46 protein-coding genes and 10 pseudogenes (1 of these 56 only partly in view) are annotated in these 57,306 nt (G+C 70.4%); 19 read left to right on the forward strand and 37 right to left on the reverse strand.

Going from position 1 to position 57,306, the window contains the following annotated elements; translation table 11 throughout:
* A partial coding sequence (locus ADK36_RS28795) for a response regulator transcription factor (protein WP_048585336.1) occupies positions 1–338 on the forward strand: 338 nt, incomplete at its 5' end.
* A gap of 88 nt (positions 339–426) precedes the next feature.
* Here ADK36_RS28795 and ADK36_RS28800 read toward each other — a convergent pair.
* The 5 genes from ADK36_RS28800 to ADK36_RS28820 all read right to left on the reverse strand — a co-directional run bounded on the left by ADK36_RS28800 (position 427) and on the right by ADK36_RS28820 (position 4,314).
* Complete coding sequence (locus ADK36_RS28800; RefSeq protein WP_053084749.1) at positions 427–1,140, reverse strand: luciferase family protein; 714 nt, start codon at positions 1,138–1,140, stop codon at positions 427–429.
* On the reverse strand, positions 1,137–1,997 hold the full coding sequence (locus ADK36_RS28805; RefSeq protein ID WP_048585337.1) for a fumarylacetoacetate hydrolase family protein: 861 nt from the start codon (positions 1,995–1,997) through the stop codon (positions 1,137–1,139). The genes ADK36_RS28800 and ADK36_RS28805 overlap by 4 nt, the downstream gene beginning before the upstream one ends.
* Positions 1,998–2,090: 93 nt before the next feature.
* Entirely contained in the window at positions 2,091–3,020 is a 930-nt protein-coding gene (locus ADK36_RS28810; RefSeq protein ID WP_048585338.1) for an alpha/beta hydrolase, read from the reverse strand.
* Entirely contained in the window at positions 3,020–3,559 is a 540-nt protein-coding gene (locus ADK36_RS28815) for a YbhB/YbcL family Raf kinase inhibitor-like protein (protein ID WP_048585339.1), read from the reverse strand. Before ADK36_RS28815 ends, ADK36_RS28810 begins: the two co-directional genes overlap by 1 nt.
* A 92-nt stretch (positions 3,560–3,651) precedes the next feature.
* Positions 3,652–4,314, reverse strand: a complete 663-nt coding sequence (locus ADK36_RS28820; RefSeq protein WP_234329911.1) for a YbhB/YbcL family Raf kinase inhibitor-like protein — start codon at positions 4,312–4,314, stop codon at positions 3,652–3,654.
* Positions 4,315–4,456: 142 nt separating this feature from the next.
* Between ADK36_RS28820 and ADK36_RS28825 the strand changes: the two genes are divergently transcribed.
* Positions 4,457–5,149 (forward strand): GntR family transcriptional regulator, encoded by a 693-nt coding sequence (locus ADK36_RS28825; RefSeq protein WP_048585340.1) that lies wholly within the window; start codon positions 4,457–4,459, stop codon positions 5,147–5,149.
* 15 nt (positions 5,150–5,164) lie between these two features.
* Here ADK36_RS28825 and ADK36_RS28830 read toward each other — a convergent pair.
* A pseudogene (locus ADK36_RS28830) lies at positions 5,165–5,491 on the reverse strand (transposase); the annotation flags it as partial.
* Here ADK36_RS28830 and ADK36_RS28835 point away from each other — a divergent pair.
* Positions 5,430–5,972 carry an XdhC family protein gene (locus tag ADK36_RS28835; protein WP_425315347.1) on the forward strand — a complete coding sequence of 181 codons (543 nt, stop codon included), beginning with the start codon at positions 5,430–5,432 and terminating at the stop codon, positions 5,970–5,972. The pseudogene ADK36_RS28830 and the gene ADK36_RS28835 overlap by 62 nt on opposite strands.
* Positions 5,968–6,297, forward strand: a pseudogene (locus ADK36_RS28840) (molybdenum cofactor biosynthesis protein MoaE); the annotation flags it as partial. The gene ADK36_RS28835 and the pseudogene ADK36_RS28840, both read left to right, overlap by 5 nt.
* Positions 6,298–6,383: 86 nt before the next feature.
* Here ADK36_RS28840 and ADK36_RS28845 read toward each other — a convergent pair.
* Together ADK36_RS28845 and ADK36_RS28850 are read right to left on the reverse strand one after the other, a co-directional pair.
* A complete protein-coding gene (locus ADK36_RS28845; RefSeq protein WP_048585341.1) occupies positions 6,384–7,271 on the reverse strand; it encodes a helix-turn-helix domain-containing protein in 888 nt (295 codons plus the stop codon).
* A gap of 196 nt (positions 7,272–7,467) precedes the next feature.
* Complete coding sequence (locus ADK36_RS28850; RefSeq protein WP_048585342.1) at positions 7,468–9,060, reverse strand: phytoene desaturase family protein; 1,593 nt, start codon at positions 9,058–9,060, stop codon at positions 7,468–7,470.
* A gap of 86 nt (positions 9,061–9,146) precedes the next feature.
* Between ADK36_RS28850 and ADK36_RS28855 the strand changes: the two genes are divergently transcribed.
* Positions 9,147–9,668, forward strand: a complete 522-nt coding sequence (locus ADK36_RS28855; RefSeq protein WP_048585343.1) for a winged helix-turn-helix transcriptional regulator — start codon at positions 9,147–9,149, stop codon at positions 9,666–9,668.
* A 29-nt stretch (positions 9,669–9,697) separates the two neighbouring features.
* Positions 9,698–9,781 (forward strand): annotated as a pseudogene (locus tag ADK36_RS46830) (PIN domain nuclease); the annotation flags it as partial.
* A gap of 471 nt (positions 9,782–10,252) precedes the next feature.
* Here the strand turns inward: ADK36_RS46830 and ADK36_RS28860 are convergent.
* The 7 genes and pseudogenes from ADK36_RS28860 to ADK36_RS28890 all read right to left on the reverse strand — a co-directional run bounded on the left by ADK36_RS28860 (position 10,253) and on the right by ADK36_RS28890 (position 17,392).
* Positions 10,253–11,887: a serine hydrolase gene (locus ADK36_RS28860; protein ID WP_425315483.1), complete on the reverse strand. Its 1,635-nt coding sequence runs from the start codon at positions 11,885–11,887 to the stop codon at positions 10,253–10,255.
* Positions 11,888–12,510: 623 nt separating this feature from the next.
* A pseudogene (locus ADK36_RS28865) lies at positions 12,511–12,947 on the reverse strand (PIN domain-containing protein).
* Positions 12,944–13,129: pseudogene (locus tag ADK36_RS49075) on the reverse strand (hypothetical protein); the annotation flags it as partial. The pseudogenes ADK36_RS28865 and ADK36_RS49075, both read right to left, overlap by 4 nt.
* Before the next feature lie 132 nt (positions 13,130–13,261).
* Complete coding sequence (locus ADK36_RS28875; protein ID WP_048585345.1) at positions 13,262–14,029, reverse strand: SDR family NAD(P)-dependent oxidoreductase; 768 nt, start codon at positions 14,027–14,029, stop codon at positions 13,262–13,264.
* 54 nt (positions 14,030–14,083) lie between these two features.
* On the reverse strand, positions 14,084–15,109 hold the full coding sequence (locus tag ADK36_RS28880; RefSeq protein ID WP_048585346.1) for a transketolase family protein: 1,026 nt from the start codon (positions 15,107–15,109) through the stop codon (positions 14,084–14,086).
* Positions 15,106–16,017, reverse strand: coding sequence for a transketolase (locus ADK36_RS28885; protein WP_234329912.1), 912 nt, complete (start codon positions 16,015–16,017; stop codon positions 15,106–15,108). Before ADK36_RS28885 ends, ADK36_RS28880 begins: the two co-directional genes overlap by 4 nt.
* 22 nt (positions 16,018–16,039) lie before the next feature.
* A complete protein-coding gene (locus ADK36_RS28890; protein WP_048585347.1) occupies positions 16,040–17,392 on the reverse strand; it encodes an MFS transporter in 1,353 nt (450 codons plus the stop codon).
* A 180-nt stretch (positions 17,393–17,572) separates the two neighbouring features.
* Between ADK36_RS28890 and ADK36_RS28895 the strand changes: the two genes are divergently transcribed.
* Positions 17,573–18,274: a GntR family transcriptional regulator gene (locus tag ADK36_RS28895; RefSeq protein WP_234329913.1), complete on the forward strand. Its 702-nt coding sequence runs from the start codon at positions 17,573–17,575 to the stop codon at positions 18,272–18,274.
* 822 nt (positions 18,275–19,096) lie between these two features.
* Here the strand turns inward: ADK36_RS28895 and ADK36_RS28900 are convergent.
* Together ADK36_RS28900 and ADK36_RS28905 are read right to left on the reverse strand one after the other, a co-directional pair.
* On the reverse strand, positions 19,097–20,146 hold the full coding sequence (locus ADK36_RS28900; RefSeq protein ID WP_048585348.1) for a sensor histidine kinase: 1,050 nt from the start codon (positions 20,144–20,146) through the stop codon (positions 19,097–19,099).
* A gap of 19 nt (positions 20,147–20,165) precedes the next feature.
* Positions 20,166–20,807: pseudogene (locus tag ADK36_RS28905) on the reverse strand (response regulator); the annotation flags it as partial.
* Between the two features lie 339 nt (positions 20,808–21,146).
* Between ADK36_RS28905 and ADK36_RS28910 the strand changes: the two are divergent.
* Both ADK36_RS28910 and ADK36_RS28915 read left to right on the forward strand, forming a co-directional pair.
* Complete coding sequence (locus tag ADK36_RS28910; RefSeq protein WP_048585349.1) at positions 21,147–21,674, forward strand: hypothetical protein; 528 nt, start codon at positions 21,147–21,149, stop codon at positions 21,672–21,674.
* 141 nt (positions 21,675–21,815) lie between these two features.
* Positions 21,816–23,090 (forward strand): DUF418 domain-containing protein, encoded by a 1,275-nt coding sequence (locus ADK36_RS28915; RefSeq protein ID WP_199830271.1) that lies wholly within the window; start codon positions 21,816–21,818, stop codon positions 23,088–23,090.
* Between the two features lie 204 nt (positions 23,091–23,294).
* On the opposite strand, the gene ADK36_RS50540 is transcribed toward ADK36_RS28915, so the two are convergent.
* From ADK36_RS50540 to ADK36_RS50545, 7 genes and pseudogenes are all read right to left on the reverse strand, one after another.
* Positions 23,295–23,450 (reverse strand): RNA polymerase sigma factor, encoded by a 156-nt coding sequence (locus ADK36_RS50540; protein ID WP_234329914.1) that lies wholly within the window; start codon positions 23,448–23,450, stop codon positions 23,295–23,297.
* 564 nt (positions 23,451–24,014) lie between these two features.
* The gene (locus ADK36_RS28920; RefSeq protein ID WP_048585350.1) at positions 24,015–25,820 is read right to left on the reverse strand and encodes an ABC transporter ATP-binding protein; all 1,806 of its coding nucleotides are present in this window, start codon (positions 25,818–25,820) and stop codon (positions 24,015–24,017) included.
* A 153-nt stretch (positions 25,821–25,973) separates the two neighbouring features.
* Positions 25,974–26,156 carry a hypothetical protein gene (locus ADK36_RS28925; protein WP_159029287.1) on the reverse strand — a complete coding sequence of 61 codons (183 nt, stop codon included), beginning with the start codon at positions 26,154–26,156 and terminating at the stop codon, positions 25,974–25,976.
* 103 nt (positions 26,157–26,259) lie between these two features.
* Positions 26,260–27,555, reverse strand: a complete 1,296-nt coding sequence (locus ADK36_RS28930) for a cation:proton antiporter (protein WP_063776937.1) — start codon at positions 27,553–27,555, stop codon at positions 26,260–26,262.
* A gap of 128 nt (positions 27,556–27,683) precedes the next feature.
* Positions 27,684–27,974 carry an NlpC/P60 family protein gene (locus tag ADK36_RS28935; protein ID WP_048585352.1) on the reverse strand — a complete coding sequence of 97 codons (291 nt, stop codon included), beginning with the start codon at positions 27,972–27,974 and terminating at the stop codon, positions 27,684–27,686.
* A 62-nt stretch (positions 27,975–28,036) separates the two neighbouring features.
* Positions 28,037–28,981: pseudogene (gene pgsB / locus ADK36_RS46845) on the reverse strand (poly-gamma-glutamate synthase PgsB); the annotation flags it as partial.
* A 683-nt stretch (positions 28,982–29,664) separates the two neighbouring features.
* Positions 29,665–30,147 carry a hypothetical protein gene (locus ADK36_RS50545; protein ID WP_234329915.1) on the reverse strand — a complete coding sequence of 161 codons (483 nt, stop codon included), beginning with the start codon at positions 30,145–30,147 and terminating at the stop codon, positions 29,665–29,667.
* 194 nt (positions 30,148–30,341) lie between these two features.
* Here ADK36_RS50545 and ADK36_RS28945 point away from each other — a divergent pair, with 194 nt between their 5' ends.
* Positions 30,342–30,950 (forward strand): DJ-1/PfpI family protein, encoded by a 609-nt coding sequence (locus tag ADK36_RS28945; RefSeq protein WP_048585353.1) that lies wholly within the window; start codon positions 30,342–30,344, stop codon positions 30,948–30,950.
* Between the two features lie 150 nt (positions 30,951–31,100).
* On the opposite strand, the gene ADK36_RS28950 is transcribed toward ADK36_RS28945, so the two are convergent.
* From ADK36_RS28950 to ADK36_RS28960, 3 genes are all read right to left on the reverse strand, one after another.
* A complete protein-coding gene (locus tag ADK36_RS28950; RefSeq protein ID WP_048585354.1) occupies positions 31,101–31,454 on the reverse strand; it encodes a hypothetical protein in 354 nt (117 codons plus the stop codon).
* A gap of 82 nt (positions 31,455–31,536) precedes the next feature.
* Entirely contained in the window at positions 31,537–32,226 is a 690-nt protein-coding gene (locus ADK36_RS28955) for a maleylpyruvate isomerase family mycothiol-dependent enzyme (RefSeq protein WP_234329916.1), read from the reverse strand.
* 32 nt (positions 32,227–32,258) lie between these two features.
* Complete coding sequence (locus ADK36_RS28960; RefSeq protein ID WP_048585380.1) at positions 32,259–32,768, reverse strand: GNAT family N-acetyltransferase; 510 nt, start codon at positions 32,766–32,768, stop codon at positions 32,259–32,261.
* A 170-nt stretch (positions 32,769–32,938) separates the two neighbouring features.
* Between ADK36_RS28960 and ADK36_RS28965 the strand changes: the two genes are divergently transcribed.
* From ADK36_RS28965 to ADK36_RS28975, 3 genes are all read left to right on the forward strand, one after another.
* Positions 32,939–33,604, forward strand: coding sequence for a LysE family translocator (locus tag ADK36_RS28965; protein ID WP_048585381.1), 666 nt, complete (start codon positions 32,939–32,941; stop codon positions 33,602–33,604).
* A gap of 351 nt (positions 33,605–33,955) precedes the next feature.
* Positions 33,956–35,386: a glycoside hydrolase family 43 protein gene (locus tag ADK36_RS28970; RefSeq protein WP_048585356.1), complete on the forward strand. Its 1,431-nt coding sequence runs from the start codon at positions 33,956–33,958 to the stop codon at positions 35,384–35,386.
* Between the two features lie 253 nt (positions 35,387–35,639).
* Entirely contained in the window at positions 35,640–37,910 is a 2,271-nt protein-coding gene (locus tag ADK36_RS28975) for a family 43 glycosylhydrolase (protein ID WP_053199566.1), read from the forward strand.
* Between the two features lie 297 nt (positions 37,911–38,207).
* Here ADK36_RS28975 and ADK36_RS46850 read toward each other — a convergent pair.
* A pseudogene (locus tag ADK36_RS46850) lies at positions 38,208–38,474 on the reverse strand (ABC transporter substrate-binding protein); the annotation flags it as partial.
* Positions 38,475–38,598: 124 nt separating this feature from the next.
* A complete protein-coding gene (locus tag ADK36_RS50555) occupies positions 38,599–38,772 on the reverse strand; it encodes a hypothetical protein (protein ID WP_234329917.1) in 174 nt (57 codons plus the stop codon).
* A gap of 14 nt (positions 38,773–38,786) precedes the next feature.
* Between ADK36_RS50555 and ADK36_RS28980 the strand changes: the two genes are divergently transcribed.
* Positions 38,787–39,611, forward strand: a complete 825-nt coding sequence (locus ADK36_RS28980) for an alpha/beta fold hydrolase (RefSeq protein ID WP_048585357.1) — start codon at positions 38,787–38,789, stop codon at positions 39,609–39,611.
* Positions 39,612–39,646: 35 nt separating this feature from the next.
* Here ADK36_RS28980 and ADK36_RS46860 read toward each other — a convergent pair.
* The 7 genes and pseudogenes from ADK36_RS46860 to ADK36_RS29010 all read right to left on the reverse strand — a co-directional run.
* Positions 39,647–40,168, reverse strand: a pseudogene (locus tag ADK36_RS46860) (IS5 family transposase); the annotation flags it as partial.
* Positions 40,135–40,248, reverse strand: a pseudogene (locus ADK36_RS51590) (IS701 family transposase); the annotation flags it as partial. The pseudogenes ADK36_RS51590 and ADK36_RS46860, both read right to left, overlap by 34 nt.
* Before the next feature lie 40 nt (positions 40,249–40,288).
* Positions 40,289–41,275 (reverse strand): oxidoreductase, encoded by a 987-nt coding sequence (locus tag ADK36_RS28990; protein ID WP_048585358.1) that lies wholly within the window; start codon positions 41,273–41,275, stop codon positions 40,289–40,291.
* A gap of 201 nt (positions 41,276–41,476) precedes the next feature.
* A complete protein-coding gene (locus tag ADK36_RS28995) occupies positions 41,477–41,746 on the reverse strand; it encodes a hypothetical protein (protein ID WP_048585359.1) in 270 nt (89 codons plus the stop codon).
* A 9-nt stretch (positions 41,747–41,755) separates the two neighbouring features.
* On the reverse strand, positions 41,756–42,802 hold the full coding sequence (locus ADK36_RS29000) for an ABC transporter ATP-binding protein (RefSeq protein WP_048585360.1): 1,047 nt from the start codon (positions 42,800–42,802) through the stop codon (positions 41,756–41,758).
* On the reverse strand, positions 42,799–44,403 hold the full coding sequence (locus tag ADK36_RS29005; RefSeq protein ID WP_078942761.1) for an ABC transporter permease: 1,605 nt from the start codon (positions 44,401–44,403) through the stop codon (positions 42,799–42,801). Before ADK36_RS29005 ends, ADK36_RS29000 begins: the two co-directional genes overlap by 4 nt.
* Before the next feature lie 6 nt (positions 44,404–44,409).
* Entirely contained in the window at positions 44,410–45,453 is a 1,044-nt protein-coding gene (locus ADK36_RS29010; RefSeq protein ID WP_048585362.1) for an iron ABC transporter substrate-binding protein, read from the reverse strand.
* Positions 45,454–45,754: 301 nt separating this feature from the next.
* Here ADK36_RS29010 and ADK36_RS29015 point away from each other — a divergent pair, with 301 nt between their 5' ends.
* Together ADK36_RS29015 and ADK36_RS29020 are read left to right on the forward strand one after the other, a co-directional pair.
* Complete coding sequence (locus ADK36_RS29015) at positions 45,755–48,343, forward strand: AMP-binding protein (protein ID WP_234329918.1); 2,589 nt, start codon at positions 45,755–45,757, stop codon at positions 48,341–48,343.
* Between the two features lie 290 nt (positions 48,344–48,633).
* A complete protein-coding gene (locus ADK36_RS29020; RefSeq protein WP_053199570.1) occupies positions 48,634–52,356 on the forward strand; it encodes a helix-turn-helix domain-containing protein in 3,723 nt (1,240 codons plus the stop codon).
* 432 nt (positions 52,357–52,788) lie between these two features.
* Here the strand turns inward: ADK36_RS29020 and ADK36_RS49080 are convergent, their stop codons facing one another.
* Positions 52,789–53,127 (reverse strand): hypothetical protein, encoded by a 339-nt coding sequence (locus tag ADK36_RS49080; RefSeq protein WP_048585364.1) that lies wholly within the window; start codon positions 53,125–53,127, stop codon positions 52,789–52,791.
* A 398-nt stretch (positions 53,128–53,525) separates the two neighbouring features.
* Between ADK36_RS49080 and ADK36_RS29030 the strand changes: the two genes are divergently transcribed.
* The 3 genes from ADK36_RS29030 to ADK36_RS29040 form a co-directional block, all read left to right on the forward strand.
* A complete protein-coding gene (locus tag ADK36_RS29030; protein ID WP_053199572.1) occupies positions 53,526–54,800 on the forward strand; it encodes a glycosyltransferase in 1,275 nt (424 codons plus the stop codon).
* A complete protein-coding gene (locus ADK36_RS29035; RefSeq protein ID WP_053199573.1) occupies positions 54,797–56,188 on the forward strand; it encodes a hypothetical protein in 1,392 nt (463 codons plus the stop codon). The genes ADK36_RS29030 and ADK36_RS29035 overlap by 4 nt, the downstream gene beginning before the upstream one ends.
* Before the next feature lie 488 nt (positions 56,189–56,676).
* Positions 56,677–57,306, forward strand: partial view of a ribosome-inactivating family protein gene (locus ADK36_RS29040; RefSeq protein ID WP_053199591.1) — the 5' portion only. The gene runs 132 nt beyond the window's last position; 630 of the gene's 762 nt are visible here — the first part of the coding sequence; its start codon is at positions 56,677–56,679; its stop codon lies off the right edge, out of view.

The following is a 57,306-nucleotide window of genomic DNA, read 5'->3' on the forward strand; positions in this document are numbered from 1 at the left end:
TGCTCAAGGACGCCCCGCCCAGCCTGCTGATCGAGGCGGTACGGGCCGCCGCCCGCGGCGACGCGCTGGTCTCCCCCGCCGTCACCGTCCGGCTGCTGAAGGAACTCTCCTCCACGCGGCCCGAGCCGGATGCCGCCTGCCCGCTGACCGAACGTGAGCTGGACGTGGCCCGGCTGGTCGCGGTGGGCCGCACCAACCAGGAGATCTGCGACCAGCTGGTGCTGTCCCTGTCCACCGTCAAGACGCACCTGGCCAACATCCAGCAGAAGATCGACGCCCGCAACCGGGTCGAGATCGCCGCCTGGGCCTGGGAGTCCGGCATGGTCCGGGAGCGATAGGGGCGGTTCCACAGCCGCTGTGCCGGAACTGTTCACGGTGGCGCCGACCGCCTTGTTGACCCGGTAGGCGACGAAGACGCGTGGATCGCTAGTCCGCGGTGATTTCACTCGCGCCGGTGGCATAGCCGACGGCCGCGTCGAGGAGCTGTCCGACGACGTCGGCCTCCTCCGGGCTGCGCGGCGCGTAGACCATGAGATACGTCAGGGGCTCGCCGTACATCCCGGCCAGTGGGTGCCGCTCGGCCCACCCGGCCTCCAGCGCGGTGACGGCGTCCGACGGGCTGAGGATCATGTGCATCGAGCCGTCTCCCGGATGGATGTGGGCCACCTCTCCCTTGGACAGTCGTGTGGCAGCCGGTGCCTTGTCCAGATCCAGCAGGGTGATCGCGTCGTTGTGCCGTTCGAAGGCGCTGAGGCGGTAGCCGAGGACTCCGGGGGATCCGGCGGCGCGTGCGTCGAAGCGGTCGAGTACGGCGACCCGGGCGCGCAGCGAGCCGGGCTGGTCGAGCTGGCGGTGGGGCACGGGGTAGCGGCCGATGCGGGGCCGTTCCCCGTCGCGGTGGGGGAGCTGCGTCAGCCATCGCCCGTCTCCGGCCTCTCCGATGAAGGGGAGGTGGACAGCGGGGTCCTTCGTCTCGCGCATTCTGGTCCGCAGGTAGGTGACCTGCAGCCAGCCCTTGGCGCCGTGCGGGATGCCTCCTTGGCCCAGGGCGCGCCAGCGCTCGTAGTCCCGGACGGTGGCGACCGCGGCGGCGAACGTCGCCCCGGCGAGGCCCCATCGGACAAGGTCTGCTGTTGTCATGCTGCTTCCTTCGCGGGTGCGGCGACCATCCGCTGGCGGATCCGGCCGATGCCTTCGATGGTGGTGACGACCGTGTCCCCGGCCGCGAGGAACCGCGGCGGCGTACGGCACAGACCCACGCCGCCCGGTGTGCCGGTGAGAATGACGTCACCCGCGTTGAGGCGGACGACCGCGGACAGCCGCGCGATCAGCGTCGGGATCGGGAAGATCAGCTCCCGGGTGCTGGCCCGCTGCACGATCTCGTCGTTGACCGTGCAGGTGAGCGCAAGGCCGTTGGCGTCGTCGAACTCGTCCAGGGTGACCACCCAGGGGCCCAGCGGGGAGAACCCCGGGTAGGACTTGCCGAGGCCGAACTGGGGAGCGGGACCGGACATCTGCAGGATCCGTTCGGACAGATCCTGTGCGACGGTCAGTCCGGCGACATGGTCCCAGGCCTGGTCCTCGCCGATACGGAAGGCGGTCCTGCCGATGACGACCGCGAGTTCCGCCTCCCAGTCCACGTTCCCGTCGGGCAGCTCCACGCTGCTGTAGGGGCCGGTGATCGACGAGGGGAACTTGGTGAACACCGGCGGCAGCCCCTCGGGCGCGGCGACGCCCGCCTCGTCCACGTGCTCGTGGTAGTTGAGACCTACGGCGATCACCTGCCCGGGTGCCGGCACCGGCGAGCGCAGCCGCTCAGGTTCGAACGGCACGGCGTCCTCGAGCGGTGCGGTGGCCGCCCATCGCCGGAACTCGTCCCACTGTTCATAGATGTCCTGAGGCGACGGGCCGAAGCGGCCGGCACTGGCCTTCTCGACGTCGAGGGCCGTGCCGTCGACGGCCAGGACCAGCCGTCCGTCAAGGTTCGCGAGGCGCATGTACAACTCCTGTCTCACCCCTCGGTGGGCGGCCGGCTGCCGAGGGAACATGTGTGGGTGACCGGGCGTCCGTTCCGTGCTCGGGCGCCCTGCTCAGGCGGCGCCGAGTGTCCCGCTCAGAAAGCCGAGCGTGGTCTCGTGGGCCGCCGCCGCGTCGAAGGCCGGGTCGATGTGACCGGCACCGGGGAGGACGACCAGGTCCGCCTGCGCGCCCTGCTCCCGCAACGCGCGGTGCAGCCGGCGGCTCTGTGCGATGCCCACCCGCCGGTCGGCGTCCCCGTGTGCGATGAGGAACGGAGGGCTGTCCGGGCGGGCGTACCGGGACAATCGGGCGCGGTCGGTCTCAGCCGGGTGGTCGGAGGGTACGAAGCCGAGAAAGCGCGCGGCTGACGAGCCCGGGGCGTTCGCCACCTCGACGACGTCGTCGGGCGCGTCGTCGTCCAGGCGCAGATAGTCGTTGGGCGCGCAGTGGTCGATCACCGCCGCCAGCCTGCAGGGGGTGTCCGCGTGGGGCCCGAGTCGCCCCACGAGCCACGCGTCGTCGGCTCCCAGCGCGACGGCTCCGATGAGATAGCCGCCCGCGCTGGAACCGAATCCGACGACACGGTCCGCGTCCAGCGCGTATGTGCCGGCGTTCGCACGGACCCAGCGGACGGCGGCGGCCACGTCGTGCACGGGACCGGGGAAGCGGCACTCCCCGGAGAGGCGGTAGGAGACGGAGGCGACGGCGTAGCCCGCGTCCAGCAGGAACCGCCACGGGCCCATCGCCTTGCTCCCGGTGAAGAACCCGCCACCGTGGGCGTACACCACCACCGGGCGCGCGACGCTCCTGCCGTCGTCGGGCAGGTGCAGGTCGAGTACGAGGGGCCGGAAACCGGGTACCACCGCGTACGGCACGTCCAGGTAACTGCGCACTCCTGCGAACGGGACACCCGGCGCCGGGCGGAGCAGCTCCGGCCAGGGGCCCGGGTGCCCGCCCGGCTCCGCCGTGACCGCGGACGGGAGGCTGTCCTCGGGGTGCATCAGGCGGGTGTCTCGGCGGTGACGGTCAGGACCGCGCGGGCGAGGGTGTGGCCGGCCATGGTGAAACCGAGGTAGGCGGGGGTGCCGTCGGCCGGGACGCCGATGTGGTCCACGTCGAGGGCGTGTACCACGACGAAGTAGCGGTGCGGGCCGTGTCCGGGCGGAGGGGCGGCGCCGACGAAGCGGGCGAGGCGGGCGTCGCCCGGCAGTTGGTAGGCGCCCTCGGGCAGGGCCGAGCCGGTGTCGTCGCCGGCGCCCTCGGGCAGGTGGGTGACGGTGGCGGGGATGTCGGCCACGGCCCAGTGCCAGAATCCCGAGCCGGTCGGGGCGTCCGGGTCGTAGACGGTGACGGCGTAGCTCTTGGTGCCCTCGGGGGCGCCGCTCCAGGACAGCTGCGGGGAGATGTCCTTGCCGCCGGGGACACCGACGATGCCGGACATCTGTGCGGCGGGCCAGGTGCCGCCGTCGTCCACGGTGGTGCTGGTGACGGTGAAGCCCGGGACGTCGGGGAGCTTGGCGAAGGGGTCGTTGGCGCTCATGGCTTCGTTCCTTTCCTGGGTGGTGGGTCGGGTGTCTCCCGGGCCGCCGCCGATCGCTCGGCGCGGCAGCCCGGCGACACGGGTGGGCCGCGTCAGCGCCGGGCGGTGGCCGTGATGCGCCCGTAGCCGATGGTGTGGCTGCTCAGCGTGAAGGCGGCCACGGCCGGTGTGCCGGTAGCCGGCAGGCCCAGGCTCGGGGTGTCCAGGGCGTAGACGGTGATCCGGTAACGGTGGGCGATGTCCCCGGCCGGCGGGCACGGGCCCGCGTAGCCGGCCCGGCCGCCGTCGTTGGTGCCGGATGTCGCACCGGCCGGGAGGGTGCGGTCCAGGGTGGTGGTGTTCGCCGGGATGTCCCAGGCCATCCAGTGCCAGAAGCCGCTGCCGGTGGTCGCGTCCAGGTCCTGCATGGACACCGCGAAGCTGCGGGCGGTCTTCGGCGCACCCTTCCACCGCAGACGTATCGGCTGGTTGCCGCCGGTGCAGCCGAAGCCGTTCCCCCAGGAGACATCGGGGATGCGGCCGCCGTTGCGCACGTCCGGGCTGGAGAGCCCGAACCGGGTGGCGGTCACCGGAATTCCGCCGCGGATCTCGGTGTGGCCGTAGTTGTCGTGGTGCGAGCCGGGTGTGCTGCCGTAGCCGTCATGGAGCGAGGCGGGAGCGGGGCCGGTGCCGGCTCCGGCGGCTGCCGTCGTGCCGAGCACCGCCACGAGGGCGGCAGCGGTCAGTGTGGCGAACGTGCGAAGGGACTTTCTCACTGGGTTCTCCAGGGTGACCTGTGGGGGTGATCTGGGGGAACAGGGGCGACGCGGGCGTCCGCCGCAACGGGCGCAACCACTCTCGCCTCATCGACGATAACAGAGATAATCGATTATTGGCTCTCCTGTCTATACTGAGCGCATGGTGCAGACGTCCGACCACCCCACCGCCTCGGGGAAGCGCATGCTTTCCGAGCAGGTCTACGACCGCCTGCGGGAAGCGATCCTGCGGGGCGGGTTCGAGCCCGGCGAGGCGCTGAAGCCCCAGGAACTGGCCGGCCGGTACGGGGTGAGCCTGGCGGTGGTGCGCGAGGCGCTGGTGCGCGTGGTGGGCGAGGGCCTCGCCGAGCGGCTACCCAACCGGGGCTTCGCCGTCCCCGCCTTCTCCGACCACCGTTGGCAGGAGATCGCCGAGGCCCGCCGCACGATCGAACCCGTCGTACTGAGGCTGGCGATCGAGCGCGGGGACCTCGACTGGGAGGCGCGCGTGCGCGCGGCCCACCACCGCCTCGCACGCACCCCGCTGTACGCGCCGGAAGAGGGCGAATACCTCAGCAGCGCATGGTCCCAGGCCCACCGCGCCTTCCACCGCACCCTGCTGGAAGGATGCGGCAACCCCGTGCTGCTGGACACCTTCGACCGGATGTGGACCGCCAGCGAGCTGGGCCGCCGTTGGTCGGCCCATCGCACACCCGGTCGTGACGTCGCCGACGAACACCGTCAGCTGGAGGAGGCGACCCTGGCCCGCGACGCCGACACCGCCGTTGACGTACTGACCCGACACCTGACCCTGACCGCCACCGTCCTGACCGGGCCCAAGACCGACTCCCCCTAGGTTCTGTCTCTTTGGTCATCTGCGGGCCCAGATGAGGATGGCGGCGAGGTGGAGTGCGGCCTGGTAGGCGATGGCGAGTTTGTCGGTGCGCATCGCCAGGCCGCGCCACTGCTTCAGGCGGTTGATGCACCGCTCGACGGTGTTTCGCTGCTTGTAGGCATCGGCGTCGAAGCTCGGTGGCCGGCCGCCACGCGGGCCGCGTCGGAGCCTGTTGCGGGTCTGGTCCACAGGTTGCGGGAAGCTGACGCTCCTGGTCCACACCCACGCGCCGCGGCCCCGCATGCTGATCTTCGGCGCCGTCGACTTCGCCGCCGCCCTCAGCCGGGCCGGCCGCTTCCTCGGCTACCACGTCACCGTCTGCGACGCCCGCCCCGTGTTCGCCACCCCGGAGCGCTTCCCGCACGCCGACGGGGTCGTCGCCGACTGGCCCCACCGCTACCTGGAGGCCACGGAAGTCGACGCCCGTACCGCGGTCTGCGTCCTCACCCACGACGCCAAGTTCGACATCCCCCTGCTGCGCCTGGCCCTCGGTCTCCCCGTCGGCTACATCGGCGCGATGGGCTCCCGCCGCACCCACGAACACCGCCTGGACCGCCTGCGCGAGGCCGGCGTGCCCGATGAGCACCTCGCACGCCTGCACTCACCCATCGGACTCGACCTCGGCGGCCACACCCCCGAAGAGACCGCGATCTCCATCACCGCCGAGATCATCGCCCACCTCAACAACGGCACCGGTCTGCCCCTGTCCCGCGTTCCCGGCGCCATCCACGGTTCCACCCCGGTGGCCCGGACGTCGTCACCCGCCGCGCTCGTGGCCGCATGACAGCGCGCTCCGAGTCGCCGCGCGCTCGCTGACGAGCCACAAGAATCCGATACGCGCTGAGGAGAGGCCCCACGTGCTCATCGACACCCACGGCCGGGTGGCCACCGACCTCAGGGCGAATCACCCGGTGCGCGCCCTCGCCGCGGTGCACCGGGTCGGTGAACTCACCGTGGGAGACATGGCGGTTGTGGTCGCCGTCGCGTGTCCACACCGGGGAGATGCCTTCGCGGCATGCAGGCAACTGATCGACGACCTCAAGCGCGAGGCGCCCATCTGGAAACACCAGAAGTTCTCGGATGGGACAGAGGAATGGGTCGGCGCGTAGCGCCGTCGTTGGGGGGGGTGGTGGTCGGGCGACGGGTGGGCGGGTCGGCGCGTGATGCCGTCACAGGCCCGGGCGGGACCCACGTCTCAGCGCAGCGGCTCCGTCTCCCAACTGGCCAGCATCCGCAGGGCTTCCTCCGAGCGGGAGCCCGGCTCGGCGTGGTAAGTGACCATGCGCATGGGGGCGCCCCCGGGCAGCGCTATGGGTTCGTGGACGAGGTCGAACTCTCCCACCAGCGGGTGCCGCATCCGCACGGACTCGCCGACGCTCCCGCAGCTCACCTCGTGCCGTGCCCAGAACCGCCGGAACTCCTCACTCTTCTGCGACAACTCCTCGATCAGGGCAGACAGATAGAGATCCCCGGGGCTTCTTCCGGCGTTCATGCGCAGAACGCCGGCGATTCTCAGCGCCGTGCGGTCGGGGTCGGCAAACCGGTCGCGTGCCTCGGGCGAGAGGAATATCAGCCGGGCCAGGTTGCGCTCCTCGATCGGCAGTCGGCCCCAGTCCCCGAAGACGACGGAGGCGAGCCGGTTCCACCCCAGGATGTCCAGGCGCCGGCTGACGACGTAGGCGGGCACGCCGAGCGTGTCGAGCAGGTGCTGGACGCTGGGCCGCAGTCGCTGCGGCGGCGGCACGGCCTTGGTCGCACTCTGCCGGTCGGACTGGGCCAGCCGGATCAGATGCTCGCGCTCCTCCTCGTTCAGGCGCAGGGCACGCGCGACGGCGTCCAGCACCTCGGCCGACATGGTCTCGCCGTTCCCCTGCTCCAGGCGCGCGTAGTACGCGTACGACACCCCCGCCAGCTGTGCCAGCTCCTCGCGTCGCAACCCGGGAACCCGCCGCCGCCCGTGCGAGAGCAGGCCAACGTCCTCCGGTCTGATCCGGGCCCGGCGAGAACGCAGGAACTCCCTCAGCTCGGTACGCCGGTCGAGTCCGGACGTCGCTTGGTCACCGGGCGCCACATGTGAAGACATCTCTGTCCTCCAGTTTCCGACCTGCCTCGCTGATGTGGGGCAGCGTACGCGGCCCACTGCCGGAGCACTGCTGGTGCTTCGCGCACTCGGCGAGCACCAGGTCGTCGAGTCCGGCGACCACCTCGCTCTGCCGTCGACACCCTTCAGGGAAGCGGGTGTTCCGTTCGGCGTGTGCGCCGGCCGGAGCGTCCGAAGCTCACCCGGTCGCGAGGTCTTGGAGCACGTCGCGCTCCAGGGCCGCGGAGGCCGTGACGACGCCGCCCATGATGGCGCCGCTGACGCCGGCTGACGCCACATCCTGCCCGGTGAGGAGGAGACCGGAGACGTGGGTGTGGGCGCCGAGGCCGCGCAGTGCGAACCGCTGCGGGGTGTGGGCGAGAGACATGAAGTCGCCCCTCTCCCTGCCGAGGAAGTGGTTGAAGCTGAGCGGCGTCGCCAGCTCGGTGTGGTCGATGCGGCCCTCCAGTTGGGGGCAGAAGCGGAAGACCTGGCCCAGTAGTTCCTCGGTCAGCCTGTCCTTGAGGCGCTCGTAGTCGGCGCCCCGGCGCATCCACGCGCTCCCCGCGTACGGCTCGAACAACGACCAGGTGGTCAGCCCCGCGATGTCGATGGTGGTGCGTCCCGGGTACCGGCTCTCCCACGACGGGTCCTTCACGGACGGGAAGGTGAGGAAGTACGTCGGCATGGCGCGGTGCTCGGGGTCGGCCTCGAACGCGGATATGTCGCCGTCGATGTCGGGTCCGGCGTGGGCCCAGATGTTGGCCGGATCCAGGTCGAGCCGGTCGCCGGATTCCCGGATCCCGATGTTGAGCATGACGTACGTCTGTGACGGGCCGACGGCACGCAGGGAGTCGACGAGCCGGGCGGCGGGAGTCCGGTCCGGCAGCAGCCGGGTCAGGGTGTTGAGCGCACCGGCGTCGCTGATGACCAACGGCGCCTGGAAACTCCTTCCGTCGGCCATGAGGACGCCGCGGGCCGAGCCCTTGTCGTCCAGCATGACCCTCTCGACCTCCGCGGAGATCAGGACGGCGCCCCCGGCTCCGGTGATGACATCGGTCGCCGTCTCCGCCAGTCGTGCGGAGCCTCCGACGGGGAAGTTCGCGCCGTCGATGTAGTGACGGATCAGCATGGCGTGCATGCCGAACGAGGCGCGGCCGGGGGCGAGGGAGTAGTCGCCGTAGTGGCCGCTGAGCACCGCGCGCAGCTCCGCGTCGTCGGTGAGGTCGGTGAGCACCTCGGTGACCGTCCGGTCCGCGTACGAGCGGAAGGGGGCGGCCAGGTCGTCGTACAGGGTGTCTCCCACTGCGTGCGGGAGGCTGCGGTGGGCGAGGTAGGGGCGGGCCGCGCGGTTCGCGGCGTGGACCATGTCGACGTACTGGTCGATGGCCCCGGACTCGTGGGGGAAGTACTCCTTCATCCGGTCCTTGAACCGCTGCACACCGGACCGGTACTCGTACTCCCGGTCCCCGATGAAGATGCGGTTGTACACGTCCGGCATGGGAGCCCACTCCAGCTTGCCGCCGCTGATGTGGTCGAAGATCCGGCGCAGGCCGCTGGTGGGCCGGTGGACGTCGCCCATGTAGTGGAGCCCGGCGTCCCATTCGTATCCGGCGCGCCGGAACGTCTGGGTGGCGCCGCCCGCCGTCGAGTGCTTCTCCAGCACGAGGACCCGTTGTCCGGCCCGGGCCAGGAAGGCGGCTGTGGTCAGCCCGCCGATCCCCGATCCGATGACGATCGCGTCCCATGCCTGGCCGGCCGTACTGCGGTGGTAACTCTCACCGATGCTCACGCGGTGCCCCTTTCATCTGACTTCGGAAAACAGTAGTCAGATTACGGAGGCGGATAGACTCGGGCAACACACAGGGAGAGGAACACGTGAGCGACGCAGCCGAAGCAGCGCCTGGGGGCCACCTGGAGCGGTGGCAGCGGGACGCGTGGGACATCGAGCCCGACTCGATCAATCTCGCCCTGCGGTCCCTGAGCCCGCGGACCACGGGCGTGATCATCAGGGAGGCCTTCTACGGCACACGCCGCTTCGACGACTTCGAGCGCCATTGCGGCATCAGCCCGAGCGTGCTGTCCGCCCGCCTGAGGGACCTCGTCGCCGACGGCATCCTGGAGAAGACCCGCTATCGAGCTCCCGGTGCGCGCGGGCGCGACGAGTACCGACTCACCGACAAAGGCCGCGGCCTGCTGCCCATCCTGATCGCCCTGAACGACTGGGCCGAGCGCTGGATCGTCCCGCCCGGCGCCTCCACGCTCTCCTTGCTCCACCAGGACTGCGGCAGCGCGGTCCGGACGGTGGTGACCTGCGCCTCCGGCCACGAAATCACCGCGCCCGCCGAGGTCTCCGCGGCCCCGGGCCCCGGGGCGAGGCCCGCGTCCGCGTCCGATTGACCGGCGCACGGCGGTGGACAGCGGGGGCGCTGCACCGCGACCGGGACGTCGAGTGCACCGCCGCCGCCACCGGCCAGGCACTCCAGTGGTACGGCCCCGAAGTCGGCAAGTGAGCCAGGACCGAGCGCCCCTCCGTTCCGAGGAAGCGGGGCAGTCGATCCCCGGAGAGGGCCGCACTGCGTCGGAAGGCTGCACATTCGCGAAGCGTCCCCGAGCTGATCATCCGACACAGCCGAGCCAAGCGCAGAAGCTCGCCCGTACAGGCGCTCTGCCCGCGCTTCTTCGAAGTCGTGCCCACGGCGTGCCCGTAAGAGCGGACAACCACGGTCACCAGCGGTGCGATCAGGCCCGCGCAACGGCGTCCGCACAACGAATCCATGCAGGTCACAAGCCATGTGGCCACCGAAGCACCGTCGCTTCCCAAGCTGAGAGCGCGAGTTCGATTCTCGTCACCCGCTCCATTTTGAAACCCCAGGTCGGCGACCTGGGGTTTGTTTGTTGTCCAGATCATGCTGGAGCGGACGCAGGCGACGCTCGGCAACGCGACCTCCTGCGCCGTATCCGACCTGCCCTGCCCGCAGGCCCTAGTCGTTCCTCGTGAAGGTGCCGAGACCGGTCGTGTCGAGGTTCTCGACCCGGACCTTGTCGGCGCGTCCGCCGGGCCCGACGGTGAAGGTCACGCCGGACAGGCCGACGGCCATTTCGCCGGTGGTGCGGTAGCTGAAGGTGTCACCGTCGTAGTGGCGCAAGGTGAACCGTTGCTTCTTGGGCCCAAGTTGCATGGTGAGTTCGTCCCCCTGGGCGCTGACGGTCATCGGGCCGTAGTAATCATTGGCGTACGTTCCGGTGTAGGCGCTGTTCGCCTTGGCGGGTGCGGGCGAGGCCGGAGGCTTGCTGTAGTCGACCGGCGACTGTTCCCCGTGCAGGGACTGCTTGAAGATCGGCCCGAGGAACGTCAGCCAGTCGACGGTCGGCCCGCCCGTCTGCGCGGTGTCGAGGAACGTGGAGGCGATCGCCTCGGGCACGCCGATGGGCTCGCCGTTGGTCAGGACGACGATGCCGAGCTTCTCCGAGGGCAACAACGCGACGTTGGTGGCCGCCCCCAGCGCGAAGCCGCCGGAGTGGCCGAGCTTCAGCCTGCCCTGGTCGTCGTAGCTCACGTTCCAGCCGAGCCCGTAGAACCCGGACCTGCCCGCGGGCGCGTGCGGCGGCTCGGAGACCATGCGCGGCAGGTGGGTCTGCTCCAGCGCGTCGGCGTCGACGACTTGCCGCCCCTCGAAGGTGCCGTTGCCCAGTTGCAGGCGCAGCCACTTCGTCATGTCCTGGGCCGTGGAGCTGGCCCCGCCCGCCGGGCTCTGGGCGTCCGCGTCACGCACATGCTCGGCACGCCAGGTGTCCCCGGTCTTCACATGCAAGGCGGCCTTGTTGTCCGCCTTCTCGTAGTCGGCGTAGGAAGAGCTGGTGGAGTCCATGCCGAGTGGCTGGTACAGCTTCTCGGCGGACAGCTGCTCCCAGCTGGTCCCCGCTGCTCGCGCGGCAGCGACGCCGGCTTCGGTCAGACCGAAGTTGGTGTACGCGTAGTGGGCACGGAAGGGGGCCGCCGGTTCGTAGCGGAGGTGGTCCAGGATGTACGAGCGGTCGTAGCCGAGGTCCTCCAGGAGGTCTCCGGCGTGGTCGGGCAGTCCGCTGCGATGCGAGAACAGGTCGGCCAGCGTGACACGGCGGGTGACCCACGGATCCTTCAGGGCGAAGCCGGAGCTGTGGTCGACGACCGGGTCGTCCCAGCCGACGGTCTTCTCGCCCACGGCCGCGGCGACCACGGTGGACGCAAGGGGCTTGGAGACCGAGGCGAGCTGGAAGACGGTGTCCGCTCCGACCTCGCCCTTCGTGCCCGCCTTCCGCACGCCGAACCCCTTCACATACAGCACCTCGTCGTCGTGGACCACGCCCACGGCGACACCGGGCACGCCGGTGCGGCGCATGGCATCCCGTACGACGTCGTCCAGCTTGCCCACCGCGGTCTCAACCTCGGCCCGGGTGAGCTGTGGCGGTGGCTGGGCGGGTGGGACGGTGGGCAGCGGCGACGTCGTGACGGCAGCACGCCCGGCGACGGTGGTGTCGGCATCGGGCCCGGTACAGCCGACGGCCAGTGCCGCTGCCAGGCCCAGTGCCGCGGCGGAGCGAAGGGAGCGGGGGCCTGCACTGTCGAGTCGGGACATGTCTTCCATGGAAATCCCGCCGCCGGCACCTGTCGCGCCTTGGCGGGCCGTTCGGGGGGTCCGGCACTTCGGGGGGTCCGGCACAACGCCGTCACGCTCGCCTGTTCAGGCCCAAGGCCGAGTCCCTGTGCACGGTGCCTTGCCCATAGCGTGCCCAAGAGAGCGGACAACCACGGTCAACAGCGGTGGGATCCGACACCACTTTCATCCCAGAGGGAAGGCATCTGCGCAGGTCAGAGCCATAGAGCCCACCCAAGCTCCGTCGCTTCCCAAGCTGAGAGCGCGAGTTCGATTCTCGTCACCCGCTCTTCTTGAAGCCCCAGGTCAGCGGCCTGGGGCTTCTGCATTGGCGAGGCTGCTTGGGGAGTGTGCAGCCCGTCAAGCGCAGGAAGATTGGGCACGCGGAGAGCACGAACGTCGAACGGCAGCCGCACATACAACGCTTCCGGCGTCAGAACATAACGTTGACCTGCGGATTCATCGTTCGCGTCGCGATCTCCCCGCATCAGGAGACCTCAGCCTGTCGTTCCCTCGGCAAGTCCGAAGGGGTGTCGCGTACCCAGGGGAGGCGACGGCTGCCGAAGTCCCTTTCGGCAGTGGGGACTTCGAACCGGCAGCCCTCGTCACAGCGGCAGGTCGTCGGGCAGGACCCGGAACGCCTTGTGCCGGCCCAAGGGACATACGGCCCGGAAGTCCCGGCGGTCGAGGGCGAGGATGGCGTCGGTGTCATAGTCCGCGGCCAGCGCCACGTTCACCGCGTCCGCAAGGTCCAGGGCGCGGTAGCGGACGCGGATGGACTGGGCCGCGCCCAGGTGGTCTTCTGTGATCTCCGGCAGGACGACCCGGCCCCGGTCCATTCAGCGGTGAAGGTCGTCGAACGCGCTGGCGGCCGCCTCTCGCGCGAGCTGACGCGTGGCCACATGATCGAGTTCCGCCAGCAGGAGGGGGACATGACCAGCAGGCCGGCCGCCATGATCGTCTCGTTCGCCGCTCCGTGCTCCGGGTGCGTCGAGTCGAGAGCTGCCAGGAGACCGGACGTGTCCGCGATGACGATGATCACTCGGAAGTTCCGGAGTCCGTGTCGCGGCGGACCGCGTCGGCGACCGCGTCACGGACCTCGGCCTTGGACGGCGTACGACCCGCCCCCTCGAAGGTCCGCGAGAACAACGGCTCGTCACAGACGCGGTTCGCCATGGGCGCGAGATGGATCCCCTGGCGGATGATCTCGGCCTCGCCTGCCCCCCCCCCGGCGCTTGCCCCCCCCTGAATCCGCGCAGGTCAGCAGCGCTGCAATCACCCAGCGCCGGGCGGCCATCGCCCTCCGGAACCGGTTCGTGCAGTGAAGGGTTCCGCCGGCAGGGCGCCGAGATTTCCTCAGTGGATGTGGGATCCGCCGTTGACGTCGTAGGTCGCACCGGTGAGGTAGCCCGACTCGGGACGGGCCAGGAAGGCGATGACGTCGGCCACGTCCTCGACCCCGCCGATGCGGCGTACCGGAACCTCCGCGATCATGGCTGCCCTGCGCTCCTCGTCGAGTTTCCCCTGCGTGATGTCGGTGTCGATCAGGCCAGGGGCGACGGAGTTGACCGTGACCCCGGACGGGCCGACTTCGCGGGCGAGGGCCCGGGCGAAGCCCAGGAGGGCGGCCTTGGCCGCCGAGTAGGCCACTCCCCCGAAAACTCCGCCCCCGCGCTCGGCCGAGACGGACGACAGGAAGACGATGCGGCCGAAGCCGCGCTCGGCCATCCCGGGAGCCACGCGGTGGGTGACCAGGAAGCTCCCGCGGACGTTGACCTCGAAGATCCGGTCCCATTCCGTGGGCGTGACGTCGAGGAAGCGGGTCGGGGAGGTGATCCCCGCGTTGTTGACGAGAGCGCCGATCGGCGGGAGTGCCGCTTCGGTCTCCCCGATCGCGGCGTCGACCGCGTCGGCGTCGGTGACGTCCGCCGCGAGCGCGAGGGCTTGTACCCCGTGCCGGGCGGTGACCTCCCTGGCGGTGTCCTCGGCCGCCTCCTTGTCCAGGTCGAGGACGGCTATGTGATAGCCGTCGGCGGCCAGGGCGTGCGCGGTGGCGCGTCCGATGCCTCGCAGGGAGCCTGCGCCGGTGACGACGGCGGTGCGAGGGGTGTGGTCGGGGACCATGGAGTTCTCCTGAGGAGTGGGGGGTGGGGTGGGCCTGGGTGTCGGGCACGGGGCTCAGAGTTCTCGGCGGACGCGCTCCTTGATCGCCGCGACGGAGAGGCCGTAACGGTCGTGGAGGGTGGGCAGTGCGCCCGCGGCGAGGAAGGCGTCGGGCAGTCCGATCGGGATGATGCGTGCCGTCTGCCGCGCGAAGGCCAGGCAGGAAGCCACGGACTCGGCGAGACCTCCGACGACGCTGTGGTTCTCCAGGGTCACCACGAGGCGTCCCCCGGCGGTCTCCCGTAGCACCGTCTCGCGGTCGAACGGCTTGATCGTCGGCACGTGGAGCACGGCGACGTCCACGTGGTCGCCTTCGAGTTCCCTGGCCGCGGTCAGGGCTCGTACCGTCATCAGGCCGGTGGAGACGAACAGCACGTCATGTCCACCGCGCAGCAGCGCCGCCTTTCCGACCTCGAACCGGTAGTCGTACTCGTCCAGGACGGTGGGTACGGCTCCGCGCAGCAGCCGCATGTAGGTCGGGCCGGGGTGGGCGGCCAGTGCCGGGACGGCCTGTTCGATGTCGACGGAGTCCGCGGGGTCCACGATCGTCAGACCGGGCATGCCGCGCAGGATGGCCAGGTCCTCGGTCGCCTGGTGGCTGGGGCCGTAGCCGGTGGTCAGGCCGGGAAGGGCGCCGACGACGTTGACGTTCAGCTGCGGCTCGGCGATGTCGAGGCAGAGGAAGTCGTAGGCGCGGCGGGTGGCGAAGACGGAGTAGGTGGAGGCGAACGGGGTCAGGCCCACCTCGGCCAGGCCCGCTGCCGCGCCCAGCATCACCTGTTCCGCCATGCCCATCTGGAAGAAGCGGTCGGGGTGGGCCTCGCGGAAGACGTGCATGTCGGTGTACTTGGCCAGGTCCGCGGAGAGTCCGACCACGTCGGGGCGTTCGTCGGCGAGCCGGGCCAGCGCGTGTCCGAAGGGGGCCTTGGTGGTGCGCTGGCCCTCTTCGGCGATCGAGGCGATCATGGCGGAGGTGGTGAGCTTGCGCTGCGGGGCCCCGGTCGGCGTGGCCGCGGCCTGAGTCGACGCTGAGGTGTTCATCGAACGGGTCCCTCTCCCTGGCTGATTGCACGGTCCGAGCCGGATCCCTCTAGGTGACGCTGCGTCAATTCATCGCGGGCCAGTTGCCATTCGTGTTCCTCGACGCGCATGAAGTGCGCCTTCTCCCGCGTCTCCAGCATCGGTACGCCGCACCCGATCCGGGTGTCGCAGATGAGCACGGCCGGTGATCCGCGGTGCCCGCGCAGGCTGTCGAAGGCCGCGAGAAGCGCGTCGATGTCGTTGCCGTCCACGCGGATCGCGTGCCAGCCGAACGCCTCCCACTTGGCCGTCACCGGCTCGGTGCGCAGCACGCCCCGGGTCGGGCCGTCCGCCTGGAGGGCGTTGACGTCGACGACGGCGGTGACGTTGTCCAGGCCGTGGTGAGCGCAGGCGAGCGCCGCCTCCCAGGTGGAGCCCTCGTCCAGTTCACCGTCGGAGAGCAGGTTGTACACGTGCGCGTCGCTGCCCTGGTGGCGCAGGCCGAGTGCCATGCCGGTGGCCACGCCCAGGCCGTGTCCCAGGGAGCCTCCGGAGATCTCCATGCCGGGTGTGTAGGAAGCCATGCCCGACATGGGCAGGCGCGAGTCGTCGCTTCCGTAGGTGGCGAGTTCGTCGACGTCCAGCACACCGGCCTCGGCGAGCGCCGCGTACAGGGCGATGGCGTAGTGGCCGATCGACAGCAGGAACCGGTCGCGCTGCGGCCAGTCGGGTTCGCCGGGACGGTGGTTGAGGACGTCCTTGTAGACGACGGCCAGGATGTCGGCCACGCCCAGCGCCTGTCCGATGTAGCCCTGGCCCTGGGTCTCCCCCATGTCCAGTGCGTGCATACGGATGCGGTAGGCGGAGTCCTTCAGGGCGGCGGCGCGGCGGGTGAACGACATCCGTGCTTCGGGCGCCTGAGTGGACATCACGTTGATCCTCATCTCTTGATCAGTGGGCGGCGGGCAGGGCGGGTTCGGCGGAGGTGGTCGCGGCCAGGCCGGCTTCGCGGCGCTCCTTCACACCCCACGTCTCACGCGTCAGCAACGCCGCCACGAGGCCGAGCAGCCCGTAGAAACTGAAAAGAACCGCGGGCCCGGTCCACCCGGTGGCGGAATAGAGCGCGGTGGCGATCAGGGGAGTGAACCCGGAGACCACCGCGGAGAGTTGGTAGGCCAGGGAGGTTCCGGCGGTTCGGGTCTTGGTCGCGAACAACTCGCAGAACCAGGCCCCCTGGACACCGGCCAGCGAGTTCTGGCAGACGGCGTAACTGATCACGAAGGCGATCAGGATGAGGGCCGCGGCTTCGGTGTTGACGAGCAGGAAGAGCGGGATGCCCCATGCGGCGCTCACCGCACAGCCCAGCAGGTAGACCGGGCGGCGACCGACCTGGTCCGACAGACGGCCCCAGAGCGTCGTGGCGGCGATGCCGATGGCGGCGGCGGTCACCAGGGCGGTGAGGCTGGTGGTACCCGAGACGTCGGGGGCGTCGCCGTCGTCCAGGTAGGACAGGACGAAGGTGACCGAGACGGCGTACCCCGCGGTCTCCGTGATCCGCAGGCAGAAGGCTCGCAGCACGTTGCGCCAGTCCTCCCGGATCACCACCAGCAGCGGGTTCTTGACCACCTCCCCGGACTCCTTGAGCGCCTCGAACTGGGGCGACTCGTCGATCTTCAACCGGATGAAGATGCCGACGGCGATCAGGACCGCGCTGAGCAGGAACGGCACGCGCCAGGCCCAGTTGTCGTCCAGGGTGTGCCGGCTGAGCAGGAAGGCGAGGTTGGCGAGGAGCAGCCCCACCGGGAAGCCGGCCTGCGTGATGCCCGTGTACAGGCCACGCCGTCGCCACGGGGCATGCTCGAAGGTCATCAGGATGGCGCCGCCCCACTCGGCGCCGAAGGCGAGCCCCTGGATGACGCGGACGACCACCAGCAGGATGGGCGCCCAGATCCCGACCATCTGGTAGGTGGGCAGGCAGCCGATCAGCACGGTTGCGATGCCCATCAGCAGCAGGGATCCGACCAGTACGGGTTTGCGTCCGACGCGGTCTCCGAGATGACCGGCGACGATGCCGCCCAGCGGCCGTGCGGCGAAGCCGATCCCCAGGGTCGCGAAGGACAGCAGGGTGGCTGACAGCGGGTCGGAGTCCGGGAAGAACACGTCCCCGAAATAGAGGGCGGCGGCAGTTCCGAAGCCGATGAAGTCATACGTCTCGATGGTCGCGCCCACGCCGCACCCGACGGCGACTCTCAGGCGTTCGGGCGACCCGTGCGCCGCCTGCTGCGACGCCTTGGACTCAGCCATGCCGATCCTCCTTGATCGTGGGCGGGCCAGCCGTCCCGGGCTGCCCTGGCTGTCGACTGTTAACAGTCGAGAGTCGATGCTGAGCCCGCCGGTAAGACGTGTCAACCCCCACCGCGGGGATCGGTGCAGAATCTGCCGACTGTCAACAGATGACCGATGGTCGGGCTAAAATGACCGCTCGTGGAGTCAAAGAAGGGTTCGACCGTGGCCGGTCAGGCGCTGTCCAGTCTCACCCGCTCGAAGACGCTCCGGGAGCGCGCGCTCGTGGCCCTGCGGACGGCCATCACCACCGGCCAGTACCGCCCCGGCGACCACCTCGGAGAAGTCGAGATCGCCGAGCACCTGTCGGTGAGCCGCGGCACGGTACGGGAGGCCCTGCGCCACCTCCAGCAGGAGGGACTCGTCACCGCGGGAGCCCGCGGCATGCTGCGCGTGTCCCAGCTGACGCCGACCGAGGTGCGGGAACTCTTCCAGGTCCGGGAGGCGTTGGAGGGGCTCGCGGTGGCGCAGATCATCGCGTCACCGCGCAGGCAGGAAGCGGCCAGAGCCCTGCGTCAGGCCTTGGAAAAGCTCCACGACGCCTTCGAGTCGGACGCGGACCTGGCGGCGAAGGTCGAAGCCGATCTCGGCTTCCACCTCCTGCTGTGCGAGCTGTCCGGCAACTCCATGCTGGTCAGGACGTGGCGTCACCTGGAAGGTCCCATCCGGGTGACCGTGATAAGTGCCGGCAAGGAGCAAAGCCGCCTTCCCATGTCCGCCGCCCGGCACGAGCCGATCGTCGACGCCATCGAACGCGACGACGAAGCCGGCGCGCTGGAGGTGCTGCGGGGGCACATGGCTCTCGCCAGTTGCCAGTTGGCCAACCCCGACGATCAAACCTGAGCAGGAGGACGCCCGGGACAGGCCGGCTCACCAACATGCGCGGGGGTCCACGTGTGAGCCTCGGATCCGGCATGTGCAGTCGCGACGGACACTCCGGATCAGGCAGGGAGACGACGCGTTCCGCTCGGCGCAGGCATCGCGCGCGCGTGACCCGGCCGCTGGTGGCGCCCGTGCCCACAACGTGCCCGTAAGAGCGGACATCCACGGTCGACAGCGGTGCGATCCGACCCTCACGAGCAGTCCAAGGAGTGGAAATCCACGCAGGTCACGGCCGTAGAGCCGGCCCAGGCTCCGTCGCTTCCCCAGCTGAGAGCGCGAGTTCGATTCTCGTCACCCGCTCCACGATTAGGGCCCAGGTCAGAGACCCGGGCCTTTTTGCTGTCCGTGGTGATCAGCGGTCGCGTGCCAGATTCGTGCCCCCGCTCCGAGGACTGGCCGGCGCGGGCCATGAGGCTCTGATCTTGGCGCCGGTGTCGGCGGCGAGGTGTTGCCGGTGTGCCGGGCGGGCATAGTGACAGGCCCCCTAAGGGCTGCGGCCGTAGTACTGGCGGACGAGAAGCTGGACCGTGCGGCGCGCGCGACGCGGATCAACGAGCCTCGCCTCGCAGGATGAAAACCGGCCGACTGACCGAGCATGCCGGTGGCGAGGAGGGGTTTGCGGCCGATCCGGTCGGCGAGGTGGCCGGTGGGGCCTGTCCGCTGCCTCCACGAGATCGGGTAGAGGCCCTGTGGAAGGAAACCAGCGTCAGCACCTTGGCCGAGAGATACGGGGCCAGGTCGCGTTCCGCGAAGTAGCGCCGATCCGCGTCTGGCGGGTTGTGCTCAGGCGGGCCGGGTGGGGGCCCGTAGTTCGATCTTGTATCCGCCCTGTGGGGAAGGCTCGGCGGTGAGGGTGCCGTTGAGCAGTTCGGCGCGTTCTCTCAGGCTGATCAGACCGTGCCGGGCGCTGGGCAGGGCGACGGACGGGCGGGTGGCGGCGGTGTTGGTGACGGTGACGCCGAAGTGCTGCGCGTCGTGCCACAGGCGCACCTCCACGCGGGCGCCCGGGGCGTGCTTGCGGACGTTCGTGAGGGCTTCTTGGACCGTGCGGTAGACGGTGCGTTGGGCGGTTGTGCTGATGCTGGGCGGGAGGTCCCCGTTCAGGGTGGTCTCGATGCCGCTGTTGGCGATCAGCTGCTGGAGGTCGGCGAGGGTGGGCTGGGGGGTGAGTTCGGTTTCCTTGCCGCTGGAGGCGCGCAGCAGGGTGACCATGTGGCGGAGTTCGTCGAGGGTGTTCACGCTCAGGGTGCGGATGGTGCGGGCGGCGTCGCGGGCGTCGGGGTCCTTGGCGGCGACCTGCAGGGCTCCGGCCTGTACGGCGATGAGGCTGACCTGGTGGGAGACGACGTCGTGCATCTCGCGGGCCAGTTGGGCGCGTTCGCGGGCCAGGACGGTCTGGGCGTACAGGGCGCGTTCGTGTTCGCGGGCCACTTCGACCTCGACGAGCTGGCGGGCCACGTCGTGTCTGGCCTGCACGAGCTGGCCGAACAGGATCGGGGCGAAGGCCGTGGCCAGCGTGTAGACGAACTGGATGAGCGTCCAGGTCCGGTCACCGGGAAACGTGTCGCCGGAAAACGTGTCGGACAGGGGCCAGGCGAGGGTGCCCACCGCCGCGTTCAGCAGGGCGCAGCCGGCCAGCAGCGGGCGGTTGCGGGTGCGCGTGGCCAGCGTGTACAGGGCGGCGATCGGCGCGACCGCCACGTCCATGAACAGGGTCATGGGCAGGGTCAACAGGAAGACGGTCAGTGGAAAGCGCCTGCGCAGGAGCAGTCCGGCGCAGCCGAGGGCGGCGCAGGCCCATATGAACGGTGTCGCCTCGCCGTAGAGGTTGATCCAGGCGTCGAGGGTTGGCGCCGTCGTCGCCGAGCAGTCCGGCCCGCTCCGCGAGGAGCGCCGCCTGGACGCGGCTGGAGACCCGGAGCTTGGTCAGGATCGAGCTGACGTGGTCCTTGACCGTGCCCGCGCTCAGATGGATGCGGGTGCCGATGTCGGCGTTGGACAGTCCTTCCGCGATCAGGACCAGCACGTCACGTTCGCGGTCGGTGAGCAGGTCCACGCGCGCCACGTCCTCCGCGACCCGGGGCGCGTCCGCCCCAGGATGGCCGCGCAGCAGAGCCCGCGAGGCTTTCGGGGACATCACCACCCCGCCCGCGGCCAGGGTGCGTACGAGGTGGGCGAGTTGTTCGGGCTCGGTGTCCTTGAGCAGGAAGCCCGCGGCTCCCGAGCGCAGCGCGGTCAGGATGTACTCGTCGGTGTCGAAGGTGGTCAGCATGGCCACCGTCGGCGGCTCGGGCAGCGTCTGGATCTCCCTCAGGACGGTCAGGCCGTCCACGTCCGGCATGCGGATGTCGAGGAGCACGACGTCCGGATGCTCGCGCCGGATCGCGTCGGCGGCCTGCGCTCCTTCCGCGGTCGCCACGACCTGGATGCCGTCGGACGCGTTCAGGATCAGCTCGAACCCGGACCGCACCAGCGCCTCGTCGTCCACCACCACTACCCGGATCACCGGCGTTCCGCCTCACACTCGTCTGCTCTGTCCAGCTTCTCGGCGACCCGTACACCCCCGCAGCGGGGCGTCCACGTTCCCGCACGGTGATCGCCTGCTGTCGACAGTAAGTCCGGCACGGCGCGCGACGGTGCGGCCGCTGTGGACTCCCGCCACCCGGCAGGCCGGTTCCAGCCGGTCGGGGGGAGCGCTCCGGCCCGTCGGCGGGCGGGTGGGCGAGGCTCGGCGGATGGTGTCCGTGGTTGTCGTCCGGTGGGATCGGTCCGTGGGCCCGCCCGAGTCTGCGGGCCGCAGTCGATTTCCGTACCGTCAGAGGATCACCCAGCCATGCCCCGCCTGTACCTGCGTCAGCCTGTCCGTGCTCTGCACCGCTGCGCGGCGCAGCCCCATGTGCTGTTCGGGGGCGTGTACGGGGCGGTGCTGGCCAGCTCCATGGTGGCCGCCCTGACGGAGCAGGGTGAGACGGCGCCCGCCGACCGGTTCAGCAGCGCCCAGTGGCTCCTGATCACGGCCGCCGCATCGGCCTTGGCGCACGGTTACGCACATCTGATCGCCCTGCGCGGCGACCGGACCCATCACGGTGTGCGCGCCGCGGTACGGCTGTTGCTGTCCGAGTGGCCGTTGGTGATGGCGACATCGCCGACAGTGGTCCTGCTGCTGGGCTCGGGCTGGGGGTGGTGGCCCTCGGCGGGCATCGAGTACGTGGCCTTCGCCGTGAACGTGGTGCTGCTGTTCGCCTGGGGCCTGGTCGCGGCCCGCGCCGCCGGTCGCACGTGGGGCTCCGCTTTGAAGATCGGCACGGTGGACGCGTTGCTCGGGCTTGCGGTCGTGGTGGCCAACGCCGTCATCAAATAGGGCAGTTGGCTGTCCGGGCCCGCCGGCCGGCCGACGCGGCGCTGTTCCGCCGGTCGGCGGGGTGGTCCCGGCCGGTCGGCGGGGGCGTCACCGAAGCCTGCCGGATGGTCCGCCTCCTGACGGCACCGAAGGATTCCGCGTATGACGCAGATACCGCCGCCGCAGGAGACATCGGCCCCGCAGGAGAACTCGCCTCCACGGCCCCGAACCTCGTCCGAGTCCGCCGTGCGGGCCTCGCCCGGCCCCTCGATGGGACGCCTGGTGGGGTTGGATCTGGCCCGCGCGCTGGCGGTGTTCGGCATGTACATCGTGCACATCGCGCCGATGCCGTCGGCCGGGGACAACGTCGGCAGCTGGGTGTACTTCCTGGCCGAGGGGCGCTCGTCGGCCCTGTTCGCCACCCTCGCCGGGTTCTCGCTGATGCTGATCGCCGGCCGCCGTGAGCCGAAGACCGGCCTGGCGGGCCGGCAGGCGAAGGCCAGGATCGCGATCCGCGCCGTGATCCTGCTGGCGCTGGGCACCGTGCTGGCGATGGAGTACGGGGACATCATCATCCTCGCCTACTACGGCGTCTACTTCCTCCTCGCGCTGCTCCTGGTGCGACTGAGCGCCAAGACGCTGGCGATCATCGCGGCGGGGATCGCGCTCGTCATGCCGCAGCTGGCGTTCGTTTTGAAGATGTGGCTGAGCGACTCCGTCCAGCAGAGCATCAACGCCTACGACCCGCTCGAGAAGCTCAGCACCGTGGGAGTACTCGATCTGCTGCTCACGGGCCTCTACCCGACGATCACGTGGCTGGCGTTCGTGATCGCCGGCATGGCGCTGGCCCGCCTCGACCTGACCGCCGCCTCCGTCCAGCGGCGCCTGGCCGCGCTCGGTGCCGGCCTCACCGTAGGCGCCTACGGGCTGGCCATGCTGCTGGGGGGCACGAGCGCGGTGTTGAGCTTCAGGGGAGGCGGAGGGCCGTCCAGCGGCTCCGGAGCGGGGTCCATGGGCAGCGGCCCCGGGGCAGGGTCCATGGGCAGCGGGTCCGGCGGGCCCGTGCAGTCGGCCTCGGACCTGCTGGGCGCCGTGTCGCACACCGGCACCACCTTCGACACCATCGGCTGCCTGGGTGTCGCGATCCTCGTGATCGTGGGCGCGACGGTGGCGATCGACCGCCTGCCGCGACTGCGCCGCCTGGCGAAACCGGTCATCGCCGTGGGCACGATGTCCCTGACGGCCTACGTCGGCCACTTCCTCGCACAGTCCGCGTGGCCCGCTTCCGGCGCCGGCACCACGAAGTCCTGGGTACCCGTGATCACGTACGTCCTGGGGGCGATCGTGTTCGCCGCGATCTGGTCCCGCTTCTTCCGCCGCGGGCCCCTGGAGTACCTGCTCAACGCCGCCACCAAGCCCGCCAAGTACATTCGGTGAGGTCCGGTCGGGGTGGCTCGGCTTCATGCCCCATCCCGGCCTGGACACGGCGGCCGCCGGTGTGGCTGAGAGCTCCAAGTTCAAAAGGCGCCCGGCATCGGACGCGGTGAGCTCCACAAGTGAACGACCCAGGCGAACGTGACCCGGCCATCGGGATACCCGCCAACTCCCGTCCGTGTGCGGCCGGGGGCTGCCCTGTGGGTGTCAGGCCGCGGCCTCCGAGGGCGTCGGTTCCTGACGGAGGATCTCCAGTGCTCGGTGGAGGGTGCTCTTCGCGGTGCCCTGAGCGATGCCGAGGGCCCGAGCGGCCTCCTTGGTGCTGAAGCCCTCCCAGCCTTCCGCTTTTGTGCGCGCCGCCACTCCGTCCTCAGGTTGATGCCCGGCAAGGTCGCCTGGATGCCCAGCAGGGCGTCGCGGCGCAAGCGTGCGCACTCCCCGAAATCCTCGTGTGCTGCGAGCCGTTGGCCGGTGTGCCTGGTGCCCGGGGCGCCGAGTGGTGCGGGGATCGTGCGCGCGTGCTGAGCCATGGCGCTCTATGGCCTGGAGGAGGTCTGCGAAGGTGGTGCAGGTCGCCGGTTCACCGATGACCGTCATGATCCACGCGACGGCTGCGCGGGTCGCCTCCGCCATGATCAGCGCCGTGGGAGCACGCGGCGGGAAAGGCGTGCCGGGGCGCGGAGTGGGCTGCCGGCCGATGCCCATGGGCATCAGGTTGAGCGGGGTGGGCCGTCCGGACTGCTCAGCGGGGCCTGCTCGCCCTTGGCCATGAGCACGGGCATGGGGACTCCCGGGTGGGGGGACGGACTGGGCGGGCAGCGAACCGCCGCAGCCGGTTGCCCCTGCCGCACGGCGCGGGCAACCGGTGGACGAGGGCCGGCGGCCGGCGGCCGACGCCACCGGCGAGCCCCACAGGTCACGCCCGTCTCACCCGTGGGGGCGTCCCGTCGAGGTCAGGAGCTGCGTCGCCGCGAGCTGCGCGTACAGCTCGTCCTCGGCCACCAGCTCCTCATGAGTGCCGACCGCGCGGACCGTGCCCGCGTCCATGACGACGATGCGGTCGGCGTCCATGACCGTCGACAGGCGGTGCGCCACCACCAGCACGGTCGTCTCGCGTGCTGTCTCGGCGATGACGTCCCTCAGTGCCAGCTCGTTGACGGCGTCGAGCTGCGAGGTCGCCTCGTCCAGGAGCAGCAGCCGGGGCCCGCGCAGCAGCGCGCGGGCGATCGCGACGCGCTGGCGCTCGCCGCCGGACAGTTTCGTGCCGCGGTGCCCGACCGGGGTGTCCAGGCCGTGCGGGAGACGCTCGACGAGGGCGTCGAGCCTGGTCCGGGCGAGGACCTCGCGTATGTCGTCGTCGGTCGCGCCGGGCGCGGCGAAGACCAGGTTCTCCCGCAGCGTGCCGGCCAGCACCGGCGCGTCCTGCTCGACGTACCCGATGACGGACCGCAGCTCGGACAGCGGCCACTTGGTCACGTCCTTGCCGTCGACCAGGACACGGCCGCCGGTCGCTTCGTAGAACCGCTCGACGAGCGCGAAGACCGTCGACTTGCCCGCGCCCGAGGGGCCGACGAACGCCGTCATCCCGCCACCCGGCACCTCGAAGTCCACCCGCTGGTGGATGTCCGGCAGCCGGGGCCCGTACCGGAAGGACACCTCCTCGAAGCGAACCGACGCCGGACGCGGCCGCACCGCCGGGGCCGCCGCGGGCCGCACCGACCGGTGCCGGTCCTGCTTCTCTGTCGCCAGGTCGTCCACCTGCGCGATACGGGCGATCGCGGCCGCGCCCTCCTGGTAGTGGGACGCTGCCTCGACCAGCTTGTACACCGGCTCCATCAGGTAGAAGAGGTACAGCAGGAACGCGATCAGCGTGGACACGGGCATGTCCCCGGACGCCACCCGCGCCCCGCCGACGGCGAGCACCGCGAGGAACGCCAGCTCGACGGCGAGGTTGTCCGCCGAGCCCAGCACGGCCTCCCACTTCGCGCTGCGCACGCCGTGGCGCCACGCCCTGCGTGCCGCCGCCTCGACGCGAGCGGTCTCCCGCTCCTCGGCGCCGGACGCCTTCACCGTACGGAACGCGCCGAAGACCCGCTCCAGGCCCGTGGACATCTCCCCGACGGCCGCCTGCGCACGCTCGGCGGCCTGCCCGATCTTCGGCAGCACCAGCACGGCACCCACACCGACGACCGCGACCACGCCGAGCGTGACGCCCAGCAGGACGGCATCGAGGAACGCCATCACCACGACCGCCGCGACCAGCGTCACCGCCCCCGTCGCCGCGGAGACCACCGCCTGGGTGCTGACCGCCCGCAACAGCGTGGTGTCGGAGGTCACCCTCGACATCAGATCGCCCGGCTGCATCCGGTCCACCTCCGCGAGGCGCAGCCTCAGCAACCGTCCGATGAGGCTGCGGCGGGCGGCGAGCACCACCGACTCCGCCGTCCGTTCCAGCACATAGGCACCGAACGCCTCGGCCACCATGCTCAGCAGAACCAGAACGGTCATCGCCAGCAGGACGGTGCCGATCGTGCCACCGGACGAGAGCCGGTCGACCAGCGTCTTCGTCGCCAGCGGCTGCAGCAGCCCGCCGGCGGCCCCGGCCAGCGCGCACAGCAGACCGAGTGCGACGGCCCACCGGTGCGGACGGACGTACCCGTACAGCGCCTTGAGCGTCTCGCGGGCGCGCAGGGACTCGGCACCCGTCGCCTCCGGGGCGGATGCGGTGTTCACAGGATTCCTTTCCTATGTGTTCGGCCGCGCACCGCGTCAGCGGTTGCGGGCATCGGCCCGCCGGGAGCCTTGGGGCGCGGAGATCAGGCGTACGACGGCCAAAGAGAGGCCGCCCGTCAGCAACGCCTGCCAAAGAGATCTGCGATCGCAGGCTCAGTGGACCAGTGAGGCCGCCCGCGAGGCGAAGAGGTGCACCCCTGCTTCGTAGAACTCAGGACGGACGACGAACAGGACACCGGCGCCCGCCATCAGCGTCAGGCAGAGAAGTTCCAGCAACCGGCCTCTGCCAGGCTCGACGGCGGTCTCGGGCTCCTTGTCACGAACGTGCTGTGTCATGCCTTCAGCCTGGACGCCCGGCCGCTCGCCGCACATCCGGCGACTGTCGGGCCCTCCCCCGCCGAGTGGCTGGAGAAGACCGGCCTGGGGTAGGAGGGGCACATCAACCCTGCATGGCGACGACCCGTGAGTCCGGCTCGTCGGTCCCCGGGCAGCCGGGGCCACCGGCAGCCGACGGGGGCGGGCCGGTCAGGGACCGGGCGATGACCGCCGAGCCGCCGCCGTGGAGCAGAACGCTGCCGAGCACCACCAGGGTCATGGCGTACAGGGCGGTGTCGGCGTACCGCCCGTCCGGCAGAGCGTTGAACGCGAGCAGGCCGAACACGATGGAGGTGGTGCCGCGTGGTCCGAGCGCGCCGACCATGAGCCGTTCCCGCCAGGTGAACGTCGAGCCGAGGAAGGCGAGCATGATCGGAAGGATGCGCACGACGGTGAGCGCGGCGACGCAGAGCACGACGGTGGGCCAGTGGACGCCCTCCCCCACGGCGAGCACCACGGCGTTGCCGAAGAAGAACCACATGCACATCGTCATCATCGAGTTGGTGTCCTCGATGAGCTGGAAGTCCGAGGCGTGGGGAGCCGAAGCGCCCCGTCGGCGGACCGGTGCCTGCCTGATGTAGCGGAAGGCGATCCCGCACACGAACGAGGCCACGAAACCGTTGCCGTCCATCGCCGTGGCCACGGTGTAGGCGAGCAGCGGTGTGACCAGCACGACGATCCGCCGGGACTGCTCCGTCATCCACTCCGCGCGGTCGGCCAGATTGATCAGCCACGCCACCAGCGCCCCCACCACGAAGCCGGCCACGAGGGCCTTCAGCGCGTACGGCACGGCCGTGCCGAGGGCCTGCATGGGCGTGCGGGTGACGGAGTTGGTGCCGACGAGGATCAGTGCGAACAGGAAGAGGGGCGACACGATGCCGTCGTTGTAGCCGCTCTCCACGTTGAGCACGCTGCGCACCCTCGAAGGGATACGCCGGTCGCGGACCAGCGTCTCGGCCGGAGCGAAGTCGGTCGGGACGACGATGCACGCGATGAGCAGCAGCCGCGCCACCGGCAGCCCGGGCAGCAGCAGCGTTCCCAGCAGCACCATCGTGAGCAGGCTCAGCGGCAGGGCGACCAGCAGGGCCCGCGCGGCGGAGCCGGGGTCGTTGCCGAACAGCCGCCCGCCCGGCAGCTCGGTGGCGTCGACGAACAGCAGGACGGCCAGGATGACCTCGGCCACATGCTGGGCGACCTCGGAGTTCAGGGTGACGGCGATATGGCTGTGGGTGAACACCCCCGTGATCACGCCCGCGAGCACCAGCACCAGAGGAGCCCGCACATGCCGTTGCTCCAGCCGACCGGCGACCAGCGACCACCCGGCCACCACCGTGGTGATCACAATCAGGACAAAGATCATGTGAATCCGCTTCAGAACTCGGAACCGTCGCCCTGCTGATCCCAGCGCACCGTTCACCGCGAGTCACTCCGCCGATCAGCGGGATCCGCCCCGCCGAACAGGCCGGCGTCGGCCCGGGCGGAGCGCCGTCAGAGGCGCCGGGCCCCGCGCAGCCCCTGGGCGTAGTAGCCGTCGCCGTCGAGCCGTGAGGTGCCGCCCTTGTCACCCATGGTGGGGCCGCCCGCGTTCTTCCGGCTGGAGATGAAGCGCGGGTGGTCGGCGGTGTCCAGGCCGAGGTAGACACCGATGTGGCCGATCCGTTTGCCGGGCAGCTCCCGTGTTCTGAAGAAGACCAGGTCGCCGGGGTGGAGCTGCTGGATGACGGCGGGGCGGCGGTCGGTGAGGGGAATGACGGGTACGCCGAGCCGCCCGTGGGCCAACGGGATGCTCCGTGGGAGGAGTTGTGGTGGGCGCCGGGCGATGTGAGGGCGTCGCTCGGGTCGGCGGGGTCGGCGGCGTCGAGGTGGTCGGGTGCGAGTGCCGCGAGCCGCTCCAGGAAGAGTTCGCCCTGGCCGTGGATGTTGCCGATGGCGACGAGCGAGGAGTCCGGCCCCAGGTGAGCCAGCAGCTCCGTGGTGAGCCGGTCGGGGTCGCGGCGGTCGCCGCCGAGATCGACGACGTTCCCGGTCCAGTGGGCGGGTATGGCGTCGGCGGCCGACTTGGCGGGGTGGCCGATCAGGAACACCGTCTCCGGGTCGAGCTGGGGGATGAGCGCGCCCATCTGCCCGTTGCGCTCCACACGGTCGGGACGGCAGTTGATGACGACGTGCAACGGGCGGTGGATCGCGCCCAGTTCGAGCAGCTGCTTGATGTTCATCAGCGTCGACTCCGGGTCGTTGGCGGCGAAGACGTTCGCGAATCGCAGCCGCTTTCCGTCCGGGGTGCGATACCGCTCGACGGAAAGCACACCCGGGTCCGGCGGCGCCTCGTACATTCCCTTCAGCGCGGTCGCGCGGTCGACGCCGAGCAGTTCGGCGACCGCGAGTGCGATGGCGACGTTCTCCTTGAAGGTGAACCAGCTGAAGCCGCGCAGTTCCTCGTCGGTGACGGTTTCCGGGTCGGCGTAGATCAGCTCGCAGTTCCGGGCGTCGGCCTCCTCCTGAAGGATGTGGAAGCGCTCCTTCTCGGCGGTGACACAGACGCCGCCCTCCGGCAGGGACCGGCACAGGGAGCGGGCCACGTCGTCCAGCGTCGGGCCCATCTCGGCGAGATGGTCCTCGCGGACGTTGCAGAGCACGCCGATGGTGGAGCGGATCAGCTTGGACTGGTTGATCTCCTGGAGTGCCGGCATGACGGCCATGCACTCCATGACCAGGACATCGGGCCGGTAGCCGGCGGCCCGCCGGACGATGCCGATCTGCTCCACGACGTTGGCGATGCCGAACCGGCTGTTTCCCCCCCGCCGATCGGCGGGGGTGCGGCAGTCGTAGAGGCCGAAGTTGCCCCTGGTGCGCCAGCCGTAGGCCCCGGAGCGGATGCGCTCGCAGTGGGACTTCACCCACGTCGTGGCGGGGGTGGTGGGTCGCAGGTGGGTGAGCAGCACGTAGCGGAGTTGGTGGGTGGCGATCAGGTTGCCGAGCTGCGGGGCCCTGGGGAAGGGGGTCTTCCCGGTGAACCCGCCCATGACGAGCACGGGTTGGGACTGAGCGCGCAGCAGACGTTCCGCGGGGTAGGCGGCCTGGGTCGCGAGCAGGTACTTCTCACCCTTGCGGTGGGCGATGAGGTAGTCCAGCAGCGCGGCGTCGCGGGCGCTGGGCCGGCCGAGCTCGGCCCGGCGCAGGGCGCGCGGGTCGTGGAGGGCTCCGTGGTGGAACTCGCCGACCGGACCGGCCGTCGGGGACGTGGAGGCGCCCGCGTAGCGCGGGTCGAGGGACGAGACGGCCCAGCCGGCGGGTACGAGCAGGGTGGCCGCGATGCCGGCGGCCAGGGAGCCCTGGACCAGTCTCTGGGAGGCGCGTGACCCGCCGGACCACAGGCCGATCGTCCCGCACACCGCGAAGATCACGGCGAACGCCGGCAACCGGGAGACGAACCAGGTCGGCTCGTCGAGTACGAGCGCCCAGGCCACCGTCAGCACGATCGCCGACGGCAGCCACAGCCGTCGCCGGCCGCCCGCCTCGTAAGCGGACCGAAAGAGCGCGAGCCCGCCTCCGGCCAGCGCGGCGATCGCCGGTGCGAGCACGGCCGTGTAGTAGACGTGATTGCCGTTGGAACGCTGAACACCACGGCATGGATGACGAGCCAGCCGCCCCAGAGGAGGAAACCCGCACGCAGCGGGTCGGTCCGCGGCTCACGGGCTCGCCAGATGAGGGCCGTGACGACGGCGAGCACGGCGAGCGGCAGGAACCAGGCGATCTGCGGGCCGACGGTGTGGTTGAAGAGCATCCCCCATCCGGTGTTCCCGGTCATACGACTGGCGGCGGTGGCCGGGACGGCGCCGAACGCGGTGGCGTCGTCGCTGAAGCGGCTCAGGCCGTTGTAGCCGAAGACCAGGCTGAAGGGGTTGTTGTTCGACGTAGCGTCGATGTACGGGCGGCTGTCCGCGGGAGTCATCCACGCGATCAGCACCCACTACTGGTGAAGAGGCAGTGTTCTGGCTGTGCACTATTCGCCCGTAGCGGTACTCAGGCTCGGAACTCGAAACGCAGAGCGTCGATGGCATGCCACCAGCCGCTGATTGGCTCTCGACCGGGAACGGCGCGCCCGGGAAACTGCGGACTTCTGATGCCGTGCTTGAAGGAGTTGTGATGCAGGTAGCCGTGGTCACCTTCGACGGGTTCAACGAGCTCGACAGCTTCATAGCTTCCGCGCTGATCAACCGGTGCCGTAAGGAAGGCTTGGAAGCCTTCATCACGACACCGACGCCGGCGGTCAAGTCCATGAACGGCGTCGAGGTGACCGGGCAGCGACCGATGGAGTTCGTGACCGAAGCCGACGTCGTGCTGATCGGCAGCGGAGTGAATACGCGAGAAGTGGTCGCCGACGACCGGCTGATCTCCCGGCTGCCGCTCGACCCTTCGCGACAGCTGATCGGTGCGCAGTGCTCCGGAGCGCTGGTGCTCGCCAGGCTCGGGTTGCTCAAGGGCATGCCGGCTTGCACAGACATGAAGAGCCGGCCGTACGTCGAAGCCTGTGACGTCACCGTGCTGGACGCGCCGTTCCATGCCGAGGGGAATATCGCTACGGCGGGCGGCTGCCTGGCGTCTCAGTATCTCGCCACCTGGGTGATCACCCGGGTACTCGGGAAGGACGCCGCGCGCGCCGTCATCGACTACGTGGCTCCGGTCGGCGAGAATCAGGAAACCGTCGAGCGCGCCATGCATGTCGTCCACGCGGGCGTGGTTGCACTGCGCTGACGCCTGGCAATCAGCATTTCGGGGCCGCTTGCAATCACGACGACGGCTCTTGAGCGCATTGAGGGCGCGGCGTTGTCTGAGGTACTCGTGAGCCGTGGACGCGGCGAAACAAGCGGACGGCCAGGACCTGCTGTCCCCTCTGGTTGGCCGTCAGCTTGACTTCCTCTGCGTTGTTTCGGCGAAGGCCAGGCCTTGCAGGGCGAGTCGTTGCGTTTCGTATCGACCTTCGGTGGTGGCCTCCACGTCGAACCCGTGCGTGACCTGCGGTGGGTAGCCGATGAGTTCGAGCGCCCGGCTGGGCAGCGCCTGCTGGGACGCCTCTTCCGACTCCCACAACAGAACGGCTCCCCACCGGTTGGTGTCCGGATCGGAGAGCCACATCTTGAAGCGAAGCCCAGGCACTTCGGAGAACGCGGCGACGGATTCCTCACGCAGGTACTCACGCATGGACTCGATGGTCTGTCCGGAGGCGGACAGGTCCCACCAAACGATGTCGGCACGCATGGCGCTCCTTCCTTTCGAGTACGAAAATCCGGCTGTCGGTCGGCCACGGGCCCGCGGTTACGGCGCGATGCAGGTGACGAGGTCACAGGCGGTCCAGGCGCTGTGGAGGGTGGGGCGGCCAGGGCCCGAGAGCAGGCAACTCCTCCGCCGCCACCGGTGACACCACGGGCGTACGTCCGGCCAGCCAGGCCGCCAGGTCGCGCACGCCTCCGACAACCACCGTGCCCGGCGGCCCGTCGCCGACGGACCACTGGCGGCCCACGTCCTCGGCACGGACGCGTGTGCCTGCCGGAAGGCGGCTGAGGAGGAAGCCGATGGTGTGTGCGGCCATGTCCTCGGGCCAGTCGTCCGGCCGCACGCCGAGTTCCAGATCGACCATGTGGATCCATGCCTCGCGCCAGCGTGCGAAGACGGTTGCGGCAAGGTTCGCGTTGCGGAACGTTACCGGACGGCTCCAGTCCACGTCGGTGGCCAGTGCCCAGGATGTCTCCAGCCCGGCCGTGTGCGCGGCGAGTTGCGCGCGGTGCTCGGCTGCGCTGCGCCCAGCCGTCGCCTCGATGATCGCGTTGCGCTCATCGACCCCGCCGTCGTAGCCCGCTACGAGTTCACCGCGCAGGGCATGTTCCGCGAGACGGGCGAACATTCTCGCGTTGTCGGTGAGATGCGCGAGGACGTGGCCGCGTGACCAGCCCGGAAGGGCGGATGCCTCGGCGACCTGCTGGTCGTTCAGTCCGGCCACGAGCCTTTCCAGCGTCCGGTGGGCTTCGATCACAGCTGCGACAGGAGGTTGCATGACCCTCCGTCCTACAGGGCCGGGGTCTGGTTGAGGACTGCCGGGGTCTGGGCAGCGAGTTCCTTGAGTGGTTCACCGCTCAGCCGGCATACCGTCCACTCGTTCAGCAGCTCCACGCCGAGCGACTTGTAGAACTCGATCGTCGGTTCGTTCCAGGCCAGGACCCACCACTCGAAGCGCTCGTAGCCGTTCTGCTGACAAATCGCGGCCAGGGAGGCGAGGAGAGCCTTGCCGTGTCCTCCACCTCGGGCGTGCGACCGTACGTAGAGGTCCTCCAGGTGCATGCCGCGCGTGCCGGTCCAGGTCGAGAAGCGGGGGAACCACAGGGCATAGCCCACGGCCTGCCCCGTCTCGTCGTCCTCAGCGATCAGTGCGAAAGCAGCGGGATGTTCTCCGAACAGCGCGTCGCGGAGCTGCTCCTCGGTCGCTCGGGCCTGCTCAGCAGCCCGTTCGTACTCAGCGAGTTCGCGGATCATCGCGCGGATCTCCGCGATGTCGTCCACAGTGGCGGCCCGGATCATGCCGGAGATCATCGGCCACCGTACCGAGCCGTGTCCATCCGATTCCGCGCCTTCTCCCCGGCGTGAACCCGACCGTGGTCTTCGCCTCGACGGCCCAGCTGCGGAACACGTCCGCAGCTGGGCCGACAAGAGCCTTGTGGCGCATCAACACGCTTGGCGATGCTGCCTCGATGATGACTTCCGTCGTTGCGTTCGTCGGTGCGGCTCTCCTGATCGCCGTGGTCCCAGGGCCAAGCACGGTCGTGATCCTGCGCCGAGCGGTGGTGAACGGCCGGAGGACCGGCATGGCCACGGTCATGGGTAACGAGTGCGGGGTACTGCTATGGGGCCTCGCCGCGGCCTTCGGTCTCTCCGCCCTGCTGCTGGCCTCGCAGGTCGCCTACGACGTCATCCGGATTGCCGGCGCCGCGGTGCTGGTGTGGATGGGAGCGCGTGCCTTGTGGCAGGCGAGGCGAGCTAGCCAGCCGGATCAGGCACCAGCGGAAATAGCCGCGGTGTCGCTTCGGCGGGCGTACTGGCAGGGCCTCGTCACCAACTTCGCCAATCCGAAGGCCGGCGTGTTCGCCGTGTCCTTCCTGCCGCAGTTCGTGCCGCATGGAGCTCCTGTTCTTCCAACGCTGCTCGCCTTCTCGGTGACCTGGGCCGTGGTCGACTTGATCTGGTACCTACCGTTGGTCTGGCTGGCCGGACGTGTCGGAGGAGTGCTTCAACGGCAGTCCGTTCGGCGCCGGATGGAACAGGTCTCCGGGGCGCTCTTGGGATTCATCTCGGCGCCGAAGCCGGCGCGTACGGTCACGGGTGCGAACGCGGGAAATGGAACTGGCCAGTTCCATTGACGTTCCCCTGACCGACATCTATCTTCTGCTCGAACTTGCGAACAACGTTCGATTTTTCGAACCATGGCCGTCAAAGGAGACAGCCCGTGTTGCGCATCCGTCTCCGGCACACTTCTGAGTCGGCTCCTCCGCCGGCCGTCTCCGCCGCCTTCGTCACCCGGCCCGCCACCGCAGGCCCTCCGGTCGCTGCCAGGCTCACGCGGAAACCCAGGTTCGGCGGTCGCTGACCGTCATGACGCGGCGTCCCACGTCGCGCGGGAACCAGCCCTGCCCCGACGGTACGGAGGCCGGGCCTCACCCTCGACCTCACCACCACCTGATCAGTGCAACTCCACAAAGACAGGAACCAATATGCCCGCGGTTCTCTCCAGGCTGGCGGCGATATTCGTCGCCGCCTGCGTGCTCTTCACCGCCCAGGTCGTGACCACACCTCAACGGGCCGCCGCCGCCGATCCGGGTTACCTGATGACGCACTTCATCGGGGAGGGGTCGACCGGTCAGCAGATGTACTTCTCGTACAGCGCGGACGGTCTGAACTGGACCGACCTCAACGGTGGGGGGATGACCCTGCGCTCCACCGTGGGCACGCGAGGGGTGCGTGACCCCGCTCTGGTCCGCTCGCCCGACGGCAGCAAGTACTGGATCATCGCGACCGACCTGTGCATCGGCTGCGGGCAGTCGTGGGGCGACTCCACGTCCAACGGCAGCCGCAACCTCGTGGTCTGGGAGTCGACGGACCTGGTCACCTGGTCCGCGCCGTGGCTGCTGAACGTCGCCGGCGCGATCCCCGACGGGCGCAACGCGTGGGCGCCGGAAGCGATCTGGGACCCCGCCACCAACGACTACGTCCTGTACTGGGCGACCAACGCGACCCTCAACGGCGTACTGAAGCACCGCATCTACTACGCCCGCACCAGCGACTTCCGCTCCATCACCACCCCGCAGATCTACATCGACCGCCCCGGCACCCAGGGCATCATCGACACCCAGATCGTCGAGGTCCCGTCCGGCGTGGGCAACTACCGCTACGTACGGGCTTCCGGTGACGGCCAGATCACGATCGAGGGCAGCAACTCGATCCTCGGCACCTGGACCAGCCTCGGCAACCTCTCCGGCATCGGCCTCACCGGCTCCCAGGTCGAGGGCCCGATGTGGATGAAGTTCCGTGACCGCAACGAGTGGACGCTCTACCTCGACCAGTACGCGGCCGGAAAGGGATACATGCCGGTCACGACGACGAACCCGTCCGCCACCGGCACCTACAAGCTCCCGACGTCCGGAACCTACTCCCTGGGCGGCACCAAGAAGCGCCACGGCTCGATCCTGAACCTGACGGCCGCCGAGGACGCCCGCATCAAGGCGCGCTGGGCCAACGTCCCCGGCAAGCGGCTGCAGTCCTTCAACTTCCAGGACCGCTACGTCCGGCACGCCAACTTCGATGTGCGCATCGACCAGAACGTCACCAACGACGACGCCAAGTTCCGGACGCGACCCGGCCTGGCCGGCTCCGGCACCGTCTCCTTCGAGTCGGTCAACTTCCCCGGGTACTACCTGCGCAGCGACGGCTCCGACTTCCAACTCGTCTACAACGACGGCACCACCCAGTTCGCCGAGGACGCCACCTTCCGGCAGGTCGCCGGACTCGCCGACTCGACCTGGTCGTCGTTCCAGTCGTACAACCACCCCGACCGGTACATCCGCCACTACGCGTTCCAGCTGAAGCTCGAAACGATCACCACCGCGACGGGACGCAGCGACGCCACCTTCCGTCTGACGAGCTGACCCGACCGGGATGCCGGCGCCCTCGGGCGACGCCCCCCGCTGCCGCCCGCCCGTGATCGGGAAAGGCGCCGGCATCCCACCCGCGAGCGCAACGCGACACCAGATGTATCCCGGCGGGACGCGGCGCCTCGGCCGAGGCGCCGCGTCCCGCTCCTCAGGCATGTCTTCTTCAGGGATGTGAACCATGCACAGCGTGAGACCTCAGGGCCTCCGGAGATTCCGGCCGGGCGTTCCGGCCCGGGCGGGGGCCACCGTGGCCGTCGCCTCACTCCTCATGGGCCTTGCCGGCCCGGCGGCCCCCGCCCAGGCGGCGGAGATCACCGACGGCCTGGCTCTCTGGTACAAACTCGACGCCACCTCTGGCACCGTGGCGGTGGACTCCTCGGGCAACGGCAGGAACGGTACCGTCAACGGCACCGCGGGCTGGTCGGGCAACGGACAGGGGCTGACGTTCAACGGATCGGACACCTACGTCAAGGTGCCGGACAACATCATGAGCGGCATGAACTCGATCACCGTCTCGATGGACGTGCAGATCGACGCCACCCAGGCCACGCCGTACTTCCTCTACGGCTTCGGCAACACCGCGAGCAGCGGCGCCGGCAACGGGTACCTGTTCACCACCGGCAATTCGTTCAGGACCGCGATCGCCTCCGGGAACTCGTCCACCGAACAGAACACCCGGACCTCCGCCGCGCTGCAGCGCTCGGTCTGGAAGCACGTCACCTATACCCAGACCGGCACCACGGGCGTCCTCTACGAGGACGGCGTGGAGAAGGCCCGCAACACGTCGGTCACCCTCACCCCCGGTTCCATCGGGTCCGGCATCACCACGGCCAACCACATAGGCAAGTCGGTGTACGCCAGTGACAAGCTCTTCAAGGGCAAGATCCGTGACTTCCGCGTCTACGACCGCGCGCTGTCCCCCGGCGAGGTTCTCGATGTCAGCGGGAACACCACCGGCATCGGCGCGGCCACCCACCCCGACCTGAAGATCGACGCCATCGTCGACGACGCGACCAGCAAAATCACCCTCCCACTGACCGAGGGCACCGACCTCACCACGCTCGCCCCGCGGTTCACCATCGCCCAGGGCGCGACCATCAGCCCGGCCTCCGGCACCCCGCGCGACTTCACCAGCCCCGTGACGTACGAGGTCACCGGCTCAGGCGGCGAGAAGCGTACCTGGACGGTCTCGGCGCTGGTCATGAGGAGTCCGGTCCTGCCGGGACTCACCGCCGATCCGAACATCGTCCGGTTCGGCGACACCTTCTACCTGTACCCGACCACCGACGGCTTCGCGGGATGGAGCGGCACGAAGTTCAAGGCGTACTCCTCCAAGGACCTGGTCCACTGGACGGACCACGGCGTCATCCTGGACCTCGGACCCGACGTCAGCTGGGCCGACGCCCGGGCCTGGGCCCCGACGGCGACCGAGAAGAACGGCAAGTACTACTTCTACTACTCCGCCGACACGAACATCGGCGTCGCGGTCTCCGACTCGCCCACCGGCCCCTTCACCGACCCTCTGGGCAAGCCGCTGATCGCCCGCGGCGCCTTCAGCGGCCAGATGATCGACCCGGCGGTCTTCACCGACGATGACGGGAAAAGGTACCTCTACTGGGGCAACGGCCGGGCGTACGTCGTCCCGCTCAACGACGACATGGTCTCCTTCGACGCCTCCAAGGTCACCGACATCACCCCCAGCGGCTACAACGAGGGCACCTTCGTCATCAAGCGCAAGGGCACCTACTACTTCATGTGGTCGGAGAACGACACCCGGGACGAGAACTACCGCGTCGCCTACGCCACCGGCTCCTCACCCACCGGGCCCTGGACCAAGCGAGGTGTGATCCTCGAAAAGGACCTCACGCTCGGCATCAAGGGCCCGGGCCACCACTCCGTCGTCCAAGTGCCGGGCACCGACGACTGGTACATCGCCTACCACCGCTTCGCCATCCCCGGCGGTGACGGCACCCACCGCGAAACCACCATCGACAAGCTGGAGTTCGATTCGGGTGACCTGATCAAGAAGGTCGCGCCCACCTTGAGCAGCATCGACCCGGTCTCCGTCGGCACCGTCCTGCCGATGCATACCAACCGCTCGCTCCAGTCGGTCAACTTCCCCGGCCGCTACGCCGCCGTCCGCTCCGACAGCCTCGCCTACCTCGACCCGGTCACCTCCTCCAGCACCCCGACGGTCAAGCAGAGCGCCACCTTCACCATCGTCCCCGGCCTGGCCGACCCCACCTGCTACTCGTTCCGCGACTCGTCCGGCCGCTACCTGCGCCACATGGACTTCCGGGTCCGCGCCGACGCGAGCAACGGCACGGCCGTCTTCACCAAGGACGCCACCTTCTGCGCCCGGCCGGGCTCGGTCACCGGCTCGGTCAGCCTGGAGTCGTACAACTACCCCGGCCGCTACCTCCGCCACTACAACTACGAGCTGCGCATCGACACCTTCCAGGACACCGCCACGTTCCGCGCCGACAGTTCCTTCAAGGCGGTCAACCCCTGGGCCTGACCGGCCCTCCGACTCGACAAAAGGGCGGCGCCCCGGCTGGGGTGCCGCCCCGTCGTTCTGCCCGGTCGGGCAGGTGGAGGCCGCGACGGGATTCGAACCCGTGTAACTCGCTTCGCAGGTCTGTCGGTGCTGGTCAGGGCGTGATCCAGATGCGGTCACCCCTCCCCGCCCCGAGTTGTTCGGCCTCCCTCGTGTGCTCTTGCAATGGCGCCCTTCCCCCGCGGAGGGGCGCTGGCTCACCGGCCGCGCAGCCCTGGCGGCGTGGCCCACCGGTGGGACCTGCGACCCCGCCCATGGTCACGCTCCGGGGTGCAGCCCGAGCCAGCCCGTCGTGGGGTCGCCCTTGACCTCGCCGAAGTACAGGGCGAACGTCTGCTTCCAGCGCTCCACTTCGGCACGGTCGGCCATGAAGCGGGGGAAGCCGTCGAGGTGGGCGTTCGGGTACTCCCAGATCGGCTTCAGCCCGCCCGCGGGAGTGACGTCGGTCCGTACCGACCAGCCGAAGCGGGCTGCTTGCTGCCGTTCGGCGAACAGTATCCAGTTGATGTAGAGCTTGGCCGCGGTCGTGCTGGATCACCGTCTCGGTGACCTGGGGCTGACGGGACAGCGTGGACGCCTGCCGGATTGGAGACGGGATCGCGAAGCTGGACCGGTGCAACTGACCGAGCGGGGTGTAAGGCGCCTCGGCTCAGACCTTCTCCGGACTCACGCGTGGATGCTCGGCAGTGAGCAGCCTGATGTCTTCCACGTCGGAAGTCAGGATCGTCAGCCGGCCGGGATGCCGCAGGGCGGTCGCGTCACAGCATGGCGTGAGCGCCTGCTTCAGCTGCGGAAATTCGATGGACCGGCCTGGATGGACCATGCAACGGTCCTGGCATGCCGAGCGAGATCGAGTTGCCAGATTCCTTCGGGTCCTTTACGTCGTTTGAGTCCTTCGACGGGACCGCCATCAGCTGCCGACAGCTCGGCTCTGGGCCACCGGTCGTCATGGTCCACGGCTCCGGCGGTGGGCTGCACTCCTGGCAGCCAGTGGCCGAACGACTCGCCGACCGGTTCGAGCTCTGGCTGCCTGCCCGTCGCGGGTACGCCCCGAGCGGGCCGGGCCGATCGCCGAAGCGCTTTGCCGACGAGGTGGAGGATCTTGGGGCGCTCATCGCCGAAATCGGCCGTCCCGTGCACCTGGTCGGCATGTCCTATGGCGCCACCGTCGCCCTGCACGCCGCGGCAGCCGGACTGCCGGTTCGCTCGCTGGTGCTGTGGGAGCCGCCGCTGTATGCAGCGGGCGAAGAACTAGCGCCCGTGCTGGGCGAATTCGAGGAGCTGATCGCAGACGGTGACCGGCGGCGGGCCGATCGGCTGCTGGCTGAGAAGGTGGCCCGCGTCCCGGCCGCGCTGCTGGAATCGATGGATGCGGGCGAGCCCGCCGCCGACGAACCCGCCGACGCGACCGGGTGGTGCCGTGACCTCGAGTCGATGGCCGCCGACTCGGTGGATGTGGAGCGCTGGTCCGCTGTCACCGTCCCTACGCTGCTGATGCGGGGCGCCGACACCTGGCAGCCGATGCCTGCAACTCTCGACCGGCTTGCGACCGCACTCCCCCACGTCACATTCACGACGTTCCCCGACCAGATGCACTTCGCGCCGTCGGTTGTCCCCGAAGCCGTGGCGGGAGAGATCGCTCGCTTCTTGCCGCGTTCCTGAAGCCGTCCAAGAGATGTCGGGCCCGAGCTGTCGCCTCACGGCCTGAGCCACAGACGGATAGAGGCGACGGTGACAGTGCCGTGGAAGACATAGGCGCGTTTGTCGAACCTCGTAGCTACCGACCGAAGGGTCTTGAGAGCATTGATCGTCCGCTCGACTTCGTTCCTCCTCTTGTAGATCGCCTTGTCGAAACCGGTGGCGCGACCTCCCTTGCTGCCGCGACGTTGCCGGTTGACCCGCTGGTTCTTCGGCTCAGGGATGGTGCGCTTGATCTGCCGCCGGCGCAGGTAGCGACGGTTGGCGCGGGACGAGTACGCCTTATCGCCACCGGGATGTTCAGGCCGGGTGCGAGGATGTCCGCCGCCGAGCCGGCCGATTCGGATGCGCTCCATGACGGGGATGAGCTGCGGGGCGTCGCCCCACCGGCCAGGAGTGATCAGCAGGGCCAGAGGGCGGGGTCCGCCCTCTCCCACGAGGTGGATCTTGCTGGTGAAGCCGCCCCGGGAGCGTCCGAGTCCCTCTTCGAGGACTGGCCCTTTTTGAGGAAGCCGGTCTCGTCCACGGTCAAGACACCGTCCTCGGCACCGAGGCGTTCGGCGGCGTAGGCGCGCACCTCGTCGCGGACCTCATCGGCGTCCTGTAGAGACGCTCGGGTGTGCGAGACCGGTCAACCGTCGTCAGCCGAGGGCGTCGAGCAACTCGCGCTCGCGCTGCGCGCTGAGGCCTGCGCGCCTTTCCCGGTCCAGCCCCTGCTCGCGTTCCCAGCGCAGCGTGTCGGCCAGCATCTCCGCCGGGGGCCGGTGACGCAGCCCCGCGGCGCACGCCGCGGACCCGTCCCGGGCCGACCACCCTTCCCAGCCCGGCTCAACCAGCCACATCGCCAGCGATTCGGACCCCATGTACTGGGCCACGCCGTTGGCGAGCAGCCACGCCGATTCGGCGGTGACCACAGGACCGGTGTGCCCGCCGGCGGCGCGGGACAACTCGATCCACTCTTCGAACGGAACGACCGGGCCGACAGCGTTGTACGTGCCGGTGGTTCCCGTCTCCGCGGAGTCGAGGAGCCAGGAGGTGAGGTCCCTCGCGTCGACCACCTGGGTGGGCATGGCCGGTGTGTCGGGGACCAGCATCGGCCCACGCGGATCGCGGGCGGCGCGGGCGACCCAGTAGCCGGAGCGGCCGCTGTGATCGCCCGGGCCGCCGATGAGCCCGGCTCGTGCGATGAGGAGGCGGTCGCCCACAGCGGCCGTCGACGCCTGCTCGCAGGCGACCTTCGCCTCGCCGTACAACTCGCGGCCGACCTCGCTCCGGTCGGTCGGGGCGAGCAGGGCCGCGGACTCGTCCGCCCCCAGCGTGGCGTGGGAGGCGTAGGCGTTACCGGACGAGACATACACCCAGTGCCCGGCCTTGCCGCCCAGCACGTCGAGCGCTCCACGAACGAAGCCCGGCTGCCATGACACCTCGACGACGGCGTCCCATACCCGGTCGAGCAGGGGCTCGTACGCCGACGGGCCGCGCCGGTCGGCGGCGACCAGTGTCGCTCCGTCCGCGACTTCTCCGCTCTCGCCACGCGCGAGGCAGGTCACCCGATGGCCGCGTTCGATCGCCTGCCGCGACAACTCCCGAGCCACCCATGCCGTTCCGCCCGGAACCAGGATCTCCATATCGACACACAAGCACCGGGATCACCGGCAGGCCAGGCAGATTCGCTGACAGCAGATGGTCAGCCGTCAGATCGATCTCAACCCTCGGGCAATCACGTCGACCCGCCGAGGCGTCCAAACGCCCGATCACGAAGTTGCACTGCAGCCCGGCGCAACCACGCCTGTGCGGAGACGGGTTCGTGCGGGTGCGGTTGCCTGTCGTCAGGAGGTGTCCAGCTGCCAGATGATGCTCCGAAGATCTGAGCCGCGGACCAGCTGGATCCTCCAGGGTTCGATACGGATTACGTGGTACTCGGGGTCTTCGGGTCCGCCCCGCCAGTACTGGACCGGGTCGTAACCCACTCCTGGCGGGCTGCCCTTGATGTTGTGGTGGAGCTCGTCGACAACGCGATCATCGAATCCCCTGGACGACCTCCGGATCGCCGAGCAGTTGCCCAGCTCGGCATCCGCGACGGCGACAAGCGCCCCCACCGTCCGCGGCTACGGGTGGAGGCCGGCCTCACCGACGACGCGGATACCCGTCTCATCCCCCGGGCGGACGGAGAGCCGGCCCGCGATCCGGATGTCGACCGAGGTGTCGTGGCCCTCGACGGCCACGGTGACCATGGCGTCGTGGCCGTAGTAACAGACATCGGTCACCGTGCCTCTGACCGCGCCCTCGGAGTGCGCGTCGGTGAGGCGGAGTTGTTCCGGACGGAGCAGGACCGTGCCGGCGCGCAGGCCGTCGGGTGGGGTGGCCAGGGGTACGGCGCCCAGAGCGGTGCGGGCTACTGTGCCGTCGCTGTCGACGGTGCCGGGGAGCAGGACGGCGTCGCCGACGAAGTCGGCGATCCAGGGGTCGGCGGGGTGGCGGTAGAGGTTCTGCGGGGTGTCGCACTGCGCGACCCTGCCGTCCCGTACGACGGCGACGAGGTCGGCGGTGGACAGGGCCTCCTGCTGGTCGTGTGTGACGAGGATCGCCGTGGCGCCGGTGGCGTGCAGAGCCGCCCGGACGTCCGACCGCACTCCCGCCCGCAGCGCGCTGTCGAGCGCGTTGAACGGCTCGTCCAGGAGCACGAGTTGCGGGCTCGGGGCGAGCGCACGGGCCAGGGCGATGCGCTGTTGCTGGCCGCCGGACAGCTCGTGCGGCATGCGATCGCCGTATCCGTCCAGGCCGACCAGTTCCAGCATGTCCTGGGTGCGGCGCCGCCGTTCGGTCCGTTCGACGCGGGTCAGTCCGAAGGCGACGTTGCGGGCCACGCTCAAGTGTGGGAAGAGGGCGCCTTCCTGGGGCACGATGCCGACGCGGCGGCGCTCGGGCGAGACGTGGACGCCGGGCCCGCTCAGCAGCCTGCCGTCGAGCCGGACGGTGCCCGCCTCGGCGTGCAGGAATCCGGCGACGATCCGCAGCATGGTGGTCTTGCCGCAGCCGGAAGGGCCGAGAACGGCGGCCAACGCGCCTGATGGAACGGCGAGTTCGAGGCCGCGCAGGACGGGTTCGCCAGCTCCGTAGGACTTGGTGAGCCCTTCGACGTGCAGTTCGTTCATGTCCGGTGCCTGCCTAGGAGGTACGAGGGGACGGCGGCCAGCAGGATCAGCACGGCGGCGTAGGGGGCGGCGGCCGCGAAGGATCCGGCTCCGGTCTCGGTCCACAACCGGGTGGCGAGGGTGTCCATGCCGGTGGGGCGCAGCAGGAGGGTCGCCGGGAGTTCCTTCATGCAGACCACGAAGGTGAGCGCGGCCCCGGCGGCCACACCGGGCGCGGCCAGTGGCACGGTGACCTCACGCAGTACCTGCCAGGGCCGCCGCCCGAGCGAGCGGGCCACCTCCTCCAGGACGGGCGGCGCCTGGAGCACGGCCGCGCGGGTGGCGGCCACCGCGACCGGCAGGAACAGCACGGCGTACGCACCGACCAGCAGCGGGAGTCGCTGGTACAGCGGGTACGCGTAACGCACGGCGAAGAACACCAGGGCGAGCGCGACCGTGATGCCGGGCAGTGCGTGCCCGGCGTACGCCGCCTGCTCCAGCAGACGGGCGCCGCGGCCGCGATACCGGGCCGCGATCACCCCGACCGGCAGGGCGAGGACCGTGGTGAGGCCCGCGCCCGCCGCCGCGACCCCGAAGGTGGCCCAGGCCGTCTGCGCCAGTCCGCCCAGCTCCCAGCCGGCCGAGCTGCCGACGGCCAGCCAGTAGCCGAGGGTGCCGAGCGGGAAGGCGACGGCAACGGCCACCACCGCCCCGCACCACATCAGGGCGAGCGGTCGCAGGCGGCGGAGGCGGACCGGAACCGCCGGGCGGGCGGTGCCCGTGCCGGTCCTGGCGTGCCCGGCCCGGCCACGGGCGCGGGCCTCGGCGGCGACGAGCGCAATCGTCATGACCACCAGCACCACGCTGAGAGCGGCGGCGGGCGTGCGGTCGAAGGAGGCGCGGTAGGAGGTGTGGATGGCCCGGGTGAAGGTGTCGTAGCGCATCAGCGAGACCGCGCCGAAGTCGGAGAGCACGTACAGCGCGACGAGCAGCGCCCCGCCCGCGGCCGCCGGCCGCAGCTGCGGCAGCGTGACCCTGACGAACGTCCGCAGTGGCCCGTGCCCGAGGGATCGCGCGGCCTCCTCCTGTGCCGGGTCGATGCCCCGCAGCGCGGCGGCGACCGGCAGATGGACGTACGGGAAGCTGACCAGCGTCAGGGCGAGCGCGGCGCCCCCGAACCCGGCGAGGTCCGGCTCGGCCGACAGCCAGGCGAAGGCGGCCACGTAACTCGGCACGGCCAGCGGCAGCGTGACCAGCACCGACCAGGCGCGGGCTCCGGGCAGTGTGGTGCGCACGGTCAGCCAGGCCAGCGAGACACCCAGCACCAGACAGGCCGCCACGACCACGGCGGTCAGCCCGAGGCTGCGGCCGAGCAGGTCGAGCGTCCGCTCGTCGGCGACGACGTCCCAGGCGAAGGCCGGGCCGCGTTCCAGGGCGCGGACGGCGAGGTAGCAGAGCGGCAGCAGGGCGAAGAGGGCGGCGACGCAGGCGGGGACGAGCAGGACCAAGGGCGGCCTGCGCCACGGCGACCGGAGCGCGCGCGCTACGCGGGCGGGTACGCCCTCGCGCCCGGCCGGGGCGGCGGCTCCGGTCGGGCGCGAGGGGGACGGCGGTGTGCGCACGGCCGGTCAGACCAGTCCGACGTCCTGGAGCATGGCCAGCGTCTCCTGGAGGGACTCCAGCTTGCCGAGGTCGATGTCGGGGGACTGAAGCGACTCGAACGCCGGCAGGCCCTTGACGGTGCTGGTGACCCCGGCGGCCAGCGGGTACTCCTTCGTCTTGTCCGCGAAGTAGGTCTGCGCCTCCTTCGACAGCAGGTAGTCCACGGCCTTCTGGGCGACCTCGCTCTGCCCGCCGTCCTTGAGGATGCCGGCGCCGGCGACGTTGATCAGCGCGCCGGGGTCCTTGCCGGGCAGGAAGTGCAGCTTGGCGTCGACCTTGTCCTCGCCCTTCTCGGCGACCCGCTCGTACCAGTAGTAGTGGTTGACCAGACCGAGGGAGACCTCGCCGGACTCGACGGCGTCCAGCGTGGCGAGGTTGTGGGCGTAGGTCTTGGCACCGTTCGCCTTCAGGTCCTGAAGCCACTTACGGGTGACGTCGTCGCCCTTCAGGACCCGCATGCCGGTGACGAACGCCTGGAAGGAGGCGTTGGTCGGCGCGAAACCGACCTTGCCCTTCCACTGCGGCTCGACGACGTCGAAGACGCTGTCCGGGACGTCGTCCGCACCGACCTTGTCCGGGTTGTACGCGATCACGCGGACCCGCCCCGAGAGACCGACCCAGTCGCCGCCGGAGCCGCGGTACGCCTCGTCGACCTCGTCGAGGGTGCCCTGGGGCAGCTTCTGCAGCATGCCTTCCTTGGACAAGGCGCCCAGCGCGCCGGCGTCCTGGGAGAAGAACAGCCCGGCCTTGGTGCGGTCGCCCTCCTCCAGGATCTGCGCGGCGAGCTCCGCGCTGTCGCCGTAGCGCACCTCGACCTCGGCACCGACGGCCTTCTCCAACTTGTCCAGAAGTGGCTTGACCAGCTTCTCGTTGCGGCCGGAGTAGATGACGAGGGAGGAGTCGGCGCCCTCGTCCCCGCTGCCCTCGTCGGAGCCGCACGCGGCGACGGCGGGGAGCAGCAGCGCGGCCGCGACCAGCGCGGTCATCCGGCGAACCGAGGGGCGTCGCATGGTGGGTGCCTTTCTGCAGGGCTCGCCTTGACGCCGCCGGTCACGTCGGTGGAAGCGAGCGGCGACGTCATTCTGTGGGTTTTCGGTGGCTTGATTGTGACCCCGCTATGAATAAGGTAAAGCTTACCTAAACGTCAAGGGTCCGTGTTAAGCGGACGTTGCTGCGGAAAGGGCACGCCCCGTGCTGCACCCCTCCGGGTCCCTCCCGGCTCCGTCCCGCCGTCTCCCGTCCCTTCCGGCCCCCCGCGCGATGGGCTCACTCCGGCCGTCCGCCTTCCCGGACTCGCCTCCGGAGCCGCGAGTGCGGCCGAACGGCGTGCCGTTCGCGCGCGGACTGGCGGCGCACGGCGACCGCGTCGCGCTCATCACGCCGGAGGGAGAGCTGTCGTACCGCGAACTGGCCGAGCGGGTCGCCGTCACCGCCGAGCGCCTCGGGCCCGTACGGCGGCTGGTGCTGGTGGCCGGGGCCAATCGGGCCGACGCGCTCATCACGCATCTGGCCGCCCTGTCCGCCGGTCACCCCGTCCTGCTGGTCCCCGGCGACAGCGAGAGCACGCTCCGCTCCCTGACGCAGGCGTACGCCCCGGACCTCGTGGCCCGCCAGGAGGCCGACGGGACGTGGGCCCTCGACGAGCGGCACCGCGACAGCGTCCACACCCTCCACCCGGACCTCGCCCTGCTGCTGAGCACCTCTGGCTCGACCGGCTCGCCCAAGCTGGTGCGGCTCTCCCACGAGAACCTTCAGGCCAACGCCGAGTCCATAGCCGCGTACCTCGGCCTCGACGACACCGACCGGGCGGCCACCACGCTGCCCATGCACTACTGCTACGGCCTGTCCGTCATCCACAGCCACCTGCTGCGCGGCGCGGGACTGATCCTCACCGAGCGGTCGGTGTCCGAGCCTGCCTTCTGGGAGGAGTTCCGAGCCGCCCGCGGCACTTCGCTGGCAGGAGTGCCGTACACCTTCGACCTGCTCGACCGGGTCGGCTTCGAGCGGATGGACCTGCCGTATCTGCGCCGCGTCACTCAGGCCGGGGGCCGGCTGGCGCCCGATCGGGTCAGCCGGTACGCCGAGTTGGGGCGCCGCTCGGGCTGGCAACTGTTCGTGATGTACGGCCAGACCGAGGCCACGGCCCGCATGGCCTTTCTCCCGCCGCAGCTCGCCGCCGAGCGACCCGAGGCCGTCGGTGTGCCGATACCCGGCGGCTCCTTCCGGCTGCAGCCGGTCGACGGTCATGGTCCGGACGTCGGTGAACTGGTGTACTCGGGGCCGAATGTGATGCTCGGTTACGCCGATGGCCCGGCCGACCTCGCCCTCGGCCGGACCGTGGAGGAACTGCGCACCGGGGATCTCGCCCGGCGCGCCACCGACGGGCTGTACGAGATCGTGGGCCGCCGCAGCCGGTTCGCGAAGATCCTCGGGCTGAGGATCGACCCGCAGCGCGTCGAGTCCCTGTTGAAGGAGCACGGGGTCACCGCCTACTGCGCGGGAGACGGGGAATCGCTCGCGGTGGCCGCGCTCGCAGACGCCGGTGAGCAGGGACGGATCCGGCAGCTGGTCGCGCGGGACTGCGGGCTCCCGGCCCGCGCGATACGGGTCCGGGCCCTCGACCGACTCCCCCACCTGGCCACGGGCAAGCCCGACTACGAGGCCGTACGGCGTCTGACACGCCCCGCAGAGGAGGCGGCGCCCGACCCCGGTGAGGATCTCCGACGCCTCTACGCGGAGATCCTCGACCGCGCCGACGTCACCGAGGACAGCAGCTTCGTCAGCCTGGGCGGTGACTCACTGTGCTACGTCGAGGTATCCCTGCGCCTGGAGGAGGCCCTGGGCCATCTGCCCACCGACTGGCACACGATGACGATCCGCCGGCTCCGGCCCCTGGCCGCGCCCGTGCCCCAGAGGGCGGAAGAACCCCGCGGCCAGGAGCCACGGCCGGTCACCCGGCCACCGTCCCCGGGACTCCGGCGCGCGCTACGATCCTGGACGACCCCGCAGTCCTGGAGGACCCGCCGGACTCTGGAGACCGGCATCGCCCTGCGCGCCGTCGGGATCGTCCTCATCGTCGGCTCGCACGTCCAGGTCTTCGACATCAAGGGCTTCGCCCACATCCTCCTCTGCGTCGCGGGCTACAACTTCGCCCGCTTCCAGCTGACCGACGCGGGACGCCGCGAGCGCGTACAGCGCCTGGGGCGCAGCATCGCCCGCATCGCCGTGCCGAGCATGGTGTGGATCACCGGCGCGGTGCTCCTGACCGACTTCTACGACCCGGCCAACGCCGTGCTGCTCAACAGCCTGCTCGACCAGGGGAACGATCGCTTCGACTGGGCCTACTGGTTCGTGGAGGCCCTGGTCTACTTCCTCGTGGCCCTCGCCGCCCTCATGGCCGTACCGGTGCTGGACCGGCTGGAGAGGCGGTACGCGTTCGGCGTGCCGCTGGCGCTCACGGCCGTCGGCCTGGTCGGCCGCTACGACCTGCTGGGCCTCGCGTCCGCCCGCCCGCAGCTGAGCCCCACAGTGGTCTTCTGGCTGTTCGCACTGGGGTGGGCGGCCGCACGGGCGGGCACCGTGCGGCAACGGGCACTGCTGATGGGGGTGCTGCTGCTCACGGTGCCCGGCCTGTTCCAGGACCAGCCCCTGCGCACGACCATCGTGATCGCCGGACTGGTGCTGCTGATCTGGGTACCGGCCCTGCCCAGCCTCGGCCCGCTCAACGCGCTCGCGGGCGTCCTGGCGAGCAGCTCCCTCTACATCTACTTGACGCACTACCAGGTCTACCCCTACCTCCAGGAGGACTTCCCCCTCACCGCCCTGTTCGCCTCCCTCGTGGTCGGCGTCGGCTACGCGGCGGTCGTGACCCGGGTGACGCGGACGGTCCGGTGGCTGTAGCCGTGCCCCCGCGCCACGTGATGTCCTCGGCCGGACGAGCGTTCCCTCCGAGAGGGCGGGCACGCCGGGTGTTCGCTCAGCAATGAGAACGCCGAGGCGGGACCGAGCCCGGCAACCCGGGAGTTGTCAGCCATCCCTCCTCTCATCAGGGAAAACAAACTCAGCACCGCTGGTACGAACAACTTCTCCGGCGAACATCACAGTCGGAAAGGGTTCTCGCCCGAGGAGGACGAAAAGTACCGTGTGCTGCTGATCAGCATGTTCTTCCTGTATGTGAAAGAGGCTTCGCCATGGGGCGCCCCGAACTACCGGTCGACCCGGCGGCCGGTCCCGTGCAGCGACTCGCCCACGATCTTCGGGAGCTGCGCCGCTCGGCGGGTGGCGTGTCGTACCGGGCCATGGCGAAGAAGACCAGCTTCTCGGTGACGACCCTGGCGAAAGCGGCGAGCGGCGAGCGGCTGCCGTCGTTGGCCGTGCTCCGGGCGTACGTCCAGGCATGCGGCGCCGACCCCGGTCCGTGGGAGGCACGGTGGGCGGAGGCCGAGGCGCTGGCCGAGGAGGAGCAGCAGGAGGATGCCGACGCCGCACCGCCCTACCGTGGCCTCACGCGCTTCGAGCCAGACGACCGTGAGCTGTTCTTCGGCCGGGACCGCCTGATCGACGAGCTGAGCGAGCTGGCGTGCGGGTCCCCGTTCGCCGTGGTGTTCGGGGCGTCCGGCAGCGGCAAGTCCTCCCTGCTGCGAGCCGGTCTGATTCCCCTGCTGCGGGAGAAGATCGCGCAGCAGGGGCGTGAGGCGGTGCTTCGGATCCTCACTCCGGGAGCCCGGCCCGCCACCACCTACGGACATCTGCTGAAGCCGACGGCCGACGATCCGGAGAGCTGGGTGGTGGTGGATCAGTTCGAGGAGGTCTTCACCCTCTGCCACGAACGCGCCGAGCGGGACCGCTTCCTCGACCTTCTGCTCGCCGCGCGCGACCCGGGAAGCCGACTGCGCGTGCTCATAGCCGTACGGTCCGACTTCTACGCACGGTGCGCCGAGCACCCGCGACTGGCGGAGGCGCTGCACGCCAGTGGGCTCCTGGTCGGGCCCATGACCGCGGACGAGCTGCGCGAGGCGGTGATCCGACCTGCGCAGGCGGCCGGGCTCATCGTGGAGCGGACACTGACCGCACGGATCGTCGAGGACGTGCTCGACGAGCCCGGCGGACTGCCGATGCTGTCCCACGCCCTGTTGGAGACCTGGCGGCGGCGCAAGGGGCGGATGCTGACCCTGGCCGCGTACGAAGCGGCCGGTGGGGTACGCGGCGCGATCGCGGCCAGCGCCGAGGAGGCGTACGGAGAGCTCTCACCGGCGCAGGCGCACGCCGCCCGGCACCTGCTCCTGCGGATGGTCGAGCCCGGCCAGGGCAACGCCGACACGCGCCGCCCGCTGAGCTGGGAGGAAATGGCCGGGTGGGAGGACCCCGGGGTGCGAGCCGTCGCCGGGCGGCTGACCCGGGCCCGGCTGCTGACCACCGACGACGACGGAGTGCAGCTCGCCCACGAGGCACTCATCAACAGCTGGCCGCGGCTGCGCGAGTGGATCGACGCGGACCGGGAGCGGCTGCGCCACCACCGGCAGCTGACCGACGCCGCCCGCACCTGGCTGGAGCACGACCGCGACCCGGGCACGCTCTACCGGGGCACCCGCCTGGCGCGGGCCGAGGAGCTGTTCGCGGGCGACGACCGCGGCTACGACGGTCTGACGTCCGAGGAGACGGCCTTCCTGGTCGCCGCGGCGGAGCAGCGGGCGACGGAGGAGCGGGCCGCCACCCGGGCCCGGCGCCGCAGCCGTACGCTCACGGCCTCGCTCTGCGCCGTGCTTGCGGTGGCCCTGGTCGTCGGCCTGACCGCCGTGCGACTGCGTCAGGACAGCGAGAAGCAGACCACCGACACGGCGGCCCGCCGGGTGGCCGCGGTCGCCGAGGCGCTGCGTACCACCGACCCGCGCACCGCGATGCTGCTCGGCGTCGCCGCATGGCGCATCTCTGAGCTGCCGGAGTCCCGCCGAGCCCTAGTGGGCGCGCTGGCCCAGCCCGAACTGGACAACTTCATCGACCCGGCGCCCGGTGACGAACCGAACCGGTACCTCGACACCTCCGGGCGCACTCTGCTCAGCATCGGCGACAAAACCTGGCGGACGTGGGATGTGGGCACCCACCGCCGTATCGCCTCGGGGCCGGTACCTCACGGGGCGATACTCGGCGCGGGTCCGGGCGGCCGGGTGCTCGTCATCCAGACCGGCCAGCAGACCCAGCGGCTGTGGGACACCCGAACGGGGCGCTGGATCGCGGGTCCGCTGCCGTTCAGGGACACCGTGAGCTTCGGGGCGAGTGGCCGCAACTACCTGGTGAGGAGCCCGGACGACGACCGGGCCGGGCTCTACTCCGTCACCGACGGCCATCTGGTCTTCCGTACCCCGTCGGCCGGCCGGGGGGAGCTCGCCCACGCGGCGGCCGACGACCGGCTGCTGGCCGTCTGCCCGCGCGGCGGGGCCCCGCAGGTCTGGGACACCTCCGCGCGCAGCGTCCGCTCCGGTGCCTGGACGAGCGCTCGCGGCGTCTGCGGTGTCGACGCCTTCCTGGGCCTCACCGGCGGCAGACTCCTCGCTCTCGCCGGGGACCGGGTGCGTGTATGGGACACCACGTCGGGACGAGAGCTCGCCGATGTCGCCCATCCAGGTGCCCTTGGGGCCGTCGTGAGCGCGGACGGCTCGTTCCTGGCGACCGGTGGCGGCCAGGAGATCAGAGTGTGGCGTCTGCCCAACGGCGGCGCCCCCGTTTTCCGGCACTCCTTGGACAACGAGTCGCTCTCCGGTCTCGCCTGGGACTCCTCGCGGCCCCTGCTGCGGTACCTCGAAGGGGGCACGGCCCACACCCTCGACCTCACCACGACGCTCACCCCCGCCTGGCGCACGAGTCCGCTCGCCGGGGTACGGCTCAGCCCCGACGGCAGGATGCTCGCCACCGCCGAACGTGTCGGTGACCGCTACGTCTTCCAGCTGCGGAACACGCGCGACGGCCGTCTGCTGCGAACCCTGCCGGCCCCGTCACGTTCCGTCTCGCGCACCGGCATACCGACGGTCCCCGCGGACGCCACCGAGCCGTTGCTGTCCTTCAGCCCCGACGGCGGCATGTTCGCGTACGGAGTCTCCGTCCCCGGCTGGGACACGGTGCCTCAGCGTCTGACCGTGTGGGACGTGGCCGCCGGACACGCGAAGACCACTGTGGACCTGTCGACGCCGTCCGCGATGCCGGCGGACGCGATCGCCCTGGGACCGGGCGGCCGTACGCTCCTCACCACCCGTTTGACCGACGACGGCATCGTCAACGAGACATGGGACACCATGCGTCGGCGGAGGACGGCGCTCCTCCCCGGCCCGGCCGGGAATCATCTGGCCTTCAGCCGGGACGGCAAGCTCCTCGTGACCGACAACCGCGTCGTGCGAGCGGGCCGGTCCCACGCCCATGACCTCGTCCAGCACGACGGCATCGGAGCCATCGCCTTCGCTCCCGACGGCTCCGGCCTGGCGGCGGGCGACTGGACAGGGCGGGTGGCCCTCTGGGACGGCGACCTCCGGCACCGAGCGGGCATCCTGAGGAACGTCTTTCCGGCGCCCGTCGATCCGTCCTCCGACTCAGCCGAGGCGATCACGGCTCTCGCATTCAGTCCGGACGGCCGCACGCTCGCCGTGGGCGGCAACGCGGGCACCGTCCAACTCTGGGACATCTCGACCCAGCAACCTCTCGGTCCTTCTCTGCCCACCTCCGGTGAGAGCGTCGACACGCTCGCCTTCAGCCCGGACAGCACCATGCTGTACGCGGGCGGCAAGCACGTCCCGCTCCAGCGGTACGTCGTGGATCCTGACCGAGCGGTGTCCCTTGTCTGCTCCCGTGCCGGGAACACGGAGCTGACCCGTGCGCAGTGGCGCACCTACATTCCCGACCAGCCGTACCAGCGGGTCTGCCCCTGACCGTCTCGGTGGATCATGAAAGTGGCCGGGGCGGCAGTGCGATCAGCCCCGGGACTCGCACCAGTACGGCTCGAACCGGTGCCCGCCCGCCTACCTTCCTTGCTTCAGAGCAGGCTGCTGCCCCGGCCGAGGGGGGAAGTCCGGACCGGGGCAGCGGCGGGTCGATCGTCAAAGGCCCGGGAGTCGTCCCTCCAACCATCCCACCGGGTCAAACAGTCCCCCCGGCGACGGCGGACGCCTGGTCGCGGGAGCCGAGAACCGTACGCGGGCGCCGGGCAAGCAATCCAAGGGCGTCCCGGTAGAGGCAGAAGCCTCTGACGCCGGCCAGTCCGGAACCGCCCACCGAATTGTCTGACCTGGCGAAAGGGACGTGCCAAACAACATTCCGGCTGCGAGCGTCGGTGCGGCAAGGCCGGATCCCGGCACCCTGAGTCACCCGGAGAAGAGCACATGTCTTCCACCGGCGCGATGACGCTCCCCGAGTCGGAAGCGCCTCAACAGCCGCCGCCGCGACGCCGCACCCGCAGGATCACCGTCGGCGGTCAGTACGCCGGACCCGCAGCGCAGGGCCATGCTCACCGGAGGGCTGCCAGCCTCCGCGCCCCTGATCACCGGATGTTCGTCGAAGACGGCCGCCACGAAGGCCTCGGCCGCGACGGCGGGGGCCACGGCGAGCGCCTCGGCATCCGCGAGTGCGGCCGCGGTCCCGGGCTCCCCCTGGTCGGCGTTCGCACGGCTGATGGAGGGCAACAAGCGCTGGATGGACGGCACGCTCCAGCACCCGACCGGGACCCCGAGCGCCGACGGTTCGTCGCCCCAAGCAGGACCCCTACGGCGTGATCCTGTCCTGCACCGACTCCCGGGTGCCACCGGAGCTCCTCTTCGACACCGGCCGCGTGGAAGTCCTCACCGGAGCACCCTCCGCCTGAAGATCGCGAGACCGGGCCCGCGCAAGGCGCCGCCGTCGGCCACCCGGATCGGTCGCCGGCCTGTCGGGCTCGAACCGACCTGCCCCGAACCGACCCGCGCGGAGCCTTCGCAGAACGCGGGCGGCAGGGCCCGCCCGTAACCCCGCCGCCTCTGGCCGGCACGGGGTGCGGTCGCCTCGCCGAAGGCGAACACAGTGACACTGACCAGCCATTTCACAGGGAAAACGGGGGACGCCGCACGTGCGCATCGCCTTCCTGCTGCACAACGCCTACGCGATGGGCGGCACCGTACGGACGACCATGACACTCGCCGACACGCTCGCCGGGCGACACCAGGTGGAACTCGTGTCCGTCTTCCGGCACCGCGAGACACCACAACTGGGGCGGTCGCCGGAGGTACCGCTGCGGGCCCTGGTGGACCGGCGCAAGGGATCCGAGGACGCGGCACACCCCCTCGCCCGGCGGGCCGGGGAGGTCTTCCCGAAGGGGGACAGCCGCTCGCACCAGTACCACCGGCTCGCCGAGCAGCGGGTCATCGACTGGCTGCGGGAGACGGACGCCGACGTCGTCGTGGGCACCAGGGCCGGACTCAACGCGCTGCTGGCCCGGTTCGGACCACGACATGCCGTGCTCGTCGGCCAGGAGCACCTCACCCACGACAACCACCCGCACCGACTGCGGACGGAACTCCAACGCTGGTACGGCGGTCTCGACGCGCTGGTCACCATGACCGAGGCCGACGCGCGCGACCACCGGCGCGGCATGCGGCTGCCGCGCACCCGGGTGCTGGCCATCCCCAACAGCGTTCCCGAACCCTCGGTGCCGCCGGCCGACGCGGCGGCCAAGGTCGTCGTCGCGGCGGGACGGCTGGCCCGCGTCAAGCGGTACGAGATGCTGGTCGACGCGTTCGCCCTGGCCGGTGCGGCCTGCCCCGACTGGTCCCTGCGCATCTACGGGGACGGCGCGGAACGCGCCCGGATAGCCGACCGGATAGCCCACCACGGCCTGGGTGACCGGGTCCTCCTGATGGGTTCGGCCACTCCCATCGAGGCCGAGTGGGTCAAGGGCTCCATCGCCGCGGTGACCTCCGCGCACGAGTCGTTCGGGATGACGATCGTGGAGGCCATGCGCTGCGGCCTGCCCGTGGTGAGCACCGACTGCCCCCACGGGCCCGGCGAGATCATCCGCCACGGTGTGGACGGCTGTCTCGTCCCGCGCGACAGCACCCGGGGTGTGGCGGACGCGCTGCTGGCACTGATGCGGGACGACGGACGGCGTGCGGAGATGGGCAGGGCCGCCCGGGCCAGTGCGGCGAAACGATTCACCCCGGAGGGCGTCGCCGACCGCTACGAGCGGCTGTTCAGCACCCTGGTTCAGGAGCGGGCCCAGCGGTCCGCTCCACCGCCCGGCCCGGCCGACTGGCGCGACCGTGCCACCGTGCTCGCCGCCACGGCAGGCATCCTCGCCCGCGCAGCGGTGCGCCGTGGGCGGCGCAAGCTGGGGTGGGTCGGATGAACGCGGATCGCACAGCGGCCTCGGCACGGCGGATGCTGTGGATCGTGGTCGCCGGGTTCTGTGTGGTGTCGGCCGTCCTCGTACCGCTCACACTGCCGCTCGGCTGGGACGAGCTCGTGTACGCCAGCCGCTTCGGGCCGTACGGTCCCGCGACCCCGTTCAGCGCCCCGCGCACCCGCGGGGTCCCCCTGCTGCTTGCTCCGATCGCCTCCTGGAGCGACTCGACGGTACTGCTCAGGGTGTGGCTGCTCCTGCTGGCCGGCGGTGCGCTCTGGCTGGGATTCCGGCCCTGGCTGCGCATCGTGCACCGCCCGGCGGCGGTGTGGGTGGCGGCCGGGCTGTACGGCAGCCTGTGGGTCACTCTGTTCTACGCCGGTTCCGCGATGCCGAACCACTACACCGCGATGGGTGCCACCGCCGCGGTGGGCTGTTTCCTCGCGCCGCGTCCCCGGTACGCGGGTGTCGCGGCAGGACTGGCGGTGGTGACCCTGATGCGGCCCAACGACGGTGTGGCCGTCGCCGCGCCGCTGCTCCTGGCCGCCGTACTGATGCCCGCACTGCGCGGCCACCTCTGGGGGCGTCTGTCGGCCGCGGCGGCCGGACTCGTGGCGGGTGCGCTGCCCTGGGTCGTCGAGGCCGAGGTGCGGTTCGGCGGGGTGCGCAGCCGGCTCGCGGAGGCCGACCAGGTCCAGGGCGGCCTGCGGGCCGTCTTCTCCCTGCGCGACCATCTCACCGCGCTGGACGGCCCGCTGCTGTGCCGTCCCTGCACGGGCGACACCGTATCGCTGCCCGTGACGGAGTGGTGGGTGCTGCTGCCGCTGCTGGTCGGCCTGGGGCTGTGGGCGGAGCGCCGGGCGCGCCGGTCCGCTGCACCGCTGTGGCTGTCCGTGGCGGTGGCGGCGGCCACGGCGGCGCCGTATCTCTTCCTCGTCCCCTACGCCGCGCCGCGGTTCCTCCTGCCGGCCTACGCCCTGCTGGCGCTCCCTGCCGCTGTCGGGCTCCTCGCCGTGGTCCACCGGGCCCGCACCCGCCGTTCACTGCCGACGGCCGCGGTGCTCGCCCTGGCACTCCTCGGGCACTGGGGCATCCAGATCGGGCTCGTCCACACACATGCGGGCATCCAGCAGCGGGCCCGCGGAGACTGGGACCGGATCGCCTCCGTGCTGCGCGAGCACGGAGTGCACCCGCCGTGTGTCCTCGCGGGGAACCGTTCGACGATTCCCATCGCCCACACCGCGGGCTGCTCGGTCACGGAGTCGGATCCCCCGGCGCACCCCAGTGCGCTGGTCCTTCGCGAGCGGAACCCACCGCACTGGGCGCGCGACTGGCAACGTTTTCCGGTGCCGGACACCTACAACCCCGGATGGACCGTCGTCGTGCGTCCATGACGGCCGGCCGTGCGCCGCAGGGCCGGTAGGGCGATGCGGCCCCCGAAGTCCACTGCGGCGCCGACGGCCCCCGAGGTGCCACGCCCCGGTCGTGTCCTTTGGCCGGCTGATCCCTCTCAGCGTCCACTGGGACGAACTGGACGCACTCGGCATGCTGCACAACTCCCGCCCTGCTCGTGGAGCGCGCGTGGCGCTCCGGGAAACGTGCGCGGGGCGAGCGCGCGGGCGAGGGCTTCGGTCCCGGCGCGAAGAGGCGGGCGGGGCGTCGAGCAGGTTGCCGGGCAGCCGCCGTACGCCGGTGGCGTCCTGCACCAGCGTGTCGCCCGCAAGGTAGAGGCGTGGAGCGACGGCGGCGTTACGTCCGGACAAGTAACGTGGAACTCGATCCTCCGGAATTGTATGCGGCGGCAAAAGGGGCCTGTCAGACAACCTCCCGGCTGTGAGTGTCGGTCGTGACATCGCTGCACGTCGAACAACCGGAGCACACCATGCCCACCAGCGTCCTGATCGCGGTCACCTTGTCCGTCCTTCTCGGGATCCTGGTGTTCTTCACAGTGCCCAGGGACACCGAGACATCCGCCTCGACGGCGGCGGACCATGTGACGATCAACGCCGAGACCGTCGCCGGCAAGGAACACGTCGACTTCCCACAGGTCCCCTGGAACATCAACCGCGGCTCGGGCGCCTATCTGACCATGCTCGACCAGCTGCGCAACCTCGCCGAGACCTCGGCCAACGGCCGCGTCATGCCCAACGTCGACACCGAGGTGAACGGCGCCATCACCGGCGACACGGAGAGCCAGGGTTTCGCCGACATCGTGATCAGCAGCGGCGACCGCACCCCCGCGGTGCATGCGATCGTACGGCTCAGCGACTTCTGCGTCGTGCGGTTCTTCTCCAGCGACACCCCGCACGACTTCGTCCTGAACCTCGCCTCCGACGTCCCCAACCATGAGGACGCCGACGACAACTGGTTCCTCGGCAAGGAGGGCTACGACGCCCTCGCCCGCGTCGCGAACCAGTCGCTGACCGCCGTCAACCTGAACGAGTCCAGCCTTGAGAACAGCCTCAGGGACCTCGGCATCCGCGGCACCGACCGCACCGCCCAGGCGCGCGGC

Origin of the sequence: Streptomyces viridochromogenes (assembly GCF_001270495.1) — a bacterium.
Classification (GTDB): Bacteria; Actinomycetota; Actinomycetes; order Streptomycetales; family Streptomycetaceae; genus Streptomyces; species Streptomyces viridochromogenes_A.

Excerpts from the sequence above, each read along its gene's own strand:
- ADK36_RS28800 (WP_053084749.1), bottom strand. The coding sequence starts at position 1,140 with ATGACAACAGCAGACCTTGTCCGATGGGGCCTCGCCGGGGCGACGTTC.
- ADK36_RS28805 (WP_048585337.1), bottom strand. The coding sequence starts at position 1,997 with ATGCGCCTCGCGAACCTTGACGGACGGCTGGTCCTGGCCGTCGACGGC.
- ADK36_RS28810 (WP_048585338.1), bottom strand. The coding sequence starts at position 3,020 with ATGCACCCCGAGGACAGCCTCCCGTCCGCGGTCACGGCGGAGCCGGGC.
- ADK36_RS28815 (WP_048585339.1), bottom strand. The coding sequence starts at position 3,559 with ATGAGCGCCAACGACCCCTTCGCCAAGCTCCCCGACGTCCCGGGCTTC.
- ADK36_RS28825 (WP_048585340.1), top strand. The coding sequence starts at position 4,457 with ATGGTGCAGACGTCCGACCACCCCACCGCCTCGGGGAAGCGCATGCTT.
- ADK36_RS28835 (WP_425315347.1), top strand. The coding sequence starts at position 5,430 with ATGCTGATCTTCGGCGCCGTCGACTTCGCCGCCGCCCTCAGCCGGGCC.
- ADK36_RS28845 (WP_048585341.1), bottom strand. The coding sequence starts at position 7,271 with ATGTCTTCACATGTGGCGCCCGGTGACCAAGCGACGTCCGGACTCGAC.
- ADK36_RS28860 (WP_425315483.1), bottom strand. The coding sequence starts at position 11,887 with ATGTCCCGACTCGACAGTGCAGGCCCCCGCTCCCTTCGCTCCGCCGCG.
- ADK36_RS28875 (WP_048585345.1), bottom strand. The coding sequence starts at position 14,029 with ATGGTCCCCGACCACACCCCTCGCACCGCCGTCGTCACCGGCGCAGGC.
- ADK36_RS28880 (WP_048585346.1), bottom strand. The coding sequence starts at position 15,109 with ATGAACACCTCAGCGTCGACTCAGGCCGCGGCCACGCCGACCGGGGCC.
- ADK36_RS28885 (WP_234329912.1), bottom strand. The coding sequence starts at position 16,017 with ATGTCCACTCAGGCGCCCGAAGCACGGATGTCGTTCACCCGCCGCGCC.
- ADK36_RS28890 (WP_048585347.1), bottom strand. The coding sequence starts at position 17,392 with ATGGCTGAGTCCAAGGCGTCGCAGCAGGCGGCGCACGGGTCGCCCGAA.
- ADK36_RS28910 (WP_048585349.1), top strand. The coding sequence starts at position 21,147 with ATGCCCCGCCTGTACCTGCGTCAGCCTGTCCGTGCTCTGCACCGCTGC.
- ADK36_RS28915 (WP_199830271.1), top strand. The coding sequence starts at position 21,816 with ATGACGCAGATACCGCCGCCGCAGGAGACATCGGCCCCGCAGGAGAAC.
- ADK36_RS28925 (WP_159029287.1), bottom strand. The coding sequence starts at position 26,156 with ATGACACAGCACGTTCGTGACAAGGAGCCCGAGACCGCCGTCGAGCCT.
- ADK36_RS28930 (WP_063776937.1), bottom strand. The coding sequence starts at position 27,555 with ATGATCTTTGTCCTGATTGTGATCACCACGGTGGTGGCCGGGTGGTCG.
- ADK36_RS50545 (WP_234329915.1), bottom strand. The coding sequence starts at position 30,147 with ATGACTCCCGCGGACAGCCGCCCGTACATCGACGCTACGTCGAACAAC.
- ADK36_RS28945 (WP_048585353.1), top strand. The coding sequence starts at position 30,342 with ATGCAGGTAGCCGTGGTCACCTTCGACGGGTTCAACGAGCTCGACAGC.
- ADK36_RS28950 (WP_048585354.1), bottom strand. The coding sequence starts at position 31,454 with ATGCGTGCCGACATCGTTTGGTGGGACCTGTCCGCCTCCGGACAGACC.
- ADK36_RS28960 (WP_048585380.1), bottom strand. The coding sequence starts at position 32,768 with ATGATCCGGGCCGCCACTGTGGACGACATCGCGGAGATCCGCGCGATG.
- ADK36_RS28965 (WP_048585381.1), top strand. The coding sequence starts at position 32,939 with ATGATGACTTCCGTCGTTGCGTTCGTCGGTGCGGCTCTCCTGATCGCC.
- ADK36_RS28970 (WP_048585356.1), top strand. The coding sequence starts at position 33,956 with ATGCCCGCGGTTCTCTCCAGGCTGGCGGCGATATTCGTCGCCGCCTGC.
- ADK36_RS50555 (WP_234329917.1), bottom strand. The coding sequence starts at position 38,772 with ATGGTCCATCCAGGCCGGTCCATCGAATTTCCGCAGCTGAAGCAGGCG.
- ADK36_RS28980 (WP_048585357.1), top strand. The coding sequence starts at position 38,787 with ATGCCGAGCGAGATCGAGTTGCCAGATTCCTTCGGGTCCTTTACGTCG.
- ADK36_RS28990 (WP_048585358.1), bottom strand. The coding sequence starts at position 41,275 with ATGGAGATCCTGGTTCCGGGCGGAACGGCATGGGTGGCTCGGGAGTTG.
- ADK36_RS29000 (WP_048585360.1), bottom strand. The coding sequence starts at position 42,802 with ATGAACGAACTGCACGTCGAAGGGCTCACCAAGTCCTACGGAGCTGGC.
- ADK36_RS29010 (WP_048585362.1), bottom strand. The coding sequence starts at position 45,453 with ATGCGACGCCCCTCGGTTCGCCGGATGACCGCGCTGGTCGCGGCCGCG.
- ADK36_RS29020 (WP_053199570.1), top strand. The coding sequence starts at position 48,634 with ATGGGGCGCCCCGAACTACCGGTCGACCCGGCGGCCGGTCCCGTGCAG.
- ADK36_RS29035 (WP_053199573.1), top strand. The coding sequence starts at position 54,797 with ATGAACGCGGATCGCACAGCGGCCTCGGCACGGCGGATGCTGTGGATC.